The 57,188-nt window shown below is 58.0% G+C and carries 53 protein-coding genes, 1 tRNA gene and 1 pseudogene; 18 read left to right on the forward strand and 37 right to left on the reverse strand.

The annotated features are described in order from the left end of the window. From AC2FND_RS05860 to AC2FND_RS05875, 4 genes are all read right to left on the reverse strand, one after another. On the reverse strand, positions 1–296 hold a 296-nt coding region (locus AC2FND_RS05860), incomplete at its 3' end, for a transposase (protein ID WP_496768497.1). A 299-nt stretch (positions 297–595) separates the two neighbouring features. Then, positions 596–1,078, reverse strand: a complete 483-nt coding sequence (locus AC2FND_RS05865; RefSeq protein ID WP_496768499.1) for a hypothetical protein — start codon at positions 1,076–1,078, stop codon at positions 596–598. Positions 1,079–1,082: 4 nt separating this feature from the next. Continuing rightward, complete coding sequence (locus tag AC2FND_RS05870) at positions 1,083–1,562, reverse strand: hypothetical protein (protein WP_496768501.1); 480 nt, start codon at positions 1,560–1,562, stop codon at positions 1,083–1,085. Positions 1,563–1,565: 3 nt separating this feature from the next. Further along, a complete protein-coding gene (locus tag AC2FND_RS05875; RefSeq protein ID WP_496768503.1) occupies positions 1,566–2,786 on the reverse strand; it encodes a hypothetical protein in 1,221 nt (406 codons plus the stop codon). Positions 2,787–3,574: 788 nt separating this feature from the next. Between AC2FND_RS05875 and AC2FND_RS05880 the strand changes: the two genes are divergently transcribed. Next, positions 3,575–4,683, forward strand: a protein-coding gene (locus AC2FND_RS05880) for an IS3 family transposase (RefSeq protein WP_496768504.1) whose coding sequence is annotated in 2 segments (ribosomal slippage) — positions 3,575–3,824 and positions 3,824–4,683 — 1,110 coding nt in all. Because the reading frame shifts where the segments join, the coding sequence is not laid out codon by codon here. Positions 4,684–4,889: 206 nt separating this feature from the next. On the opposite strand, the gene AC2FND_RS05885 is transcribed toward AC2FND_RS05880, so the two are convergent. Together AC2FND_RS05885 and AC2FND_RS05890 are read right to left on the reverse strand one after the other, a co-directional pair. Then, a complete protein-coding gene (locus AC2FND_RS05885) occupies positions 4,890–5,261 on the reverse strand; it encodes a hypothetical protein (protein WP_496768506.1) in 372 nt (123 codons plus the stop codon). Then, positions 5,258–6,811: a P-loop ATPase, Sll1717 family gene (locus AC2FND_RS05890; RefSeq protein ID WP_496768508.1), complete on the reverse strand. Its 1,554-nt coding sequence runs from the start codon at positions 6,809–6,811 to the stop codon at positions 5,258–5,260. Before AC2FND_RS05890 ends, AC2FND_RS05885 begins: the two co-directional genes overlap by 4 nt. A gap of 225 nt (positions 6,812–7,036) precedes the next feature. Here AC2FND_RS05890 and AC2FND_RS05895 point away from each other — a divergent pair. Beyond that, a pseudogene (locus AC2FND_RS05895) lies at positions 7,037–7,995 on the forward strand (IS630 family transposase). 157 nt (positions 7,996–8,152) lie between these two features. On the opposite strand, the gene AC2FND_RS05900 reads toward AC2FND_RS05895, so the two are convergent. From AC2FND_RS05900 to AC2FND_RS05915, 4 genes are all read right to left on the reverse strand, one after another. After that, positions 8,153–8,422, reverse strand: coding sequence for a DksA/TraR family C4-type zinc finger protein (locus AC2FND_RS05900; RefSeq protein ID WP_496768510.1), 270 nt, complete (start codon positions 8,420–8,422; stop codon positions 8,153–8,155). 59 nt (positions 8,423–8,481) lie between these two features. Beyond that, the gene (locus AC2FND_RS05905) at positions 8,482–9,456 is read right to left on the reverse strand and encodes a Gfo/Idh/MocA family protein (protein ID WP_496768512.1); all 975 of its coding nucleotides are present in this window, start codon (positions 9,454–9,456) and stop codon (positions 8,482–8,484) included. A gap of 272 nt (positions 9,457–9,728) precedes the next feature. After that, positions 9,729–10,625 carry an RNA polymerase sigma factor RpoH gene (rpoH, locus tag AC2FND_RS05910; RefSeq protein ID WP_209504218.1) on the reverse strand — a complete coding sequence of 299 codons (897 nt, stop codon included), beginning with the start codon at positions 10,623–10,625 and terminating at the stop codon, positions 9,729–9,731. A gap of 145 nt (positions 10,626–10,770) precedes the next feature. Continuing rightward, on the reverse strand, positions 10,771–11,805 hold the full coding sequence (locus AC2FND_RS05915; RefSeq protein ID WP_496768514.1) for an RluA family pseudouridine synthase: 1,035 nt from the start codon (positions 11,803–11,805) through the stop codon (positions 10,771–10,773). On the opposite strand from AC2FND_RS05915, the gene AC2FND_RS05920 reads away from it, so the two are divergent. After that, positions 11,804–12,106, forward strand: coding sequence for a DUF6476 family protein (locus AC2FND_RS05920; RefSeq protein WP_480565221.1), 303 nt, complete (start codon positions 11,804–11,806; stop codon positions 12,104–12,106). The genes AC2FND_RS05915 and AC2FND_RS05920 overlap by 2 nt on opposite strands. Positions 12,107–12,111: 5 nt before the next feature. Here the strand turns inward: AC2FND_RS05920 and AC2FND_RS05925 are convergent, their stop codons facing one another. The 5 genes from AC2FND_RS05925 to AC2FND_RS05945 all read right to left on the reverse strand — a co-directional run bounded on the left by AC2FND_RS05925 (position 12,112) and on the right by AC2FND_RS05945 (position 18,044). Beyond that, positions 12,112–14,019 (reverse strand): ATP-grasp fold amidoligase family protein, encoded by a 1,908-nt coding sequence (locus AC2FND_RS05925; RefSeq protein ID WP_496768516.1) that lies wholly within the window; start codon positions 14,017–14,019, stop codon positions 12,112–12,114. Positions 14,020–14,045: 26 nt separating this feature from the next. After that, positions 14,046–15,101, reverse strand: coding sequence for a glycosyltransferase family 2 protein (locus AC2FND_RS05930; RefSeq protein ID WP_496768518.1), 1,056 nt, complete (start codon positions 15,099–15,101; stop codon positions 14,046–14,048). A 19-nt stretch (positions 15,102–15,120) separates the two neighbouring features. Further along, on the reverse strand, positions 15,121–15,792 hold the full coding sequence (locus AC2FND_RS05935; RefSeq protein WP_209595900.1) for a class I SAM-dependent methyltransferase: 672 nt from the start codon (positions 15,790–15,792) through the stop codon (positions 15,121–15,123). Positions 15,793–15,886: 94 nt separating this feature from the next. Further along, on the reverse strand, positions 15,887–17,767 hold the full coding sequence (locus AC2FND_RS05940) for a glycosyltransferase family 2 protein (protein WP_496768519.1): 1,881 nt from the start codon (positions 17,765–17,767) through the stop codon (positions 15,887–15,889). Positions 17,768–17,957: 190 nt separating this feature from the next. Continuing rightward, a tRNA-Leu gene (locus AC2FND_RS05945) sits at positions 17,958–18,044 on the reverse strand. 141 nt (positions 18,045–18,185) lie between these two features. Between AC2FND_RS05945 and AC2FND_RS05950 the strand changes: the two genes are divergently transcribed. Continuing rightward, the gene (locus AC2FND_RS05950; protein ID WP_496768520.1) at positions 18,186–18,845 is read left to right on the forward strand and encodes a DsbA family oxidoreductase; all 660 of its coding nucleotides are present in this window, start codon (positions 18,186–18,188) and stop codon (positions 18,843–18,845) included. A gap of 41 nt (positions 18,846–18,886) precedes the next feature. Then, a complete protein-coding gene (lipB, locus tag AC2FND_RS05955) occupies positions 18,887–19,543 on the forward strand; it encodes a lipoyl(octanoyl) transferase LipB (RefSeq protein WP_496768567.1) in 657 nt (218 codons plus the stop codon). 494 nt (positions 19,544–20,037) lie between these two features. Here lipB and AC2FND_RS05960 read toward each other — a convergent pair whose 3' ends face one another. Both AC2FND_RS05960 and AC2FND_RS05965 read right to left on the reverse strand, forming a co-directional pair. Further along, positions 20,038–20,451: an HIT family protein gene (locus AC2FND_RS05960; RefSeq protein WP_480537602.1), complete on the reverse strand. Its 414-nt coding sequence runs from the start codon at positions 20,449–20,451 to the stop codon at positions 20,038–20,040. 353 nt (positions 20,452–20,804) lie between these two features. Beyond that, on the reverse strand, positions 20,805–21,371 hold the full coding sequence (locus tag AC2FND_RS05965) for a hypothetical protein (protein WP_480493415.1): 567 nt from the start codon (positions 21,369–21,371) through the stop codon (positions 20,805–20,807). Between the two features lie 446 nt (positions 21,372–21,817). Here AC2FND_RS05965 and ctaD point away from each other — a divergent pair, with 446 nt between their 5' ends. The 3 genes from ctaD to AC2FND_RS05980 all read left to right on the forward strand — a co-directional run bounded on the left by ctaD (position 21,818) and on the right by AC2FND_RS05980 (position 24,734). Continuing rightward, complete coding sequence (gene ctaD / locus AC2FND_RS05970) at positions 21,818–23,476, forward strand: cytochrome c oxidase subunit I (RefSeq protein ID WP_480505596.1); 1,659 nt, start codon at positions 21,818–21,820, stop codon at positions 23,474–23,476. 122 nt (positions 23,477–23,598) lie between these two features. After that, positions 23,599–24,198 carry a 2-hydroxychromene-2-carboxylate isomerase gene (locus tag AC2FND_RS05975; RefSeq protein WP_209504229.1) on the forward strand — a complete coding sequence of 200 codons (600 nt, stop codon included), beginning with the start codon at positions 23,599–23,601 and terminating at the stop codon, positions 24,196–24,198. A gap of 44 nt (positions 24,199–24,242) precedes the next feature. Next, the gene (locus AC2FND_RS05980) at positions 24,243–24,734 is read left to right on the forward strand and encodes a DUF2244 domain-containing protein (protein WP_496768523.1); all 492 of its coding nucleotides are present in this window, start codon (positions 24,243–24,245) and stop codon (positions 24,732–24,734) included. A 21-nt stretch (positions 24,735–24,755) separates the two neighbouring features. Here AC2FND_RS05980 and AC2FND_RS05985 read toward each other — a convergent pair whose 3' ends face one another. After that, positions 24,756–25,241, reverse strand: coding sequence for a GatB/YqeY domain-containing protein (locus AC2FND_RS05985; protein WP_209504231.1), 486 nt, complete (start codon positions 25,239–25,241; stop codon positions 24,756–24,758). 183 nt (positions 25,242–25,424) lie between these two features. Here AC2FND_RS05985 and carA point away from each other — a divergent pair, with 183 nt between their 5' ends. Both carA and AC2FND_RS05995 read left to right on the forward strand, forming a co-directional pair. Beyond that, positions 25,425–26,591 carry a glutamine-hydrolyzing carbamoyl-phosphate synthase small subunit gene (gene carA / locus AC2FND_RS05990; RefSeq protein WP_480537598.1) on the forward strand — a complete coding sequence of 389 codons (1,167 nt, stop codon included), beginning with the start codon at positions 25,425–25,427 and terminating at the stop codon, positions 26,589–26,591. A gap of 81 nt (positions 26,592–26,672) precedes the next feature. Further along, positions 26,673–28,550: a glycosyltransferase gene (locus AC2FND_RS05995; protein WP_496768526.1), complete on the forward strand. Its 1,878-nt coding sequence runs from the start codon at positions 26,673–26,675 to the stop codon at positions 28,548–28,550. 3 nt (positions 28,551–28,553) lie between these two features. On the opposite strand, the gene AC2FND_RS06000 is transcribed toward AC2FND_RS05995, so the two are convergent. Continuing rightward, positions 28,554–29,201, reverse strand: a complete 648-nt coding sequence (locus tag AC2FND_RS06000; RefSeq protein WP_267363400.1) for a GntR family transcriptional regulator — start codon at positions 29,199–29,201, stop codon at positions 28,554–28,556. A 100-nt stretch (positions 29,202–29,301) separates the two neighbouring features. Between AC2FND_RS06000 and AC2FND_RS06005 the strand changes: the two genes are divergently transcribed. The 3 genes from AC2FND_RS06005 (at position 29,302) to AC2FND_RS06015 (ending at position 31,553) form a co-directional block, all read left to right on the forward strand. Beyond that, complete coding sequence (locus AC2FND_RS06005) at positions 29,302–29,946, forward strand: pyrimidine 5'-nucleotidase (RefSeq protein WP_496768528.1); 645 nt, start codon at positions 29,302–29,304, stop codon at positions 29,944–29,946. A gap of 87 nt (positions 29,947–30,033) precedes the next feature. After that, a complete protein-coding gene (locus AC2FND_RS06010; RefSeq protein WP_496768530.1) occupies positions 30,034–30,282 on the forward strand; it encodes a hypothetical protein in 249 nt (82 codons plus the stop codon). A gap of 74 nt (positions 30,283–30,356) precedes the next feature. Further along, the gene (locus AC2FND_RS06015; RefSeq protein WP_496768532.1) at positions 30,357–31,553 is read left to right on the forward strand and encodes a UbiH/UbiF family hydroxylase; all 1,197 of its coding nucleotides are present in this window, start codon (positions 30,357–30,359) and stop codon (positions 31,551–31,553) included. Positions 31,554–31,565: 12 nt separating this feature from the next. Here the strand turns inward: AC2FND_RS06015 and AC2FND_RS06020 are convergent, their stop codons facing one another. Next, positions 31,566–32,693 (reverse strand): aminotransferase class V-fold PLP-dependent enzyme, encoded by a 1,128-nt coding sequence (locus AC2FND_RS06020; RefSeq protein ID WP_496768534.1) that lies wholly within the window; start codon positions 32,691–32,693, stop codon positions 31,566–31,568. A gap of 230 nt (positions 32,694–32,923) precedes the next feature. Between AC2FND_RS06020 and hutC the strand changes: the two genes are divergently transcribed. Continuing rightward, positions 32,924–33,625, forward strand: coding sequence for a histidine utilization transcriptional repressor HutC (gene hutC, locus AC2FND_RS06025; RefSeq protein WP_496768535.1), 702 nt, complete (start codon positions 32,924–32,926; stop codon positions 33,623–33,625). 6 nt (positions 33,626–33,631) lie between these two features. On the opposite strand, the gene AC2FND_RS06030 is transcribed toward hutC, so the two are convergent. Continuing rightward, the gene (locus AC2FND_RS06030; protein WP_496768537.1) at positions 33,632–34,090 is read right to left on the reverse strand and encodes an Lrp/AsnC family transcriptional regulator; all 459 of its coding nucleotides are present in this window, start codon (positions 34,088–34,090) and stop codon (positions 33,632–33,634) included. Beyond that, positions 34,087–34,542, reverse strand: a complete 456-nt coding sequence (locus tag AC2FND_RS06035) for an Lrp/AsnC family transcriptional regulator (protein ID WP_496768539.1) — start codon at positions 34,540–34,542, stop codon at positions 34,087–34,089. Before AC2FND_RS06035 ends, AC2FND_RS06030 begins: the two co-directional genes overlap by 4 nt. A gap of 131 nt (positions 34,543–34,673) precedes the next feature. Between AC2FND_RS06035 and ilvC the strand changes: the two genes are divergently transcribed. Further along, positions 34,674–35,696 (forward strand): ketol-acid reductoisomerase, encoded by a 1,023-nt coding sequence (gene ilvC, locus AC2FND_RS06040; RefSeq protein WP_267363386.1) that lies wholly within the window; start codon positions 34,674–34,676, stop codon positions 35,694–35,696. A gap of 46 nt (positions 35,697–35,742) precedes the next feature. Here the strand turns inward: ilvC and AC2FND_RS06045 are convergent, their stop codons facing one another. Together AC2FND_RS06045 and AC2FND_RS06050 are read right to left on the reverse strand one after the other, a co-directional pair. Then, on the reverse strand, positions 35,743–36,198 hold the full coding sequence (locus AC2FND_RS06045; protein WP_496768541.1) for an SRPBCC family protein: 456 nt from the start codon (positions 36,196–36,198) through the stop codon (positions 35,743–35,745). Further along, entirely contained in the window at positions 36,195–36,506 is a 312-nt protein-coding gene (locus AC2FND_RS06050) for an ArsR/SmtB family transcription factor (RefSeq protein WP_496768543.1), read from the reverse strand. The genes AC2FND_RS06045 and AC2FND_RS06050 overlap by 4 nt, the downstream gene beginning before the upstream one ends. Positions 36,507–36,584: 78 nt before the next feature. On the opposite strand from AC2FND_RS06050, the gene AC2FND_RS06055 reads away from it, so the two are divergent. Further along, complete coding sequence (locus tag AC2FND_RS06055) at positions 36,585–37,487, forward strand: DMT family transporter (protein ID WP_496768545.1); 903 nt, start codon at positions 36,585–36,587, stop codon at positions 37,485–37,487. Here AC2FND_RS06055 and glmM read toward each other — a convergent pair. The 9 genes from glmM to AC2FND_RS06100 all read right to left on the reverse strand — a co-directional run bounded on the left by glmM (position 37,484) and on the right by AC2FND_RS06100 (position 49,756). Next, positions 37,484–38,827, reverse strand: coding sequence for a phosphoglucosamine mutase (gene glmM, locus AC2FND_RS06060; protein ID WP_496768547.1), 1,344 nt, complete (start codon positions 38,825–38,827; stop codon positions 37,484–37,486). The genes AC2FND_RS06055 and glmM overlap by 4 nt on opposite strands. A gap of 33 nt (positions 38,828–38,860) precedes the next feature. Then, positions 38,861–39,859 (reverse strand): dihydropteroate synthase, encoded by a 999-nt coding sequence (gene folP / locus AC2FND_RS06065; protein ID WP_496768549.1) that lies wholly within the window; start codon positions 39,857–39,859, stop codon positions 38,861–38,863. After that, positions 39,856–40,776 carry a dihydroneopterin aldolase gene (locus AC2FND_RS06070; RefSeq protein ID WP_496768550.1) on the reverse strand — a complete coding sequence of 307 codons (921 nt, stop codon included), beginning with the start codon at positions 40,774–40,776 and terminating at the stop codon, positions 39,856–39,858. Before AC2FND_RS06070 ends, folP begins: the two co-directional genes overlap by 4 nt. A gap of 100 nt (positions 40,777–40,876) precedes the next feature. Next, complete coding sequence (locus AC2FND_RS06075) at positions 40,877–42,250, reverse strand: multicopper oxidase family protein (protein ID WP_496768552.1); 1,374 nt, start codon at positions 42,248–42,250, stop codon at positions 40,877–40,879. A gap of 73 nt (positions 42,251–42,323) precedes the next feature. After that, positions 42,324–42,965 (reverse strand): cell wall hydrolase, encoded by a 642-nt coding sequence (locus tag AC2FND_RS06080; RefSeq protein ID WP_480485995.1) that lies wholly within the window; start codon positions 42,963–42,965, stop codon positions 42,324–42,326. 187 nt (positions 42,966–43,152) lie between these two features. Then, a complete protein-coding gene (locus tag AC2FND_RS06085) occupies positions 43,153–45,693 on the reverse strand; it encodes a putative PEP-binding protein (RefSeq protein ID WP_267363368.1) in 2,541 nt (846 codons plus the stop codon). A gap of 89 nt (positions 45,694–45,782) precedes the next feature. Further along, on the reverse strand, positions 45,783–48,002 hold the full coding sequence (gene glyS, locus AC2FND_RS06090; protein WP_496768555.1) for a glycine--tRNA ligase subunit beta: 2,220 nt from the start codon (positions 48,000–48,002) through the stop codon (positions 45,783–45,785). A gap of 9 nt (positions 48,003–48,011) precedes the next feature. Continuing rightward, positions 48,012–49,223: a sodium/glutamate symporter gene (gene gltS / locus AC2FND_RS06095; RefSeq protein ID WP_496768557.1), complete on the reverse strand. Its 1,212-nt coding sequence runs from the start codon at positions 49,221–49,223 to the stop codon at positions 48,012–48,014. An 11-nt stretch (positions 49,224–49,234) separates the two neighbouring features. After that, positions 49,235–49,756, reverse strand: coding sequence for a DUF6446 family protein (locus AC2FND_RS06100; protein ID WP_209504252.1), 522 nt, complete (start codon positions 49,754–49,756; stop codon positions 49,235–49,237). Between the two features lie 78 nt (positions 49,757–49,834). Here AC2FND_RS06100 and AC2FND_RS06105 point away from each other — a divergent pair, with 78 nt between their 5' ends. Continuing rightward, positions 49,835–50,467, forward strand: coding sequence for a MarC family protein (locus AC2FND_RS06105; protein WP_209504253.1), 633 nt, complete (start codon positions 49,835–49,837; stop codon positions 50,465–50,467). A gap of 5 nt (positions 50,468–50,472) precedes the next feature. Here AC2FND_RS06105 and AC2FND_RS06110 read toward each other — a convergent pair whose 3' ends face one another. Further along, complete coding sequence (locus tag AC2FND_RS06110) at positions 50,473–51,405, reverse strand: glycine--tRNA ligase subunit alpha (RefSeq protein ID WP_209504254.1); 933 nt, start codon at positions 51,403–51,405, stop codon at positions 50,473–50,475. A 207-nt stretch (positions 51,406–51,612) separates the two neighbouring features. On the opposite strand from AC2FND_RS06110, the gene AC2FND_RS06115 reads away from it, so the two are divergent. Next, positions 51,613–53,352, forward strand: coding sequence for a serine protease (locus AC2FND_RS06115; protein ID WP_496768559.1), 1,740 nt, complete (start codon positions 51,613–51,615; stop codon positions 53,350–53,352). Positions 53,353–53,419: 67 nt separating this feature from the next. On the opposite strand, the gene AC2FND_RS06120 is transcribed toward AC2FND_RS06115, so the two are convergent. Genes AC2FND_RS06120 through AC2FND_RS06130 form a run of 3 tightly spaced genes read right to left on the reverse strand, consistent with a single transcriptional unit; the run spans position 53,420 to position 57,140 of the window. Beyond that, the gene (locus AC2FND_RS06120) at positions 53,420–54,994 is read right to left on the reverse strand and encodes a thiamine pyrophosphate-binding protein (RefSeq protein WP_496768561.1); all 1,575 of its coding nucleotides are present in this window, start codon (positions 54,992–54,994) and stop codon (positions 53,420–53,422) included. After that, the gene (locus tag AC2FND_RS06125) at positions 54,994–56,442 is read right to left on the reverse strand and encodes a TrkH family potassium uptake protein (protein ID WP_209504257.1); all 1,449 of its coding nucleotides are present in this window, start codon (positions 56,440–56,442) and stop codon (positions 54,994–54,996) included. Before AC2FND_RS06125 ends, AC2FND_RS06120 begins: the two co-directional genes overlap by 1 nt. A 59-nt stretch (positions 56,443–56,501) precedes the next feature. Further along, the gene (locus AC2FND_RS06130; RefSeq protein ID WP_496768562.1) at positions 56,502–57,140 is read right to left on the reverse strand and encodes a hypothetical protein; all 639 of its coding nucleotides are present in this window, start codon (positions 57,138–57,140) and stop codon (positions 56,502–56,504) included. Positions 57,141–57,188: the final 48 nt, after the last annotated feature.

The raw sequence follows: 57,188 nt of genomic DNA on the forward strand, positions 1-57,188 counted from the left end.
ACCGGCTCGCTCAATGCCGGGGCGGAAACGCGCATGTCGAAGCGGGACGGTAACGGCACGGCATCCGCAAACTCGACTGGCACAAACTCCACATCAGCGGCATCCCGAACCTCATCGGGTTCTTCCTCAGGCGCAAAACGGGGGTCACGGAGCCATTTGTGGATCAGATTGGTGTTCATCGAATACCGACGCGCCACCTGCGCAACCGATACACCCGATGCCCGCGTTTGCGCACAGATCGAACGCTTCTCGTCATCCGACCAAAACCGCTTCTTCTGACCCTTCTTGCCCGCCATAGAGCGCCCCATGATGTCCACTATCGATAGTGGACATCTTTAACACTCTCTCCCGAACGCCGTCAGAGCGGGGAAGCCGGACGGATACATTGCAGCGACTTCGGGTGTGAATCGATTGTCTCCAGCAGGGTTTGATCCACGCTCAAGACTTGCGAACCAATACTCATTCTAAACTGCATGGCTTACAATGGACAAACCTAAGCTGTTTTACATTCCGGACTCCGTGTAGCGTTCAATCCGCTAGCTTGACCTCGCGAAGTGCATTGTGGTTGAAGTACGTGAGGGCACCTTGGAATACGTTATTTGCGGTTGAAGACCTCTAGATCGAAATCCCAAATCTCAATTGGCCGCTGAATACAGTTGAAGCCAATATAGAGGGGCGCATTTCTATCCGATGCATCCACGTTCAAAACACAGAAGGAACCAATTGCGAAGGTATTTCCAGGTTTTGTGCCGTCTTCAGATGGGGCGATATGGTCGGCTGTCCCTCCGCCAAGTTTACCGAGCAGTGCGCCGTACAGGCAGTCCTTACGAATCATTTGATCAACCGGAGCTGCGTTGCCCGAATAGCCGTCCGGTGGGCACGGTTCTAGAAGGCTCTTTTGGGGTCTCCATGCACCCGCCTTCAAACGAAACTCCAAAATGCCAGCTCCCAGTATTGAGGGCGTCAGCTTGGCCCAGCGACCGTTGAACTCATAAGGAGTCTCCATAGTTCCGCCACGCGCGAAAGCTTCGATCTCCAATCTGTTCGGTGGTGTCTGTTCATTCTGATCATAGTTCATGAGTTCACCCGCACTCGTTGCCTTGTCTTAGCGTCAGCATCGCCTCGCTTTTGGCTTTGTCACGATCCTCGCTACCAACGCGCAAGATCGCGAGGCAGTCTTCGACCCCAAGCCCGCATTCGAGCCGTACAAATTCGCCCGATATAGGGCCTGGACAGATCGAAAGCTTGGTCCCGTTGGAAAGTCTGAGTTGTGCGGCTTCGCTGAGCTTAATGTCGATGGCCAGAGGAACTTGCCCAAGCCGCGAGTCACTAATCGGCCGGGTCACCAAGTCCTTCCAACGAATGGTTTGGCCCACCCCGACTGCTTTTAGGGGAAACAAAGGTTCGTCAACAACCAGGCTTAGCGATCCCTCAGTGATGGCTAAGTTAGGGGCGAGATCCCTGGTGGCCTTGAACGTCGGGTTCGAAAAACAACTTGGTATCTGCAGAAACACCACCGCGATAACCGCTAGGACGAGATAGAATTTTGAAAGATGCTCCAAAGGTCACCCATCGTTTTTGTAGAACAAGTCAATGGCCCCTTCAGCGCTCGCACTCACCCGCAACATTTGCCAAAGATCACGTTCTTCCAGAAGTGACTTGGGTTTCTCAAGATGCGTGACGTCCCGGAGCACTGCGAGTCGGTGTTTGTCAATAACCGACCAAACCTGGTGGGTAAGAGCGATCTGGCTTTGCACAGCCATCTCGTAGACAAACCACATCAGAGCGACGGACGCGACCGCAACAGCGAGTACGGCGACCGGAGCGGACATTAGAAAAAACTTTATTATCCAGAAGACCGGTATTGTTTGAAGAAGGCCAAACAAAAGTACCGCGAAATCCAATTGGGCTTGCGCGTCGCTCAGGCGCTTCGCGGCCTCCGAATCTTGAGCCATGACCAACTGCATTCGGGGCCAAAGATATTCGAATTCAACGTCGTATGTCCTCTTACTGTAGCTCTCGAGCATCAGCCGCGCGTCGCCAATCCTGGTCGCTGCGATGTCCGTACGTCGAACGTCTTGAGAAAAGACCTTTGTCTGATAAAGAATGTCAGCAATCGCCGGTGCGACTATCTCTTTCAATTCTGATATCTGCTTCAGTACGCTCGCGGTTTCGATCCAATCATCGCTATTCGCAGAGGCATTCGACTGGTTGGTTTCCTCAACGATCAGCTTCAGTTCATTGTATGCATCCTGTACTGCGACTCCGCCCAGCGGTTCTTTCTTCCGGGCACGTGACTTCAATTGGGCGATTTGTTTGCTCACAGAAGACAACCGTGAGGCTGTGCCGCGCGCATCCTCGCGCTTGGGCAAAAGTTTCAAATCCAGCCCGTCGCCCAATTCGATGGTGGCTTCAAAACCCAAAAGCAGTCCTGCGAGTTGGGTGTCAGCTCTCTGCTCTCTATCCCATTCTTTGATCCGGTCATATCTAAGCTTGTCATGCCACTTTCTCGGCAGTGCACGACCATCTAGGATATTGCGGATAGCCGGGGTAAAGGCTCCGAGCGTATACGCCAGGATAACTAACCCGACGACAGCTAAGGTCGTCGTGCTCGCTTGCTCAGACAAACTCGCCGTCCACCATTCGCCGATAGGCGCAGTCCCTGGGTGGGCATACTCGATCAGAAGCAAATGAAAGACGGTCACGATTGCGACCGGAAGAAAGTTGCCAAACCAAAAACTGTTCGAAAAAAGTCCTTTCAGCTTTGTAATCAACTCGGTAATCACGATTTTATCCTGATACGAGGTAGCATTTTGTATGATCCCTAGGACACTTTAATCCGTCAACCAGATCGCGTGTTGTCCAAAAATGTACCCGCCGCTTCGAAGTACATCGCCAATAATCGTGCCCAAATCTGACCATGTCGCGATTAATTTCGTGTCGAGTCATCAACAGAGCTCTTCCAGGTCTTCGCTGCACTAGACCATAAAGCGCTCGTGCCCCATCTAATTTCTCTTCGATCTGAAGTCTTAATTCATTGGCGATCAAAGGCGATTTCGAAAAATCAGACCCGAGCGAAAGCAGATCAATGCACTTGACCCTAGGGACTAGCTGCCGCACCGTCTTTTTCCGACCAAAATTGAGCGCATGGACCACAAGATCTGCTTCTATCACCCTTGGATTGTTAGGCAAATCGACAACTACCGCGCGCCTTTCTTCGCTGATCATGGTTTTGAGCGCGGCTTCAAGGCCAGTGTCAGCACCAACGATCGGGATCTCAACATGGTCCATCTCAGATACCTATTTTGTCTTTAAAATTTCTCTCGGTGAATTCCCAATTGGTACCATTTTACTGGCGCTCTAGCAAATCTCGCGGTTCTGTCAGGGATTCACTCGTCCTCGCCAAAGCGGTGGTCATGGCTAAAGCCGTTGGTAGCACCTTCGGTCTACTGCCTGTTGCGCGCTTCAAGGTTGAGAATATCCAAGAAAAACCGGGCCTCGCCCAACGTTGACGTGCTCCCCTGAAAAGTCCGCGATTTGAAGTTAGCCTGTTCTCCAAGCGAGGAGACAGACGATGCGGAAAAGCCGTTTTAGCGAAGAGCAGATCATTGGCATCCTGAAGGAGCACCAAGCCGGAATGGGGGCGAAGGAACTGTGCCGGAAGCACGGCATCAGCGATGGCACTTTCTACAAATGGCGTTCGAAGTATGGTGGCATGGAAGTGTCTGAAGCCAAGAGGCTGAAGGCTCTGGAGATCGAGAACGCCAAGCTCAAGAAGATGCTGGCTGAGCACATGCTTGATGTGGCAACGCTGAAAGAGATGCTGGGAAAAAACTTTTGAAGCCCGGTGCAAGGCGGAGAGCCGTGGACTGGGCCATGACAGAGAAGAACTACAACCAGCGGCGGGCCTGTGCCTTGGCCGGGATAGATCCGCGCGTCTATCGGCGTGGATCAACCAGGCCTGCGGACGCCGAGTTGCGAGAGAGGCTGAAGGAGCTGTCCAGCGAACGGCGGCGCTTCGGCTATCGTCGGCTGCACCTGCTGCTCGGCCGCGAGGGCTGGAAGGTGAACTGGAAGAAGCTCTACCGGATCTACCGCGAAGAGGGGCTGAGCGTGCGCAAGCGCGGCGGGCGGAAACGCGCCATTGGAACGCGTGCGCCCATGGCGATCCCGCAAGGGCCGAACCAGCGGTGGTCGCTGGACTTCGTCTCGGACAGCCTGTCCGATGGCCACCGTTTCCGGGTGCTCTGCGTCATAGACGACTTCAGCCGGGAATGCCTGGCCGCGGTCGTGGACACCTCACTCTCCGGCCAGCGGGTTGCCCGTGAGCTCGATGATATCGCCCGAACGCGTGGCTATCCCTGCATGGTGGTCAGCGATAATGGGACCGAACTGACGTCGAATGCCATTCTGAAATGGCAGGAAGACCGGAAGGTCGAGTGGCACTACATCGCGCCCGGCAAACCGATGCAGAACGGCTTCGTGGAGAGCTTCAATGGCCGCCTCCGGGACGAGTGCCTGAACGAGCACTTGTTCGACAACCTGCGCCACGCCCGAGAGTTGATCGCGGCCTGGCGTGACGATTACAATCACCATCGCCCGCATACGAGCCTCGACGGGCTCACCCCGCGGGAGTATCACCAACGGTCAGTAGAGGACCAAACCCTGAACAGGGCGAACTAATAACCGCGGACTCTGCGGGGAGCACGTCACCCTGAGCCGACCTTTCCGCTCAACATAGACGCTGCGGATGCATTCGGCAGCTTTCGGTCTATTGCAGACCGTGTTCCTCAGGGTGATGAAAACGTACACTGGCGGACAAAGTGAGTTTTCGCTGCATTTGAACCAATCGCTGCTATCGGCGTACCTCCAAGGCATTGGCCTTATACTCAAAGAAAGAGCTTTATCAGAAAATCGCCAAAGCCGTGAGTAACTTCACCTAACAATGCTAGTCCAGCAACAATCTTTGCTATTGTCATCCTCTTCTTTGAGTAGTCTTCGAACTTTTTTTCTGATCGCTTTTTGAACCACCTCTCTCGTGTTGGAGAGATGGGTTCCGGCTTCATTTCGCTTTTCAATTCTTTGGAAGCCTCAAAGCGGTTTTCGAGCGCTATTTGCAGAATTACAAGGCATGCGGCATAACCGGTAGTCAATGCTCCAAAACGGCGGAAAATGTAGGGATCCTCATAGGCGAGTGACAATGCAAATCCGACTACCAGAATAAGTAGCCCGAAAGTAAAGGAAACGCGATATATATTCATTGTACCGAGAACACTTCGACACCGCTCGGATAAACAAAAGATTCCTTAAATGGACCGCGCCGCATTAGCCCATAGTATTTTGAGAAAGTTGGGTGAAAGCAATAAAGTGCATCAGTCGCTGCTCCGATTTGCCCACCCTCAACGCAATGAAATCTCCCATAGAGATATCGTTGTTTACTTGAAGCGGCGTCCTTCGCGTTTTCCTCCAACCTTCCGATAATGCCAATTTCATAAAGGATGTTCCACATTTGGTGTGGTTCGACTTCGGTGAGACCTTTGAGGCGGCCCAGGATTTTCGAAACTTCCTGATATGTCGCGATTGGGCCTACATCGGCGATCACGCGTGGCAGGTTATCCAACAACAGCGGGAATAGAACTTTGTAAGGTGACAGCATTTGCTCGCAGATTAGCTCTTCCGTTTCGTGTACTCCTTTGATTATTGAGTCCCGCAAAAGCCTCCTGTAGCCACCCGTCTCTTCGTGAGAATCTAAGATAATCTTATTCATAGTGAGCAGGATGTGCCTTGGGACTAAATGAGTGTGCCGCACTAGGTAAGCGAGGGGATTTTCCTTGTGACCGAGCCTGTTTTCGATGTCAGATGGCAGCACTTTATCAAAAAAAATCTGTACTCCTTCTCTTTCACGGAAGTCCAGATCTATTGCGAAATCGTGGTAAAACTCGGGATCATGTTCCTTAAGAAAAAGGCGGTAGCGGTGGGCGACAACTCTTAGTAGATCTATTGGCTTCCAACGCAAGCGATACGCACCCTTGAAATCTTTCAAATAGTTAGAAGACCGGAACTCTGCCTCAAGTTCTTCTGGAAAACAAAAAATAATATCAATGTCGGGATGGTTTGCATTGAACTTGCTGATAGAACGCAGAAATCCCTCTGCTACCAAGTAGAAGAGTTGGTTCTTGACAGGATATTTCTCCATACTGTCGAACAGAACGTAGCACTTTCTGTTCTTTTTTTGCAGGTGTTTAGAGATTTTCTGTTTAGCATTATCGAATAGTTTTTCGAAGGCCTCAGTGTCACTCTGTTCGTCAAGTCCTAGTGGTTCTGCTTCGAAGTAGCGTCTGATCGGTTCAACGAAATCCTCGTCAGCAGACTCTACAAAATGCGTATAGAAAAACTTAATTACTTCATCCCATACGGCTTCAAACCAATACTCCGCTACTTTTTCTGGTGATATTAGATCTGGATCGCCTAAGTCTTCGAGATCGAGTGCTCTTTGTCTAGCTACGCCTCGGACCATATCATGGAAATGATCCCAAGTTACAATCGGGACGACATAGTCGCCGTTAGGCAAAGAACCAGCCGAGATTCCTTTCGACCGTTCAGCAATTGTTTTGTAGGACTTATATCCTGAGAGAACAGAGGATTTACCTGATCCCTTCCTACCCAGTATAATTGATGCCCGTCGTTCAAGAGAGTGAAGAAAGGGCGGAACCAGTTCGATCAGTTCAGCGGCGTCAGACTCGTCTGAAATGTCGGATTGATCAATCGGCCCAAGTGGCTCCTTTACAGTCAACAAATCTCTAACAGACATGCGGTACCCCCTACCGATGAGACAATCGCAGCCCATTTCGCTTCAAGTCAAGCAGATAAGAGATTTCAGACGAGACTGACGCCTCTGAAGAGTTTGGCATATGTTGGATAGTAAAGTTTGGATTGTAGATATTGAGACTTAAAGCGGTTTCAGCTTTCGTTGAATCAAGGGGGGGGTTCCCATGAGGTGTGTTTTCTGATTCATCCTGTTCAGGAGGATCAGTTCATGCCCAATCCGCTTTCCGCCGATATTCGTGCCCGTTTTGAGTTGCTCTTTGCCCAAGGCCTGACGGGCCGCGAGATTGGTCGCCGTCTGATGATTTCGGCGGCGTCGGCATCGCGTCTGTCTCAAAGGCTCAAACGCGGGTTGCGCCTGACGCCTGCCGACAACCCGCGCAATACCGGACATGGGCGGTTGGCTCCGTACCACGATTTTCTCATCGAGCTGATCCATCAAGACCCGGACATCACGCTCAGGGAGTTGCAGGGGGCCTTGGCCGATACGCATGACGTGACCGCGTCAGTCTCTGGTATTGATCAAGCGCTCAAGCGGCTGGGATACACGTACAAAAAAAGAGCCTCATTGCGGATGAACGCAAGCGCGCAAAAGTAAGACGCGCAAGGGCCGATTGGTTCGATCATCGCGTTCCGGCGATCAGCACGATGCCTGAACGCGTTGTCTTCCTTGACGAAACCTCTGTCAAAACGAACCTGACACGCCTCCGGGGGCGGTCCCTGCGCGGGACGAGATTGACGGCATCTGCGCCATTTGGGTCATGGGGAACCCAGACCTTGATCGCCGGACTGGGGCCATCCGATCTGATCGCACCTTGGGTCATCAAAGGGACGATGGACGGCCCTGCCTTTGCCGCCTACATCCGCGACGTGCTGATCCCGGAGATCTAACCCGGCACTGCCGTGATCCTCGACAACCTGGCCACCCATCGCAACAAGGACGCCGAAGCGCTCCTGCGCGAACACGGTTGCTGGGTCCTGTTCCTGCCACCCTACAGCCCGGACCTGAACCCGATCGAGATGGCGTTCTCAAAACTCAAAGCCCACCTGAGGCGCATTGGAGCGCGATCATTCACCGAGCTGTTCAACGCCCTCAGCGAAATCTGCGATCTCTACACCCCGCAAGAATGCTGGAACTACTTTTGCGAGGCCGGATATGATTCTACGTAAACTGGAAACGCTTTAAAATACCGCAAACTTCGACGGAGCGCATTTGCTTGGTGACACCGAGCTCGGCGTGTACGATGAAGACGGCACAATGAAGAAACCGTCATTCGTCCTCAGCGCAGCATTGGTCACAATGGGCTCTCAGCAGCCGTACTTGAGATCACTTCAACTGGCTGTCTTTTGACCCACGCCGATTGACGCCGCCACGTGCCTTGTACGCACCATCCCGTTCCTGCTGGCACTCAAGGCACAGCTTCACGCCCGGCAAAGCAACGCGGCGTTTCTCAGGGATCGGCTCTTCGCATTCGGCGCAATGGGTCAGGCTTTCACCAACAGGCCGCTTTTGCGCCTGCATCCGCGCCAGTTCATCCGAAATCGACGCTTCGATCTGTTCGCTCACTGCGCCGTCGCGCGCCCAGCCTCCGGCCATGGGTCATCTCCTGCTAAACGTAAGCAAAAGGATAGCCGAGCCCGCGCGCAAAGGGCAAGTTACAGCGAAACTGCGCCGTCGAACACGCGGTCAATCACCTCTTGCGTCCCCCGAGAAAACTCCAGCGGACAGGGATACTCTACCCCTTCCCTGACCGAGCGGCAGAAGGCCTCGACCTGAAGCTTGTAGTGGTCTGCTCCAGGGAACCGGGTGACCAGCGCCTCAAGCCCCGGACGATGCAACTCGACCCGGGCTTCACCAAACACACGCGCATTAAACGGAGTTGTCAGGAGGATCAGGCCATTGTCCCCGTGAAACACCATTTCCTGATGAGGATGCATCCGAATGGACACGTAGCTTGAGTAGGTAAAACCGGGGAACTGCGCGCGAATTTCGGTGAAGATGTCGATATCATCCTGCCAACGGATGGCTGACTGTATCGCCACCGGTTCTTGCCCCGTTGCAAAGCGCGCTCCGCCGATCACGTAAACCCCGATATCACGCAATCCGCCGCCGCCCGTTTCAGCGCGGTTTCGAATATTCTGGGTATCTGCCCGATTGTCGAAACTGAACGCCCCGGTTACATGCACCAGATTTCCGATTGCACCATCCGCAATCAGTTTACGTGCCAGTTGCCATTGGGGGTGATGCACGATCATGTACGCCTCGGCAGCAAGCAAGCCGCTTTCGTCGCGCTTTTGGATCAATGCCTCAAACTCATCCGCCTTCATAGTCATCGGCTTTTCGCACAGCACATGCTTGCCGGCATCCAGCGCTTTCAGGCTCCATTCCACATGAAGATGGTTGGGCAGTGGTATGTAGACCGCATCAATACCGGGGTCCGCCAACAGCGCATCATAACTTTCGAACACGTTCAGATCGGGACAGAACGACGAAAAAGGTTCAGCCTTTTCCGCGTCTGACGTCGCCAGCGCAGCCAGTCGCGCCCCGTTGGCGGCATGTATCGCTGGTGCCATGTATTCACGCGCGAATTTCGCGGCTCCCAACACGCCAAACTGAACCGGTTTTTGCATAACGCTCTCCATAGATTTCCGAACCTCAAAGAGTTCGTGCCCCTGTGAGGTCCGCAGGATCGACCTGTCACACCGTCATCGAAATGAAACGCGTCATTGCCGTACCATAGCTTTGGCCCTGCGGCCATTCTTTTGGCTTCACAGTTTGGATAGCGGCCGCAGACGTTCAGCAGGTGATGATCTGTCGGGACGCGCCATGCATGTGCGCAAAGAGGAGGTTTCTTCGCACAGATGAAAAACCAACCCGCAGCTATTGCAGGCTGGTATTTTGGTCAGCTGACACCCAGCATCCCTTTTTCACGTGCCAGATCCCGCATTTTCTTTTGCAGCTTCTCGAACGCGCGAACTTCGATCTGACGGATCCGCTCGCGGCTGACGTTGTACTGCGTGCTAAGGTCCTCCAGCGTCACCGGCTGATCCAGCAAGCGGCGCTGGGTCAGGATGTCCTTTTCACGGTCGTTCAACACGTCCAGCGCCGCAGCCAGCAACTCGCGACGCGCTTCCAGCTCATCGCGCGCCTCATAGTCTCCGGCCTGGTCGGCGTCTTCATCCTCAAGCCAGTCCTGCCATTGCATCGTCCCTTCGCCTTCGGACCCAACCGTGGCATTCAGGGACGCGTCCCCGCCGGACATACGGCGGTTCATGCTGATCACTTCCTCTTCGGTCACGCCAAGATCATTGGCAATCTGCGCGACGTTTTCGGGGCGCAAGTCGCCCTCTTCCAGTGCGCCGATGCGCGCCTTGGCTTTGCGCAGGTTGAAGAACAGTTTCTTCTGCGCCGAAGTTGTGCCCAGTTTAACCAGCGACCATGACCGAAGGATATATTCCTGAATCGAGGCGCGAATCCACCACATGGCATAAGTCGCCAGGCGAAAGCCTTTTTCAGGGTCAAAACGTTTGACCGCCTGCATCAGGCCCACATTGGCTTCGGAAATCACTTCGGCTTGCGGCAGACCGTAGCCGCGATATCCCATGGCAATCTTGGCCGCCAGCCGCAGGTGCGATGTCACCATCTTATGCGCGGCTTCTGTGTCCTGCTCTTCGACCCAGCGCTTGGCCAGCATGTATTCTTCTTCCGGCTCAAGCAGGGGAAATTTGCGAATCTCCTGCATATAGCGGTTCAGGCCGCCCTCGGGCGTCGGCGCGGGGAGATTTGCGTAATTTGCCATTATGATGTCCCTCCGACAAATGTTTAAGTCTTTAACATAGGATATGGGTAAAGAACCCATCCTGTTCAAGAGGTGCTGCTAACAGTCTGAAATTAATCTTTCATGAAGGAAAGATAAGAAACTCTTACTCACAGGACTTTGCTTATTATGTCAGCGGAGCGCGAAGTGCGGCAATCAGGTTCTCCATATCTTGCGGTAGTTCGGCTTCAAACCGCAGGTTTTCGCCCGTCACCGGGTGCTCGAACCCCAATACGGCGGCGTGAAGCGCCTGCCGGTGAAAGCCGGACACGCATTCGGCAGCGGCAGGCGCAAACGCCTTGGTCGCCAGCTTCCGCTTTCCACCATAGACCGGATCCCCGACAAGCCCATGCCCGGCATGGGCCATATGAACGCGGATCTGGTGCGTTCGCCCGGTCTCGAGCCAGCATTCGATCAAAGCCAGACCAGCAGGCGCACCAAATGTTTCAACAACCCGCGCGCGTGTCACCGCGTGGCGCCCGCCATGAAACAACACCGCCTGCCTTTGACGGTCGGTCTTATGCCGCGCAAGCTGGGTCGTCACACGCATGATGTTGCCCGGCTCAAAGCTGACACCTTTGACGCCGCGCAGACGAGGATCACTTGCATCCGGAACCCCGTAACACACAGCACGGTAATAGCGCTCGACGCTATGTGCTGCGAATTGCTCGGCCAGCCCGTGATGCGCGGCGTCCGTTTTGGCGACCACCAGAAGACCGCTGGTTTCCTTATCGATCCGGTGAACGATACCGGGGCGTTTCACCCCCCCAACACCTGACAAAGCGTCACCGCAATGGTGTAGCAAGGCGTTGACCAGCGTACCCCCGGGCGAGCCCGGCGCGGGGTGCACCACCATGCCTGCTGGCTTGTTGACGACGATCACGTCTGCGTCTTCGAAAACAACCTCAAGCGGGATGTCTTCAGCACCGATATGGCTGTCTTCCGCCTCGGCTACAGTTATGGCGACCTGCGCCCCTTCGGACACTTTGGCCTTTGGGTCCTGAATCCGGGTCCCGTCGATCCGAACCGCGCCATCCTCGATCAGGCGCGCCAGCCGCGTGCGCGACAGGTTTTCACCGTCTGGCACATCGCGGGAAAGCGCCTTATCAAGGCGAGGCGGCGGATCAGCCGCGATCTGAAACTCAATCTGGCGGGTGCCCATGACTGTCCCTTCCGAACCCCAAGAACCGCAGGAAACCCCGCAGCTGCGATTGCTGCGGCGAATGGTCATGCTGCTGACCGCGGTGATGATTGGCGGGGTTCTAGTGACATTCGCCCTGATTGTCATCCGCCTATCGGACCGCACACCTGCCTTGCCAGATCAGATCAACCTGCCCGACGGTGCCCGGGCACAGGCCCTGACCATCGGGTCCAACTGGTATGCGGTCGTGACCGACGACAACCGCGTCCTGATCTTTGACAAGACAACAGGAAAGCTGCGTCAGGAAATCGCCGTCGAGTAACCTGATCAGTTCGGGAACAGACGGGTGCCGACCCAGGCCTCACCCAACTGCACATCCAGTTCAGGCGTACGCATCTTGCGTTTTCCGCCAAACGGGCAGAGCGTAATTTCGCCAAGATATATCTTGTCGCCAATTACATAAAGGTCCACCCGCGCAAACTCGACACGTTGCCCAACCGCTTCGGCTATTGCGACCATATCGTCAAAGACCTCTGGCTTGGGCTCGGTGTCATCGCTTGTCTGGAAGTACAGCTCTTTCGGGATAAAGTTGAAATCCCGGTCGTGGATCATCTGCACATGCCCCCGAGAGCGGTCCCGGTCGACCTGAACAATCTGGACCTTTCCGGCGACAACCCAGAATTTCCAATCGATGATGTCCTGACCTTCAACCGCCAAATCTTCCTCGAGGAAATAGCGCGTTTCGATCGTGGAATACCACCATTCTGCCGCCCAGAAGCCGTGGGGAATGGGTTTATTGCTCCAGTTGGTAAGCTTTTCCTTGGCCAGGTTGCGGTCTTCTGTGTTCATGGGCCAAGTGATCCTGTGGTTTTGCCCCTGCCCGTTATTGCATTTGAGCCAATAGCTGCCGGGCTCGAGATCGAGGTCTTCCGGCAACTCAGGCGACGATGAAACCCAATAGCGCTTCACCGGTGTAACAAGGTTCCTGGCTGGTTCTGGGATATAACTTTCCGCCGTCAACTTATCCGCCGCCGACACTTCGGGCATCTCGGCAAACAGCTTCATGACCAGCATCTTCTCAGTCACGGTCTTTGGGTTGCTCAAATCAGGCAAATAGCGCTGATTGTTGGCAAATCTTGACAATGACATAGACATGGCATTCAACCGCAATGCGTCATTGGCATAGTGATCCCAACCTCGCTGTTGACCCGATTGGGGTTTGTCATTCACCCCATAAAGCCCTTTGTCTTTTATCTTATCTAATTCAACTTGGGCCAATTTGAAGAACTGCTCAGAATTTGCGACCTGAGCTACGGACATCACGCCGTTGGTGGCTTCACTGATTTCCTCTTTGCTGATCCGCAAATCCGGAAGCGAGTCGGGAAACTCGATTTTCTGCGGCGCGCCCCGCCCTCTGCGTGGCAAAGGTGCATTGGCAGGACTGATCCCCAAACCGCGCAGCCTTCGATCCAGAAATGAATGACGTTTTACACCCTTGGCAATCCACCAACGCATCCGACGGCCCCAAAGATGGACGGCCTGCGTCTGATCCGTAAGGTACTTTTTTCGAAACTCCCGCGCTGGAATGTCGTTCGCCTGCCCCGTTTGCCGAAACGGCAACGGGTAAAACACCGGGGGTGGGCTGGCGTGTTCTATCTCGCCATGATGTCGCAGAAACCACGTCATGACACCGGGTCCGTAAACACTGTGTGCCTGATCCGAGGCATGAGGCAACTCACCGGCCTTTTTCTGGCGTTCCAGATTCTCGCGTTCCTCACCTTCTACCCAAGGACGGATCGGGAATGGATCAAGACTGTATTCCGTATACGCTTTCAGCGCGGGGCTGTCGGACGGCAACCGCATGATCGCATTGCAGATCGTATTGCGATTGAAGAAACCGAAAATATGATCCGCTTTCGGGATCGGTTTCAAAGAAATCACATCCGTATCGCACCAGAGAAAATCGGTTTTTTGCATCAGCTGCAGCCTGAAAATATCAGATTGCGGAACCGGTGTTTTAAACTGGTTGTTCATAATGAACCGCTGCGGTTCGTGAATTTCGTTCGCCGAAACCAGTTCGATACCTTCGGGTACATTCTCGACTTCGTCATAGTGGAACAGCACGACCCTGTGTCCGTTCGCGACAAAAGACAAAAGGCACATCTGCTCCAGAAAACTGAGAGGACCTTCCAACCAGAGCATTCCGATTGTGGGAAGAGTATTTTCCGCGGCCATATGCAGTTTCTCCGAAGGCGGGTTTTTCAGGATTCAGGCTGTTTTACGCTGGAAGACGGTTGCTTGTCTGCCGAAAGACGCGCGTGCAATCCGCGGTCTTTAGCAACAAATTCAACAGCCGGCTTATTAACAAGCGTCTGGTAAAGCGCGTTGTATTCTGGCTGTTTGAGAAGGTCTTCGATCAACGCCTTGTGCCACAGGAATGCTTTTCGGTGAAGCCGAGCTAGCCGCCCATCGGACTGAAACTCCGCCATCAGTGCGTCAACTTCGCCCTTGTACCTGAGGATCGTCTCATCCGTCGCGCCACCCCGGTTCCAGCGGTCCCAGTATTCCGTTCCCAGCGTCTGGGAGGAGTGGTTGGCCCGCCCACGGCTGCGCTTGGCCAGATAGGCTTGTGTGGAGCGGACCGCATAGTGATTGATCTGTGCAATCTCAAATCCAAAAGGCGGTGCAACATGGTTCCCAAAAGGTGCGGGCTCTTTCGCGTGCCCCCCGGGAACGGACCGGAATACACCTGCCTCAAACTCGGACTTGGGATGCGGGTTGTGCATACCATAGCGGAGATAGACTTCACCCTGCCGGAAAAGCGATTTGACGAACCGGCGCCCCGCCCCGCCCTGCTCATACTCCAACTCACCATCGAAAAACTGCTGCGTCACTGGCGCGTCGCGCAACACATGGCGACCGCTGTTCGAGAATATCTTCCATGGAATGGAAATGACATCCACACCCGGTGTGGCCTCGATCAGGTCGTCCACCTTATGGTTTCCGACATGAATATTCAGAAACTCATCCGCATCGCAGACATAGACCCACTTGGCTTCTTTCACTACGGGCAAACGGCGGGCCTGCCTCAGAGCTGATCTGTGAATCCCGCCTGTTCCCACGCGGTTTCTGTGAAACTCAACATGACCCAGGGCCTCAAGACGGCGCAGAATTCTGTTCGTACCGTCCGTGCAATCGTTGGTGTAAACAATGATCCGGTCGAAACCCAAAACTTTATGATGAGCCACCCATTCCAGAATATATGGGCCCTCATTTTTCATTGCAGAGATGAGGATTTTTTCAGGCTTGTTCGTCACTGCCATTCACCCCAGACGCTTAGTCGCCCTGTTTCTTGCTGTCGTCTTGCGGAGTGATTTTTTCTATAGCGATCTGCGCACCAGCAATTGCCCGGATACGCAATTCGCGGGGGTGTTTGCCCAGAAACTCGTTGACGGCCCGGATCACCCCGTCGCCCCACCAACCGCGACGGTGGTAATCATCAAACGCCATGATCCCACCCGCTTTGATCTTGGGAAACAACGCCTCCAGGTCCGCAGTAACGCCCTCGTAAGAATGATCCCCATCGACATAGGCAAATGAAATGCTTTCATCGTCAAAGAGCTTTAATGCCGGCACCGAGAAATCGCGAATGATGCCAACCTTGCCTTCCTCGATCTCTTTTTCGAAGGACGCGACGACCTTCTGAAAGATGGCTTCCATCTTTTCGTCTTCGGTCCGGCCGACAAACGCCGTTGTATGCGATTCCTCGCCAATATGTTTCCAGGGATCGATCAGAAACAACTGACTGGGTTCAAGCAATTTCAGGATTGTCGGAGAAAACTCGCCCTGCCAGACACCGATCTCAACAGCCACGCCACCCTTGGGAAGGCGCGTCAGGAACGTACGACGGATCGCGTCTTTTGTATTCTTGCGCTTGGTTGCCTTGTCTGCGTTCGGTTTATTCTGGCTGCCGGGAACAGCACCGATCACTCTGGGTTCGTTTGACATCTCGACCTCACTTGCAGACGGGTATTGAATTCACACGAAACCCGTTTTGTTTATTGGGCAATGGCTAACATGTCGTTGCTTCAAGAACCAGAAGCTATGTGTCGTTTTTGGAAAGTGGTGGCAACTTGTCGATACCAAGCCACGGAGGCTCGAGGCTTGTAATCCGATAGTCACTCGCTTTACTCGCAAGAAAACGGTTAATAGCCGAAGACATTCCGGAATAAGACCCTTTGCCCCGCCTGTAGGATGTAAAAGCGATACTTCCGCCCGGAGCCAGAACCCTGTCGATCCGGTTCAACAGCTGCAACATGACACGCTCAGCCCGAACCCCGCGTATGATCACGACGCCCACACTTTGATCCTGAAACAGCTTCAGCATCAAAGGCGGCAGCGCCCGGTAGACCCTCAGACGCCCCGCAATGATCGGTTCGCGGAAGTACTCCAGCAATGCATAGAACGTGCGATCCAGGGCCTGTAGATTACTGTCTTGCGTCGTATCCTTGCAGGCGAATGTATCCCACGACAGCCCCCATGGCCCGATGATCGTCAATTGAGCAACTGCATCCAATGCGAGTATTTCTTCTACAATTTCGGTTTCGACATGCCCGATCAAAACCCAGTTCTTCTTGCCGCTGATTGACCGCAAGAATCGCTGTCGCTGCTCTTTCGTTCTTTCAACCTCCGGAGACACTGGCGGCAGGAAAGATGGGTCCTTCGGATCGAACGGCAAGTCCACCTGTTTTGCATCAGTGATTAATGCATGCCGCGCCGCCGCTTCTTCGTACTCCATGGCCGTTCCCAGGGAATCCAGCCGGGTAAACCAGGGGTAGTTATTGGGTTTTGAGTTTTCAGGTTTGGACATCTTGCCCAAGCGCGTCCATTTCGCAACTTGCGCGAAAGAAACTTCGGGGTCTTTGTAGGTCTCGGCATCAAAGGAAAGATCGCCTTCTTCCATCACGCCCAGATCCAGCGCCTTGATATATCGTCCCCCGGCAAAATTCTTGTACCGAGTTATGAATCCCTGCGCGGCCTCTGTTTCACGTATCTCCGAGATACGGCGCTTGTGATAAGCAACAGCTTTTTCGTGCAAATCTCCCAGAACACGATCCGCACGTAGTTCATCATACGATTTTCCAAGGCGGTCCAATTTGGAAAGGATCGATAATTCTTCAACCTTGTTGAAGCAATGCATGTGCCAATAGGCTTGTCCCGTTGCCTCCATCTTGGGATGAAACGCGGTTGTGTTTACATCCCCCCGCAGCCGCTTCATCAGATAACTCTCAATGGACCGGACGGCATAGTGGTTCATCCTGAAAAACTGCTGCCCAAAGGCCGCGCCAGTCGTGGAATGAGACCAACCGTTTCGCCGCATTGCAGGTGGCAAGGGATCTCCGTCACCATCGATCCACGCAAAGCTTTCGGCCTTGCCGGCGATTGGGCCACGCGGACGGTGTGTGTTGATCGCCCGATAAGACCCGTTGTTTCTGACAAGCGATTTGAAGGCACGCACATTCTGCGGTGTGACCACCCCCAACTCTGCTGCAGATGTGAATTGTTCGATCACAAACTTGTCTTCAAACTCGACAATCCCATTGTGTCCGAACATCTGCCATATCGCGGCAAATCCGTCTGCATGTGGAAAGGTGCGAAACATATCGTCCAGCGTGCCGTCCCCAACACGGATATCGAGAAATTCGTCGACATCACAAACCAGAATCCACTCGGCCTCAGCGTACCAGGGATGTTCCATAGCGTTCGCATAGGCCGACGCCTGCGGCCCATGCTTCCAGGGACCGGGGTTGTCGATATGCACCAGAAAACCCAGTTCCTCGCATCTTTTCAGGATCGCGTCGGTGCCGTCGGAACAGTCATTCGAATTGACTATGAAATGCGTGAACCCGATCGAAAGGTAATAGGCGATCCATTCAAGGATGAACGGCCCCTCGTCTTTCATCGTTGATATGACAAGTCTCATCGCACCTACCCGCAACCTTGGCTCGCAAACTCAGGACGAAGGGAAAAATCGCATCATTGCAGAGGTATGGCGCGCTTCCCGACACCTGGCTTAGTTACGGGCCTCGGATTTGCAATGCAAGAGAACAGACCAGAAAGGCAAAGCCTGCTTCGCGTGAGCCAATTTGAATATCACAGGATGCGAAAAGATTTGGTGCGGTCGAGAAGACTCGAACTTCCACGGGAGTTACCCCACAGCGACCTCAACGCTGCGCGTCTACCAATTCCGCCACGACCGCACTGCCAGTGACTTGGTAGAGCGGCGTATAGACGTTGGCGCGCGCGATGTGAAGAGGCAAAAACACGCTGGTTTAAAATCCTTCGCAGCAGTCTTACCTAAGCCGATGCACAGCGCAGTTTCGATCTAGCAGGAGCCTCAGATGACCTCGACCGACACCCGCCCCATCATACAGATCGATATCGTGTCGGACGTTGTGTGCCCATGGTGTTTAGTCGGGTTTCGTCAGCTTGATGTGGCAATGAAACAGCAGGGCATCCAAGCCCAACTTCGCTGGCACCCGTTCGAATTGAACCCGAACATGCCGCCTGAAGGGCAGAACCTTCGGGAACACATTACGGAGAAATATGGCTCGACCCCTGAACAGAGCCAGCAGGCCCGCGAAAAGCTAACGGCGATCGGGGCGGAACTGGGGTTCACCTTCAACTTTGATGAAGACAGCCGGATCGTGAACACATTCAAGGCGCATCAGTTGCTGGATTGGGCCGAAGGTCAGGGTCTGCAACATCAATTGAAGCTTGCGCTATTCGACGCGTATTTCACCCGGCAACAGGATGTTTCCGACACTGAGATTCTGTTGCAGGCCGTCGCTTCTGCAGGGCTGAACCCTGATGCCGCACGTCAGGTGTTAGAGACCGGCGAGCATATCGCTTTGGTGCGCGGGAAACAGCAGTACTGGACCAGCCGGGGGATCTCTGGTGTGCCGTCCATGGTATTTGGCGGAAAATACCTGCTGACCGGCGCGCAAGGGGTCGACACCTATTCTCGGGTGCTGCAACAATGTTTGGCCGAAGCGGCCTGACCCCTCTTCCCCTGCCCGCTTTGGGCGGATATGAGGCCGCCATGGAATGGAAAATCACCGATGGTCTGACTAGTTATGACGACGCCACCGCCTTTATGGAGGCGCGCGTCGCCGAGATTGCGCGCGGCGACGCGGAGGAGTGCATCTGGTTGCTGGAACACCCGCCACTTTATACGGCAGGCACGTCGGCAAAGATCGAAGACCTGACCGATCCTGACCGCTTTCCGGTTTATGCAAGCAAACGCGGCGGCGAGTACACCTATCACGGGCCCGGTCAGCGTGTGGCCTATGTCATGTTGGACCTGAACAAGCGCGGGCGCGACGTGCGCCAATTTGTGAAGCAGTTGGAAAACTGGGTGATATCAGCACTGGCCGAATTCAACGTGCACGGCGAAATACGCGACGGGCGTGTTGGTGTCTGGGTGCGGCGCGACGACAAACCGCTGACGGTGACCGGCAAACCGGCAGAGGACAAGATCGCGGCAATTGGCTTGCGTTTGCGAAAATGGGTCAGTTTTCATGGCATTTCGGTTAATGTCGAACCGGACCTGGAGCATTTTTCGGGCATTGTTCCCTGCGGGATCAGCGAATACGGCGTGACTTCGTTGGTGGATCTGGGGCTTCCGGTCACTATGGATGATCTTGATGCGGCCCTGAAAAAAACCTTCTCGGACGTTTTTGGTGCCTCTGATCTCTGATTCTACTTCGTCAGAGAATCAGCATCCGCTGTGCTTGGATACAACAATATGCATGTGTGGAAGGCTCTGTTTCCGAAACACGTTGCAATTTACCAAGAACTATTCAGTTTTACGTTATTCTTTAGGCAATTTTTAATTCTCTAGGATACATCGGTGTTGTTAACGAGTAATATGAAACTGCCAATCAAGAGTGAGTGGTATGTTAAACCGGTGATCAAGGGCTCGCCCTCGAAATCCGAGAAGTGTTTGGTTACGAGTCTGCCGTTCCGACCCCAAATCGGAACGGCAATTCATTTCCCCCCTTCACGCTGAAACCCGTGCTCAAGCCGCAATGGTCGGGAGCAGGCGATTTCTGCGTTATCCGGCTATTGAGTCACTTGGTCGGTCCCAAGGAGGGGTTTCGGGTTTTCTTGTCTCCGGTCACGACGATATGCGCGGGCGAGTGTGGGTAATTGTCCGAACTATCACCTCACAAAAAGACCGTAAGATATTGACTAAAAAGCGATTTTTATCTTCTCCGCATGTTCGGCAATCAGGTCGAAATCACCCATTTTACCAGGTGGGCGCATCGACACTCCGTCATGACGCGGCAGGACGTGAAAGTGGAGATGGAAAACCTCCTGCCCGCCTGCGGTTTCGTTGAATTGCTGAATGGTTACACCGTCCGCGTCGAAGGCTTTCATCACTGCACGAGCCATCTTTTGAACGGTGTTCATGACCGCCACCAGTTGGTCGGGCGTGGCATCCAGTACATTGCGGCAGGGCGTTTTGGGGATCACCAGCAAATGCCCATCGGCACGAGGCATGATGTCCATGAAGGCCAGTGTGTCGGCATCTTCGTAAACTTTTGACGAAGGTATCTCGCCGCGCAGAATTTTGGCGAAGATGTTGTCGGGATCATAATCCATGGTTGCCATCCGTTCCTTGAGGGGCTTTTGACCGAGTTGTGGTCCACCCGCCCCGCCGGGTCAAGCCGCGGGATTGAGTCCTGAAATGTGCAAATTGTACCGGGTTTTCAGAGGGCGTAGTACGTTTTGTACACTTGGATTTTGCATGAGATCACATCCTCAGAGACAGATGCGGCACGTTCCCGACAGGTGATGTCTGCCCGCGCAGCAGAGTACCGATTTCGCAACTCTTAATCGGACGTAAACTGGTTAAGTTTTTGAATACTTCATCAAGCTCAAGTCGAAGGTGCACTGTGCGGACAAATTGAGCTTTCGCTACAATTGCGCCAATGACAAATTTGCCGGCGAGTAGTTCATTTCAAGAACTGCCCAGCCGCCAACTGTTCTTCCAACTCTGGGAGCAAGTATACCTTTGCGTGTTGCTCCTCTCCTCGGCATGCACCGATCCATTCCCCACAGTATTTTGCGAGAGCTTCTTTCAGAAAAGCTATCGCGTCCTCTTGCTGCTCGATTGAGATAAAATGTTCGTCAAGAGCCACAGGCTCAAAGCGGTGGGATGGGTTATGGACGCGGCGTGACGTATGCGTTTTTGCCAATGTATCAAAATAGAGTGGCATACCAAGAGAGCCTATTACCCAAGTCGTTTCTCGCTTGGGCCCCTGATAAACGCTGGGCGGGAACGGTCTGCCTCCCTTTTGACCGATCTGAATACTCAGACCGTCCAATTTTAAAAACAAATACATTACCGCTTCCATTCCGCCAGTTCTGACAAAATTCAACGATACGTCAGGGTTTGACGTAGCGATCCGCCTGCTTTCGTGTTCATACCAGAACTCCAGACCTCCAGTTGTTCGGTAGTTCTGGGGGGTACATACGAGTTTCTTGGGTTGAGGTACGATGCGTCTATTTTGCTGAGCCATAACGCTGTTCCGATTCTCCCGTACACTGCAATTCCAGAGTTGCCTTCGAGCCCAAGTTGGCGCACTCGTTGCACCTCCGAACATATAGCGGACATTTAATCGTTATGCAGCATTCGGTAAATTGGCCTCAACACCCCCCTTCCCTGTCCTCGATCCTGCGGAGTGGGCCGACGGCAGGCGTTCACGCTTGCCGGGTCGGCTTAGGGAGGCGGTCCCATTGCGTGCGGCATGACGACAGGTACCAGATCCGCTGTATCACCAGCCCCCCCGAACGCTCAGATCCCGGCTTCTCGAACACCCGTTTTCAAGGGGGGTGCGGCCATTTATCTTGATCCAGATCAAACTCGGCCATTGAAGGTCGCCCCTACGCATTCTAAAACCAGCAGGAATCCCGCGCGTTGGAGAGGTCCGGCTGCGCGGTGTAGTTGCAACAGGAGGCACCTATAATGGCAGACGCAGCCATTCATGGTCACGACCATGAAGACCAGCGCAGCTTTTTCCAGCGCTGGTTCATGTCGACCAACCACAAGGACATCGGGATTCTGTACCTGATCGTTTCGGCTCTGGCCGGTCTGATCTCGGTTCTGATGACCGTTTACATGCGGCTTGAACTGATGCACCCCGGTGTTCAGTACATGTGCCTGGAAGGCTTCATGGCCGACCCGTGTACGCCCAACGGGCATCTGTGGAACGTGATGATCACCTATCACGGTGTTCTGATGATGTTCTTTGTTGTCATCCCTGCCCTGTTCGGCGGATTTGGCAACTATTTCATGCCGTTGCAGATCGGCGCGCCGGATATGGCGTTCCCGCGGATGAACAACCTGTCCTTCTGGCTTTATGTTGCCGGTACCTCGCTGGGTGTGGCCTCGCTGCTGAGCCCCGGTGGGAACGATCAGATGGGTTCGGGCGTGGGCTGGGTTCTGTACCCGCCGCTGTCCACGACCGAGGGCGGCATGTCCATGGACCTTGCGATCTTTGCCGTACACGTATCGGGCGCCTCCTCGATCCTCGGCGCGATCAACATGATCACCACCTTCCTGAACATGCGTGCCCCCGGCATGACCCTGTTCAAGGTGCCGCTGTTCAGCTGGTCGATCTTCGTCACCTCGTGGCTGATTCTGCTGTCGCTGCCGGTTCTGGCGGGCGCGATCACCATGTTGCTGATGGACCGCAACTTTGGCTTTACCTTCTTTGATCCGGCCGGTGGCGGCGATCCGATCCTGTATCAGCACATCCTGTGGTTCTTTGGCCACCCGGAAGTGTATATCGTGATCCTGCCCGGTTTCGGCATCATCAGCCATGTCATCGCGACCTTCTCGCGCAAGCCGATCTTTGGCTATCTGCCGATGGTCTGGGCGATTATCGCAATCGGTGTGCTGGGCTTTGTCGTGTGGGCGCACCACATGTACACCGTTGGCATGTCGCTGCGTCAGCAGGCCTATTTCATGCTGGCCACGATGGTCATCGCGGTTCCGACAGGTGTTAAGGTCTTCTCGTGGATCGCGACCATGTGGGGCGGTTCCATCGAGTTCAAGACACCGATGCTGTTTGCCTTCGGCTTCCTGTTCCTGTTCACCGTTGGCGGTGTGACCGGTGTGGTGCTGTCGCAGGCTGGCGTAGACCGCGCCTATCACGACACCTACTATGTGGTGGCACATTTCCACTATGTGATGAGCTTGGGTGCCGTGTTTGCGATCTTCGCAGGGATCTACTTCTACTTCGCCAAGATGACAGGGCGTCAGTATTCCGAGTTCTGGGGCAAGGTTCACTTCTGGCTGTTCTTCATCGGCGCCAACCTGACCTTCTTCCCGCAGCACTTCCTGGGTCGTCAGGGAATGCCGCGCCGCTACATCGACTATCCCGAGGCGTTCGCGCAGTGGAACTTTGTTTCGTCGATTGGCGCGTTCATTTCGTTCGCTTCGTTCCTGCTGTTCTTCGGCATCGTGATCTACGCCCTGCTGCGTGGCGCACGCGAGACACGGCCCAACTACTGGAACGAGTATGCGGATACGCTGGAATGGACCCTGCCCACCCCGCCGCCCGAACACACGTTCGAGCAGCTGCCCAAGCAGGAAGACTGGGACAAGGGCCACGCGCACTGATCCCGACCTGATCCAAGGAAACCCCGCCCTGGTGGCGGGGTTTTTCTTTGCCCTCACCCTGCGTTCGCCAAGTGCGACGAAATCGGCTATGATGTGCGGACGGAACAGTCGGAGGGTCGGCAATGCCCGAGATCGACTTTTGGTATTCCATTGGCAGCACGTACAGCTTCCTGACCGTGATGCGTCTGGAGGAATGGTGCGCCCAGCATGACGCCACGGTGAACTGGCGCCCGTTCAACGTGCGCACGGTGATGTCGGCCCAGCAGAATATCCCTTTTGCCGGAAAGCCTGTGAAATCGGCTTACATGTGGCGCGATATCGAACGCCGCTGTGCCAAGTACCACATCCACGCCAACCTGCCTGCGCCCTATCCGATTTCCAATCTGCCACTGGCCAATCAGGTTGCGTTGCTTGGAATGATGGATGGCTGGGGCGTGACGTTCACCCAAACGCTCTATCGCATCTGGTTCGAGGAAGGGGTGGAAGCCGGGCGCGAAAGTGCGCTGTCCGAGGCGCTTTTGCGGTGTCAGCAAGACCCCCGACTGACCCTGGCACGCGCACAAGGCGACGACATCGTCGCGGCCCTTGAGGCGGAAACCGAAACCGCCGTCAAACTGGGTGTTTTCGGCGCCCCCAGCTTTGTTGTCCGGCAGGAGGTGTTCTGGGGTGACGATCGTCTGGATGACGCCCTGTCCTGGTCTCGGGTCGGCCACGTCGTCTGATCAAAACCCGTCGACATGAGGCGGCGCTGCGCTATGTTCGCGGTATGCCCTATACGTGGAATCAGACCTCGGAAACCGAACAGGAACTGCGGCTTTGGCCGCATAACTCGCTGCCGCCGCGGGGCGCGATGATCACGATCCTGTCGGTGTTCCTGTTTGGCCTGATCCCGCTGCTGGCCACGCTTGGTTCCGTGATCCTGTGGGGGTTGCTGCCGTTTCTGCTGATCACTGTGCTGGGGCTGTGGCTGGCCATCAAGACCAACTACCGCGCCCGCAGTGTGTTCGAGGTACTGACCCTGTCGGGCACACATGCGCGGCTGGTGCACCACACCCCCGGCAAAGAGCAGCACGAATGGTCTTGCAACCGTTGTTGGGCGCGGCCGGCGATGCACGAGAAAGGCGGCCCGGTTCCGCATTATGTCACCCTTGTCGGAGACGGGCGCGAGGTCGAAATCGGGGCGTTTCTGTCCGAAGATGAGCGGATCACGCTTTATGACGAGCTGGTCCTAAGACTGCGCGAGCCGGTCGCGCAGTAGTGTTTTCCGGGGCTCGGTGCCTCAGCAATCGCCGTTTGAGGCTGCGCACAGGTGATCCTTGACCATAGGACCGACCTTGCCGAAATCCATCTGGCCAGTATAGCGCGTTTTCAACTCGCCCATCACCTTGCCCATATCGCGGATCGAACCCGCGCCGGTTGCCGTGATGGCGGTTTGAATGGCCTTGCTGACCTCATCGTCATCTAGCTGTTTTGGCAGAAATTCCTCGATCACCTCGACTTCGCGAATCTCGCGTTCGGCCAGATCCAGGCGACCGCCCTCTTCGTAGGCGCGGGCGCTTTCCTTGCGCTGCTTGGTCATTTTACCAAGGATTTCAAGAACCTCTGCGTCGCTGCATCCCTTGGCTTCTTCATTGCTGGACGCACGTGCCGCGATATCGCGGTCTTTGATGGCGGCGTTGATCAACCGCAGAGTCGACAGACGCTCGGCTGCTTTGTCTTTCATTGCTTGCTTCAGGGCGGCATTCACCCGTGATCGCATGTCCATTTGGTTTGTCCATCCCCATGACAACGGAACCCCGACCATATAGAAACAAAAAGCCTGATACAACCGGGGGTCGATCCATCTAACCCATTGAAAAACAACAACAGCCTAAAAATTGAACAGACTTGACCCAGACGCCCAACCCCCTTAGGTATGCGCCGATTTACCCTACAGGAGAGTCGCGCCATGGCCCCGAATGCCCCGTCCAAGCCCACCGCATGTCTGGCTTTGGCCGATGGAACCCTGTTTTACGGCGCAGGCTTCGGCGCGACCGGGCAAACCGTGGCCGAGCTGTGCTTTAACACGGCGATGACCGGATATCAGGAGATCATGACCGACCCGTCTTATGCCGGGCAGATCGTGACCTTCACCTTCCCTCATATCGGCAATGTCGGCGTGAACCCCGAGGATGACGAAACCGGTGATCCGGTCGCCGCTGGCATGGTTGTGAAATGGGATCCGACCGAGCCATCGAACTGGCGCTCGGCCGAGGAGCTCAAGGATTGGCTGGCCCGCCGGGGGCGCATCGCCATCGGGGGTGTCGATACCCGCCGCCTGACCCGGGCAATCCGCCAGCAAGGTGCGCCGCATGTGGCGCTGGCCCATGACCCCGAGGGAAATTTCGACATCGAGGCGCTGGTCGCCGCCGCGCGCGGTTTTGCCGGGCTGGAGGGCATGGACCTGGCCAAGGAAGTCACCTGCGCCCAAAGCTATCGCTGGGATGAGATGCGGTGGGCCTGGCCGGATGGGTACCAGCGTCAGAAGGCCCCTGCCCACAAGGTTGTTGCCGTAGACTATGGCGCCAAGCGCAACATCCTGCGCTGCCTCGCATCCGCCGGATGTGATGTTACCGTTCTGCCCGCAACCGCGACCGCAGCCGACGTGCTGGCACATCAGCCCGACGGTGTGTTCCTGTCGAACGGTCCCGGCGATCCGGCAGCAACAGGCGAATACGCCGTGCCGATGATCAAAGAGATTCTGGAGACGACAGACCTGCCTGTGTTCGGCATCTGCCTTGGACACCAGATGCTGGCGCTGGCGCTGGGAGGTCAGACGGTCAAGATGAACCATGGCCACCATGGCGCGAACCACCCGGTCAAGGATCTGGACACCGGCAAAGTCGAGATCACGTCGATGAACCACGGTTTTGCTGTCGATGCGCAATCCCTGCCGGATGGCGTCGTGGAAACCCACCGGTCGCTGTTTGACGGTTCGAACTGCGGTATCCGCATGGCGGATAGGCCGGTTTATTCGGTGCAATACCACCCCGAGGCATCGCCCGGACCGCAGGACAGTTTCTATCTGTTCGAGCGTTTCGCCGAGGCCATGGAAAAGAAGAAAATTCAGGCATAACTGCTTGTCTGTGCAGTGTTAACCGGGTGTTAACCCTGATCGAACAACCCTGAGCGCAGGTAACTGCGCCAGGGTTTTGTTATGGCTGAGCTTGATCTTCTGGATTTCACGTCCGCCGCACCGATCCCCGCGCCCGGGTATCGGAAACCGTTGGGCACCTGCCTGCTGGAAACCGGGGCTATCACCCGATCCCAGCTGGACCATGCGCTGAGCCAGCAAACCAGACAGAACGCACCGCTGGGAGAGATACTGGTCGGAGAAGGCTATGCCACCCGGCAGGACGTGTTGAGCGCGCTGTCTGCGCAATCCGGCTGGCAGATTGCCGATCTTGAACAGATCCCGCCGATGCCGGAACTGAGCGGGTTAATGCCGGTCGACTTCTGGCTGAAACACAATGTCATCCCCTGGATGCGGATTGGCCCCCTTGTTCTGGTGGCCACCGCCCGGCCCGACCGGTTCGCAACCGTGACCGCCGGGATGCGGGAATGCGATTATGCCGTGATCCCGGTGCTGGCGGCATCCGATCAGATCGATCGGACGATTGCGCGGCAATTCTCGGGGTCTTTGGCCAGATCGGCGGAAACGCGGGTTGATCCCGTGCAAAGCTGCCGCAACTGGACCCTTAGGTCGCGCGTGGGGCCTTCGGTGGCCCTGTTGTGTGTGCTGGGGCTGTTTGCCGTATTCCCGTCCTTTGGCCTGCTGGCGATGCTGGGCATGGCTGTGGGAACTCTGGTGCTTTTTGCGGTCTTTCGGACGGCTGGCACGCTGGCTTATCTTTGGCATCGCCTGAGAACGCAGCCGGACCACACCGAAGCGGCCATCACATTGCGGCAACCCTGCGTGTCGATCATGGTGCCATTGTACAAGGAGCGCGAGATTGCAAATGCTCTGGTGCACAGGCTGCAGCGGCTGACCTATCCCAAGGCGTTGCTGGATGTCATCCTTGTGCTTGAGGAAAAGGATGACGTGACGCGCAATGCCCTTGCACAAGTGAGCCTGCCCAGCTGGATGCGCATCGTCGAGGTGCCCGAGCTGAACGGGCTGACCACCAAACCGCGCGCCATGAACTACGCGCTGGATTTCTGCCGGGGCGACTTCGTCGGCGTCTGGGATGCCGAGGACGCCCCACAACCGGATCAGATCGAGCGCGTGGTGGCGCATTTCACCCAGGCCGCGGCGGATGTGGTGTGCCTGCAAGGGGTTCTGGATTACTACAACCCGCGCACCAACTGGCGGTCACGCTGCTTTACCATCGAATACAACAGCTGGTTCCGCGTGATCCTGCCGGGGATCGCCCGCATGGGGCTGGTGGTGCCACTTGGGGGCACCACGTTCTTTTTCCGTCGCGACAAGCTGTTGGAACTGGGCGGCTGGGATGCCCATAACGTCACCGAGGATGCTGATCTGGGCGTAAGGCTGTGCCGGGCCGGCTACCGGACCGAAATGGTGGATACCACAACATATGAAGAGGCGAATTTCCGGGCCTGGCCCTGGGTCAAACAGCGCTCGCGCTGGCTCAAGGGGTTCATGGTCACGTATCTGGTGCATATGCGCAGCCCGCAAAAGCTGTGGCGTGACCTTGGAGGTGCCAGATTTCTGGGCCTTCAGGCGTTCTTTCTGGGTACGCTGGGGCAATTTCTGCTGGCACCCGTTCTCTGGGTATTCTGGCTGTCAAGCCTGGGGCTGGCCAATCCGATGGGACCTATTCTGCCGCAATCCATCTCAAACGCGCTGATCGGGCTGTTTCTGGTGGCAGAGGGGCTGAGTATCGGCGTTGGCCTGATCGCCGTATCCGCGCGTGAGCGGCGGTTTCTTTTGCTTTGGGTTCCGACGATGTTTCTTTATTTCCCGCTGGGCGTGATTGCCGGTTACAAGGCGCTGTGGGAATTGGCGACCAACCCGTTTTTCTGGGACAAAACCCAGCACGGGCAGGCCAGCGAAGACGAGCCGCTGACCTGATAATCACTTGTCGCGGCGGCTTGCGTCCTGTTTCAGGCGCGTCATGAACGCGATCGAGATATGGTCCTTGAGCGCCCGCCCCGCCGCCTCTTCATCGCGCGCGGCAATGGCTTCGACAATGCCTTTATGTTCGCTCTGGGCAATCTCTCCGCGCCCCTGCACGGCCAAGGACGTAGTCGCCATCAAGGCCATTGTCCGGTGCACCAGATCAAGCTGCTGGACAAGGTAGCGGTTGTGCGAGGCCAGATGGATCTGTTCGTGAAAGCGCCGGTTGGCACGTGACAGCGCCATCGGATCGCCCACCAGCTTGTCATCTTCGAGAACCATGTCCTGAAGAACCCTGATCTCTTCTTCGGTGGCGTGTTTGGCAGCCAGCCGCGCGGCGAGCCCTTCCAGTTCGCGGCGCACGATATAAAGCTCGGCCATCTGGTTGTGGTCCAGCGACGCCACGATCAGCGACCGCCCGTCCCGTTCCAGCAGAGACTGGGTTTCCAGACGTTGCAGCGCTTCGCGGATCGGGGTGCGCGACACTCCGAACCGTTCTGCCAGCTCGCTTTCAACCAGACGATCGCCGGGCTTGTAGACGCCGACATCAATGGCTTCGAGTATCAGGCTATAGGCATCCTTGGTGGGGGATCGGGTCTGGCTCATGGGGTATTCTGTCTCCTCGTTCGGACATGTCTATCCGTCTCTGGGGGCGGCAATCAAGTACGGCATTGAAAACACCCCGCCCGCGCCCTAAACCCAAGCCATGGTCAAACCGTCCTTCAGTCATGTCACGCAATGGGTGTTCGATCTGGATAACACCCTCTATCCGCCGCATATGCAACTGTTCGATCAGATCGAAGTTCTGATGACGGATTACGTGGTGCAGGCCATCGGCGTGGACCGGGCCGAGGCCGACAGGCTGCGCGGGCAGTACTGGCGCCAATACGGCACCACGCTGGCCGGGTTGATGGCCGAACATGATCTGGACCCCGAGCCCTATCTGCACGCGGTGCATCAGGTGGACATGAGCCATATGAACCCGGATGCAGAGCTGGCCGATCACATTCGCGCCCTGCCCGGACGGCGCATTGTCTACACCAATGGCAGCGCACCCTACGCCGAGCGGGTTTTGCAGGCGCGCGGGCTTTCGGGGCTGTTTGATGCAATCTATGGCGTCGAACATGCCGGGTATCGGCCAAAGCCCGAGAAAGCCGCCTTTGAAGCCATCTTTGCACAGGATGGCATTCGGGCTGACAAGGCCGCGATGTTCGAGGATGACCCGCGCAATCTGGCCGCCCCGCATGAGATGGGCATGCGCACGGTTCACGTCGCCCCGGACCCGCATGAGGCCGATCACATCCACCATCACACGGACGATCTGACCGCGTTTCTGGCCCGCCTGCGGTAGCCTGTCACACTGCGACGATCCGCACGTTCTGCACCTGAATGCGCAGCCCTATTTGCGCTGGAGCGACGAACAGAACGGAGAAGCCCCATGAGCGCGATCGAGATGCCCGGACGCCTGCCGGTTTGGCAGCGCCTATTCTTTGCAATTCCGGTTTTCGGGTGGCTGGCCCGCGACGCCGCCAACGCCAGGGCGGAGGACCTGTATTATACCGTCGGCGCGGTCCTCAGCATGTGGGGCTGTTCGGCCATGGTGTTCGGCCTTCCCGGCCTTTACATCCCTGCCCTGATGATGGTGCCGGTGATGTTCCTTGTCCTGATCCTGATCTCGCGCGGCTGAGATACGGGACAGGATGTCACTTGGCGCAGGGCGCGGAACCGAACTAGGGTCTGCCCGAACTGATGAGAGGCGCCATGACTGACAGTTGTGACATCCTGATTTCCGGCGGTGGAATCGCCGGTCTGACCGCAGCGGCGGCGTTTGGAACCGCCGGGTTTGACGTGGTGTGCGTAGATCCCGCGCCACCGATCACCGAACGGGATGTGGACGGGTCCGACCTGCGCACCACCGCCTTTCTGCAACCTGCGCGCGGCCTGCTGGAGCAATGCGGCCTCTGGGCGCGGCTGGATGCTCATGCGGCCCCCTTGCAGATCATGCGTATTGTCGATGCCGGGGGGGACGTGCCCGAACCCCGCGTCATACGCGATTTCAACGCAGCCGACATTTCCGAGCAACCGTTTGGCTGGAACCTGCCCAACTGGCTGTTGCGCCGGGAGATGGTCGCACGGCTGGCAGAGCTGCCGAATGTCGATTTCCGCCCCGGCACCGGCACCGTCAGCCTGTTCACCCGCACTGCCGAAGCCCGCATTGGCCTGAGCGACGGCAGCCGCATCCGCTGCAAGCTGGTGCTGGCCGCAGATGGGCGCAACTCTCCCATGCGCGCGGCCGCCGGTATCAACGTGCATACAACACGGTATGGGCAGAAAGCACTGGCGTTTGCGGTGACGCATCCTATTCCGCACGAGAATGTCTCGACCGAGATACACAGGTCTGGCGGGCCGTTCACGCTGGTTCCGCTGCCCGATTGGCAGGGGCAGCCCTCGTCCGCCATCGTCTGGATGGAGCGCGGCCCGAAGGCCGTTGACCTTTTAACCCTTGATGCCGAAGCGTTTGAGGCTGCGATGACGGAACGGTCCTGTGGCCTGTTTGGCCCCTTGAAGCTGGCATCGCGCCGGACCATCTGGCCGATCATCAGCCAGTCCGCGGAACGGCTGGCGGGTGAGCGTATTGCCCTGATGGCCGAAGCCGCGCATGTGGTGCCCCCCATTGGCGCGCAGGGGCTGAACATGTCATTGGGCGATCTGCGCTGCCTGCTGGATCTGGCGCAGTCCCGGCCCGAAGGTCTGGGCGACGCGCAGATGCTGGACGCCTATCACAAGGCGCGCCACACCGAGATCGAGATGCGGGTCAAAGGGATCGATTTGCTGAACCGCGCCTCGATGATCGAGGCGCGCCCGCTGCGGGATGCGCGCGCAATGGGGCTGAGCGCGCTGTATTCCCTGCCGCCTGTGCGCAAGACGTTGATGCAGATGGGCCTTGGCGTTCGCTAAGGCCCGACCCGTTTACAGAACCTGATCCAGCACGCGTTTCAGACGCGCGATGGTGGCGTCCACATCATAAAGCTTGTCCAATCCGAACAAGCCCAGACGGAAGGTACTGAAGCCTTCGGGTTCATCACATTGCAACGGCACCCCGGCGGCAATCTGCATCCCCAGAGCGGCAAATTTCTTGCCGTTCTGGATTTCGGGGTCCGAAGTGTAGCTGACCACAACGCCGGGTGCGCCGAAACCGTCAGCCGCCACCGAGACAATGCCATACTCCTTCAACATCGCCCGCACGCCGTCGCCCAGTGCCCATTGCGCCTTGCGCAGCTTTTCGAACCCGTATCCCCTGGTTTCTGCCATGGTATCGCGGAAGGCCAGCAGCGCATCGGTGGGCATCGTGGCGTGATAGGCGTGACCGCCATTTTCATAGGCCTGCATGATCTGGCGCCACTTTTTCAGGTCGATGGCGAAACTGTCCGAGCTTGTCTGTTCCAGACGCGCCTCGCCCCGTTCGGACAGCATGACCAGACCGGCGCAAGGCGATGCGCTCCAGCCCTTTTGCGGTGCCGAGATCAGGACGTCGACACCGGTGGCTTTCATATCCACCCAGGCACACCCGGATGCGATGCAATCCAGCACCATCAATGCACCCACCTCATGCGCCGCGCTGGCCAGGGCGGTCACATAATCATCCGGCAGAATGACACCCGCCGCCGTTTCAACATGGGGAGCGAACACAACGCCGGGTTTCTGTTCGCGAATCGTTGCAACGACCTCGTCAATCGGTGCGGGCGCAAAGGGGGACGGGCTGGCATTGCCGGTCTCGCGTGCCTTCATCACGGTGGTCGAGCTGGTCAGGGCACCGCTTTCGATGATCTGGCTCCAGCGGTATGAAAACCACCCGTTCCGAACCACAAGAACATCCGCCCCGCGCGCGAATTGCCGGGCAACCGCCTCCATCGCATAGGTGCCGCCGCCCGGAATGACGGCCACCCCGTCTGCCTTGTACACCTCTTTCAGCATGGCCGAGATATCGCGCATCACCCCCTGAAACTTTTGGGACATGTGGTTCAGCGAGCGATCAGTGAATACAACCGAGAATTCTTCGAGCCCGTTCGGGTCAACGTTTTTCAGCAAGGCAGGCATATGGCGTCCTTTCAATATCGTCAGTGCAGTCTTGGTCTGTTTCCCTTGGCCAGTAAAGCCGTTTCCCAACAAAAAGTGACGCCACGGAACGCAGGCAAAACCGGCCTGTTCGGTGCTGTATGACGCTGGGAACACGAGAAAATGACGCCAATCAGTGTCACTTCCCCTTTACACTTCTGCTTGCTTCTGAACAGATGCGCACACTTTTTACTTGAAGGGATATTTTTCCTGTGACGATACAAAAGCGTATTAACTTCCAGTCCGTTCGAGATGAAGTAAAACGACGTATTGAAAGCCGCGTGTGGCCTCAGGGATCTTTGCTGCCGACCGAAACGCAACTGGCCGAAGAATTCAATTGCGCCCGCGCGACGGTGAACCGCGCCCTCAGGGAACTGGCCGATCAGGGTTTCATAGAACGCAAGCGCAAAAGCGGCACGCGGGTCAAGAAAGAGCCCAGCAAACACGCCAAGCTGGAATTCTCGCTGGCGCGACAGATGGTCGAAAGCCAGAATGCCGTCTATCGCTATGCGCTGGTGGAACGGACTGTCGAGGCCTGCCCCCGCTGGCTGTCCTCTCAGCTTGATGTCCCCGCCGAGACGCGGGTTCTGCATGTCATCTGTATGCATTACGCGGACAACCGCCCGTTCCAGCTTGAAGAGCGCTGGATCAATATCGGAACCGTCCCCGATGTGGAAAACGCCGACCTGACCCAGCAAGGGCCGCATGAGTGGCTGCTGAATGCCGCTCCGTTCAACGATGCCGAGGTTGCGTTCTGCGCGATTTCCGCTGACGCAAGGCTGGCGGAATTCATGGGCACCACGGCGGGCGCGTCGATGATCCAGATGGAGCGCACCACCTGGAAAGAAGACAAACCGATCACGTTTGCCCGCCTGACCCATCATCCCGGATACTACATCCGCACCAGATATTAAGGCACGTCACCCAATCGGACCGGGCAGCCGTTCCTCGCTCAGCAGGACGTTCGCCTCGACATCGCCTGCGCCGGGCAGCGTCATGATCCGGCGCCGCAACACGCGTTCGAAATCGGACAGGTCCCGCGCCACGACGCGCAAACGGTAGTCGTACAGACCCAGAACATGCTCGACGGTCTGTACTTCGGGGATGGCGCTGACGGCGCGTTCGAAATCCTCAAGGCTGATCTGTCCCTTGCGCGCCAGCTTGACCCCCAGAAACACGGTCACGCCGAACCCCAGCGCCTCGGCATTCAGGCGCAGCCTTCGGCCCTTGATGATCCCGGCGTCCTCCAACCTGCGGATACGCCGCCAAGTCGCGGGCTGAGACAGGTTGAACCTCCGACCCAGCGCACCTGCGCTTTGGCTGGCGTCCTGTTGCAACGCGCGCAGCAAACGGCGGTCAATCTCGTCCAGCTCGATCATACCGGCAACACCTCGTCCCGTTTGACCCGCGCGATATGCATCAGCGCTTCGATATCGGCGATATGCGGCAGGGTCAGGATCCGGTCCCGATAAAGCTGCTGATAGTGCTTCATATCGCGCGCTATCACCGACAGGCGGACATCCACCCGGCCCAGAAAGGTCTGGATTTCGATCACTTCGGCCACGTTGCGGGCCTCTTCCATAAACTCGTCAAAGGCGCGGGCCTGTGTCTTGTCCAGGGTGATCCGAAGCGAGACTTCGACCGCATAGCCCATCGCGGCCCAGTCGATCACCGCCTCCTGCCCTTCGATGATCCCGGCCGCCTGCATCTTTTCCAGCCTGCGCCAACAGACACCTGCGCTGATCCGGCACAGATCGGCCAGTTCCGCAGTGGTCAGGCTGGGGTCCGCCTGAAAGTGGCGTAAAATGCGCCGGTCGATATCGTCAAGCATGATTTTTTCAGTATTTTCCGTTTTCAGGAATTATTCTTCATCTTTTTCGTAAATACTCAAGCCCAACCCTATCGCCAATCCGACGCACGGCAGGTAGAACCGCCCCAACCAAACCAGAAAGGACCGGCAAAATGCGCGTCTATTACGATCGCGATTGCGACATCAACCTGATCAAAGACAAGAAAGTGGCTATCCTGGGCTATGGCAGCCAGGGCCACGCCCACGCGCTGAACCTGCGCGACTCGGGTGCCAAGAACCTAGTCATCGCCCTGCGCGAAGGCTCGCCCTCGGCCAAGAAAGCCGAAGCGGAAGGTCTGGCAGTGATGGGCATCGCCGAAGCGGCTGCCTGGTGCGACGTCATCATGTTCACCATGCCCGACGAATTGCAGGCCGAGACCTACAAGAAATACGTCCATGACAACATCAAGCCCGGTGCCGCCATCGCGTTTGCCCACGGCCTGAACGTCCATTTCGGCCTGATCGAGCCGAAGGACGGCGTTGACGTCATCATGATGGCCCCGAAAGGCCCTGGCCACACCGTGCGCGGCGAATACACCAAAGGCGGCGGTGTGCCCTGCCTGGTCGCGGTTCACAACGATGCAACCGGCAAGGCGCTGGAAATCGGCCTGTCCTACTGCTCGGCCATCGGTGGCGGCCGCTCGGGCATCATCGAGACCAACTTCCGCGAAGAATGCGAAACCGACCTGTTCGGCGAACAGGCCGTTCTGTGCGGTGGGCTGGTCGAACTGATCCGCTGCGGCTTTGAAACTCTGGTCGAGGCCGGTTACGCACCCGAGATGGCCTATTTCGAGTGTCTGCACGAAGTGAAGCTGATCGTTGACCTGATCTATGAAGGCGGTATTGCCAACATGGATTACTCGATCTCGAACACGGCTGAGTATGGCCAGTATGTCACCGGTCCGCGCATCCTGAAATACGACGAGACCAAAGCCCGCATGAAAGCGGTTCTGGACGACATCCAGCAGGGCAAATTCGTCCGTGACTTCATGCTGGAAAACGCCGTTGGCCAGCCGACCATCAAAGCGTCGCGCCGCGCCAATGACGAGCATATGATCGAAGAGACCGGCGCCAAGCTGCGCGGCATGATGCCGTGGATCTCGGCCGGCAAGATGGTCGACAAAGAAAAGAACTAAACCTGACCGATGTCAGGCAAAGGGCGGCCCAGGCGGTCGCCCTTTTTCATTTTAAGACCGCTTTGGCAAAGCATTCACCCAGAACGATATCCCATCCCGTATCGTAGCCGCCGCGCTTTTGGGGCGCTTCATCTGCCCAGACATCCCAGCCGGAATGCGTCAGGGTGACTTTTGCCTGCCCCGAACCGCATTCCTCAAAACGCACATCGACGCGCGTAGGAGACCCCTTGTTGGTGCCCGGATGCCAGGTGAATGCCACGGATCGGCCGGGATCGATCGCCAGCACCTGACCCCAGTCGGCACGGGTTCCGTCGAACATGACCTCATAGACCGCGCCACCGATCCGGGGTTCAATAACCACGTCCCTTGCCGGTTGTCCCTGCGATGCGGACACCGCGTGGCTGTCCAGCGGCCACCATGTACCGATGCGGTTGACGAAGATGTCGAACGCACGCGCAGCTGAGGCATTTACGACAATTGTTTTGACAATCGGGTCTGTCATGGCCTCTCTCCCGCTCTGGTCACCTCATCTGCAAAGCTGTTCATCACGTCGCTCCAGTACCGGTCGAGCCACCTGCGCAGCTCTGCCAGACCTTCGGGGCGCACCGCATAGATCCGGCGCGTCCCTTTCGCGTGGCATGTAACCAGCCCGGCATCTGACAGCACCTTGAGATGTTGCGAGACGGCCGGTCGGCTTACCGGCAGCTTTGACGCAAGTTCGCCCACTGCCTGAGGCTGGCTGGCGACGGCCTCGAACACCTGCCTGCGGGTCGCATCGCCCAAAGCTGAAAATGTCGAATCGTAAGTCACTGCTTACGGTAAGCCGAAGCTAACGTTAAGTCAAGATCAGCCCGTGACACCGGCGCGCACGCGGGATAAGGGGATGGAATGGTTGAACAACCCACGAAGCAGGACTGGAGCGGCGTTTTCACGCTGGGGCTTATTTGGGGCGGCACATTCATGGTCGTCGCGATGGCTTTGGAAGGCTATGGCCCGATTACCGTGGCGACATCGCGCACCACTTTGGGCGCGGTGACGTTGCTTGTCCTGATGCGGATCACCGGGCGCCGTATGCCGGTACTGACACCCGCGCTGACAACATCAATCCTGCTGATTGGCGTGTTGTCGACTGCGGTGCCTTTCATGCTGCTCAGCTGGGGGCAGCAATATGTACCCTCGGCTTTTGCAGGGTTGTCCATGGCTGCAATTCCGCTGATGGTGTTGCCGCTGGCGCATTTCTTTTCAGATGAGCCGCTGAACCTGCGTCGGTTTCTGGGCGTGTGCCTTGGGTTTTCCGGCGCATTGGTCCTGATCGGACCCGGTCTGGCAAAGCTGGGCCAGGGGACCGAGCCGCTGGCGCAGCTGGCCTGTGTCTCGGCTGCCCTCTGTTATGCGTCGACATCGATCCTGACGCGGCGCTGCCCGCCGGTCGAGCCGCTGGCGCTGGCCGCGCTGACCCTGCTGGTCGGCGCTGTTCTGCTGGTGCCCATCATGCTGCTGATCGAAGGTGTTCCCACGTGGCAGGGCAACCGCCCATCGCTGGCCCTGATCGTGCTTGGCCTGATCCCCACAGCATTCGCCAATTTGCTGCGGGTTTCGATCACCCGCAGCGCCGGATCGGTGTTTTTGACACTGGTGAATTATCAGGTGCCGATCTGGTCGATGGTGTTCGGGGCCTGGATCCTGTTCGAGGCCCTGCCCCTGCGGTTCTACGTCGCCCTGGCCTTGATCCTGACGGGCATGGCCATCAGCCAGTGGTTTAGCCTGCGCAAGGTTCTGTTCGGGCACTAGCCTGTGGCGGCTTCGACCTCGGCCACGATGCTGTCGACGACCTGTACCAGCAGCGCGTCATCCTCGCATTCGGCCATAACACGGATCAGCGGTTCGGTGCCGGATTTGCGGATCAGCAACCGGCCCTGCCCGTTCAGCCGCGCCTCGGCATCGGCAATGGCGGCTTTAACGCTTTGAACTTCAAGCGGAGTTTGACCGTTGGCATAGCGGACGTTCTTCAGCAGCTGCGGCACGGTTTCGAATTGCTTGGACAAGTCCGAGGCTTTGCGACCGGACAGAACCATCTCGGCCAGGAAATGTAGACCGGCCATCAGGCCATCTCCGGTGGTGGCATAATCGCTCATCACGATATGACCGGATTGTTCACCGCCCAGGTTGAAGCCACCTTCGCGCATACGTTCGACCACATAGCGGTCGCCGACGGCTGTGCGTTCCAGCCGCATACCGTGTGACGACAGGTGCCGTTCGAGCCCCAGATTGGACATCACGGTGGCCACAAGGGCATTGCCTTTCAACTGCCCGGATTTTTTCCAGGCCGTCGCCAGCAACGCCATAAGCTGATCGCCATCGGCGACCTGACCGGTTTCGTCGACGATAACGACCCGATCCGCGTCGCCGTCCAGACAGACACCAACGTCAGCGCCATGCGCCACGACGGTTTCGGCAGCCAGTTGCGGCTTGGTCGATCCGCAGTTGAAGTTGATGTTCTTCCCGTTGGGCGAAATCCCGATCGGGATCACGTCTGCGCCCAGTTCCCAAAGAACCTCGGGCGCGGTGCGGTGGGCGGCGCCATTGGCACAGTCGATCACCACCTTCAGGCCATCCAGACGCACATCGCGCGGCAGCGAGGATTTCACACGCTCGCCATATCTGAACCGGGCGTCATCAACACGACGCGCCCGTCCGATATTCTGGGCCTGAGCAGGCCGGACACCTTCGTCGATCAGCTTTTCGATGTCGATCTCGGCCTGATCGGACAGTTTATAGCCGTCGGGGCCAAAGAACTTGATGCCGTTGTCCTCTGCCGGGTTGTGGCTGGCCGAGATCATGACACCCAGATCGGCCCGCATCGACCGGGTCATCAAACCCACCGCAGGCGTGGGGACCGGCCCCAGCAACAGCACATTCATTCCCGTCGACGTCAAACCGGCGGTCAGCGCGTTTTCCAGCATATAGCCGGACAGGCGCGTGTCCTTGCCGATGACGACCCGGTGCACACCGGTCGCATCACGCCGGAAATAGCGCCCCACCGCAGCCCCGATGCGCAACGCCATTTCCGCCGTCATCGGATGCGTGTTGGCCGTGCCCCGCACCCCGTCGGTTCCGAACAGCTTGCGCATTGGTGTCACTCCGTGATTTTCCGTGAGACCGGATTACCGGACAGCGGCCCATAGGCGCAAGGCCTGAGCAGTCTCGGCGACGTCGTGAACGCGAATGATCTGCACGCCCTGGGACAATCCGGCCAAAGCCACGGCAATTGAACCCGGCGCGCGGGCAGTCTTGTCCGGTTCCCGTCCAATTGTTCCGATAAAGCCCTTGCGGGACACGCCCAGCAGGATCGGGCAGCCAAGCCCGTGAAACAGGCTGAGATTGCGCAGCAAGGTCAGGTTATGGTCTTCGGTCTTGCCGAAACCGATGCCCGGATCGACGATGATCAGATCGCGCCGAAGCCCCAGGTTCTCCAGCAGAGCGATCTGGGTTTCGAGGAAGTCATAAACATCCAGCAACACGTTGTCGTAGCTGGGGTTTTCCTGCATCGTGGCCGGATCGCCCTGCATATGCATGACGCAGACAGGTGTGCCCTTGGCGGCGCAGAACGGTGCCAGTTCGGGATCGAAGGTGAACCCCGAGACGTCGTTGACCAGCCCCGCGCCCGCCGCACACGCCGCTTTGGCGACGCTGGCTTTGCGGGTGTCGATTGAAATCAGAGCATCCGTTTGAGCGCGAATCGCCTCGATCACCGGGCGGGTGCGGGTAATTTCCTGATCTGCCGGAATGAAATCCGCGCCCGGGCGCGTTGATTCCCCGCCGATATCCAGAATGGTGGCCCCATGCGCCACCATCCTTGCAGCGGCATCGCGGGCGGCCTCGACCGAGCTGTGAACACCCCCGTCCGAGAAACTGTCAGGCGTGGTGTTGAGAATGCCCATGATATGCGGCACCTGCATATCCAGCCCGGCGATGCGCGCGCGCGGGCCGGTCAAACGCGCCAGCGCCCCACCGGGAATATCCGATGCCGCCATGATCTGCGGAGCGGTGTCGTGCCCAAGCGCTTCGACATGGGTAAACCACAGGGGCTGACCGGCCAGAGAGTACGCGCCAGCGGGCCGGGTCTGGCCGTGCTGAACCAGCGGTCTGAAATAGATGCTCACAATTGGGCCTGATCCACGGCCACAGCCCGCAGGGGGGTTTTGGGCGCTTTCGGCAATTCACCGCCGATGACCATCATTTCACTGGCTTCAAAGGTCGCGGCAAACCATGCGGCCAAAGCCACGGCGTCGGAGGGCGCGGCGGACGGACCATCCACCGCGTCCAGAACGATCTTGGACGGGGCCCAGACGCAGATCTGGCCGTTCTTCATGGCCCAGTCCAGTTCCGTCCGAGTTGAAACCACCTTGCAGCGGTGATCGCGTGCGGCCAGAACCCACGCGTTTTGCTCGATCGCAAGCAGGTCAATCCGGCGCTGTGTCATTGCGTGGCCGGTTTGCGGCGCAGCCAGGTCTGACGCCCCCACACACAGGATCAGCGGGCGCTGGCGGTTCTGCAACTGGTCGATCCACCCGGTCAGATTGTCCGAGGCGATGGCGTCATTCGATAGATAGACCAGACGGGGATGCGGGCGGTCTTCCTCGGTCACGTCGTGATGAACCGAGTCTTTCCCGCGCACGATCTCGACCCCAAGAGCGCCCGGACCACGATCCAGTTTTTCGATGCGAACAAAGACCCTTACAGCCTGAGGTTCATGCAAGATACGTTCGGCCACACGTTCGGCAAGGGTTTCAAGCAGGTTCAGACGTTCGGCCGCGAGCTCATAGGCAATGGCTTCCGTCACCCGGTCATAAGACAGGATGCGATCCACATCGTCGTCAATGGGATCGGTCAGAGGACGGACTTCGACGACGATATTGAAACAGATCCGCTGCGTTGTTCCCCGCTCGGCCTGAAACGCACCGATTTCAACCTCGACAATATGGTCGCGCAGGGAAATACGGTCCAGCGGCCCGCGGGGCGAGGTCGCCTCGGACCGTTCGGACGGGTGCGCAAATGCCAGTCGGATTTCAGAACTCATGGGTCCGGCCTTTTCGGCTTGTTGCAGGGCTTGCCCACTATAGGCGTTGCAAGCGCCTATAACATTCAAACAAACGCCATTCCAACCGCCGAATGCGGCGTCAGGTGACGCGAAACCAGCTCATCATACCCGAAGCGGCATGGCCCAGCATATGGCAATGCAACAGCCAGTCCCCCGGATTATCCGCGACCAGCGCGATCTGGCGGGTTTGTCCCCGATCAACCAAAACAGTGTCGCGCCACGGGCCAAGCGATCCGTCCGGCTGGATCAGTCGGAAGTGGTGGCCGTGCAAATGCATGGCATGTGGAAAGACTGTTTCATTGACGAACTCGATCCTGTGAAGGCCGCCGGTCCGGGCGTCCAGAAACGGATCGGACGGGCGTTCCGCATAACCGTTCAGGGCCCAGAACCGGCCCAACTGCGCCAGTTCCTGGCCTGACAATTCAGTGTCCCCGATCCGGGCGTTGTCCAGCCAGCGCATCGCCCCGCCTTGCAGGGACATCCGGTGCAATGGTGCGGATGAGACATCCCCGATGACTGGCAAAGGGTTGGGCGGCAACGCTGCCACGCCTTGTCGTGGCGCGGGTGCGAGAGGTTCGTCGATATCGAACCGAACGATGCCAAAGGCACCGTCGCGTTCAACACTCACCAGACTTGCCGTATCACCCCCGGCCACGACATCCACAACAAGATCGATGCGTTGTGCAGGGGCGATTGGGAAAGCCCCCGACAATGGGATCGGCGTTTCCAGTGGCATACCGTCAAGGGCGACGATCCACCCTGACAACCCATCGAGATTCAGGTCAAAAATCCGCGCGTTGGAGGCGTTGATCAGGCGTAGCCGGAGACGGTCGTTCCGTCGCGCCTGAACGCGCGGATCAAGGGATCCGTTGACAGTGATGATATTGCCCAGTCGGCCAGCGTGGCTGAGATCATGGCCATTGTCGAAATCATCCGTGATCTGAGCGGTTTCCGGATCAAGCCGCCAGTCGTCCAGCATCAGCACCAGATCCTGATCCACATCGGGGGCAGCGGTTTCTTCGACGATCAGCGGCCCGTAAAGCCCGCGCGCAACCTGTTCCATTGATTGGTTATGCGCATGATACCAATAGGTCCCTGCGTCTGGAACGATGAAAGAGTAATCAAAGCTTGCGCCCGTCTCGACCGCGTCCTGTGTCAGGCCGGGCACGCCGTCCATGGCGTTTTCAATGCGAATGCCGTGCCAATGGACCGAAGTTGCTTGCGGAAGCTGGTTCATCAGGGTGCGCTGGATGCGGTCGCCCTGCCTGACGCGCAGTTCAACGCCGGGGACAGACCCGTCATATGTCCAGACTTCCGTTTCAGGAAAACTTGCAGGCGCGATCGGGTGTTTGGTTACACGCGCATTAAGCGGTGCAAAACCCGCGCTGGCCACACGCGGCATCAGCAATGCTGCTGCAGCCGTTTGCAAAAGGTGTCTGCGGTTCAAAATCATTACGGGCCTCCTGGCCCGCAATATAGGATGCAACCTGCCCCGCGCCAGCAAGCTTCCAGCGCGGGTGCGTCAATCAGTTGCTCGCTGTCCGGTAGTTGTGGCGGTAAAAAACATGCACGCCGATTTTCGCCGTCTGTTTATAGACCCGCGACCAGGATGGGCGAACCGATGTCGTGTGATAGTGCGTCGCCCCTTCGGTCAACTCATCCGCCACTCCATCAATGGCTGCCCGCGCGACTTTTGCCACACGCTCATACGCCGTTTTCTCGTGGATGACCTCTTTGCGGCCATCGCAGGTGTATGTGAACTGGCACTGGTATTTCTTGCCGGTCCCCTGATGGATCACCCCGCACAGGGAATCCGGGAAACGGCTGCTTTTGACCCGGTTCAGGATCACTTCGGCAACCGCGAACTGGCCGCGCACGCTTTCGCCGCGCGCCTCGAAGTACAGGGCTTCGGACAGGCATTTCCAGTTTTCACCACCAGAGGCCTTTGGTTGCTGGTCAAGCCAGTCTTTGGAGAAGGACACTTCGACAGGTTCAGCCGCCTTGCGGGGCTGGAACAGCTTGAAATAATCCCGAAAACTTTGCGCCGGCAGTTCACTGCGGGCGACAAGTTCTTGTTTTGCAGTATCAGTCGCTTCCTTCTCGGCGAAGGACGCACTCGGCAGCACGGTTGCCGCCACTGCGGCAACAGCCAATATGTAACGTAGCATCAGATAACCTCGCACAGGCACATCACGCGCCATACCCTCCCCCGGCGGGCGCGACGAGGCTGATACCCCAGACTGAGGCAAAGGTCCAGTATCTTGAAAAAAGCAAGTGGAAAATCGCCCGTAGCGAAAATATTTTTCGCCTACGAGTGACCGTATAACCCACTATTTCTTGGGGTTCGGCGCAGTGTCAACCCCCAAGTCTGGAGGAAATCGCCAGTTGAGCGGCAGCCAGCCGAGCGACCGGAACCCGGAACGGTGAGCATGACACATAGTCGAACCCGAGATCGCGGCAGATGGCGATTGATTCGGGGTTCCCGCCGTGTTCGCCACAGACCGAAAGGGTCACATCCGGTTTCGCGGCGCGCCCGCGTTCTGCCCCGAGTTTCAGCAACTCGCCCACCCCGTCCGGATCAAGAACGTGGAACGGATCTTCGGTAAAGACCCCCTGTCGCACGTAAGCGGACATGAAACGACCGGCATCGTCGCGGGACAGACCGTAGGTCATCTGGGTCAGGTCATTTGTACCAAAACTCATGAAGGCGGTCTGCGGCGCGATCTCTTCCGCGCGCAGACAGGCGCGCGGCGTTTCGACCATGACGCCCAGCCGATATTCAAATTTCTGCCCCCGTTCCGATTCAACGGCGGCGGCAACCGAGTCGATGCGGGATTTGACCAGTTCAACCTCGCGCTTGGCGGAAACCAGCGGGATCATCACTTCGGGCACCACCGGGGCACCGTTTTTTCGGGCCTCAAGCGTGGCTTCGAAAATCGCACGCGCCTGCATGTCGTAGATCTCGGGCACGGTGACACCCAGACGAACGCCGCGCAGGCCAAGCATGGGGTTGTATTCGGTCATCGCCTCGACCCGGCGTTCGACGTCGGACACGGGCAGGTCCAGCGCTTCGGCCAGTTCCCGTTGCCCGGTGCGCGTTGTCGGCAGGAATTCATGCAAGGGGGGATCGAACAGGCGGATGCAGACAGGCTGGCCTTCCATGATCCTGAACAGCTGAACAAAATCCTCGCGCTGCATCGGAAGCAGGCGTGCCAGCACTGCCGCCCTGCCCGCCGAGGTTTGCGCAAAGATCATTTCGCGCATCACGATCAGACGACCGGGATCAAAGAACATATGTTCTGTCCGGCACAGACCGATCCCCTGGGCCTGAAAATTCCGGGCCGTCTGCGCGTCAGCCGGTGTGTCGGCATTGGCGCGGATGTCGATGTCACGCTCGGCATCGGCCCAGCCCATCAGTGTCTGGAAACAGTCATCCAATGCGGCCTCGAGCATGGCGGGCTGACCGGCCAGCACCTGACCCGAACTGCCATCAATGGTGACAATATCGCCGGTTTTGAACACGCGCCCATCCGGTGCGGTCAGCATCTTGTCTTTCGTCTGAAACCGCATTTCCGAGGCCCCGACTATACAGGGCAGGCCCAATCCGCGCCCGATCACGGCCGCGTGGCTGGTCATGCCGCCCTTTTCCGTCAGAACCGCTACAGCGGCGTGCATCCCGCGCACATCCTCGGGCGAGGTTTCCCGGCGCACCAGAACACACGCCTCGCCCCGAGCGGCACTGGCCTGTGCTTCGGCCGAGGTGAACACGATCTTGCCGGTCGAGGCACCGGGGCTGGCACCAATGGCCGTGGTCAGCACATCGCGGCGCGCATCGGGGTGGACCTGACGGTGCAGTAGTTCGTTCAGCGCGTGCGGGTCGACACGCATCACCGCCTCTTGCGGCGGTATGATACCGTCTTCGGCAAGACGTACGGCAATGCGCATGGCCGCGCGGGCCGATCGCTGCACCCGGACGCCATCCAGAATATGCACAGTGCCATCCTGAATGACGAATTCGACCTGCATCTCTTCGCGCAGTTTCTGGCGCATCAGGGCGGCATGCGCTTTGACATCGGCAAAAGCTTTAGGCGCGACCTCTTCCAGCGAGGGGCCGCGCGGGTCTTTTTCCAGAAACAGGGCTGCCACATCTTTGCCCAGCGCATCGCGCCCCTGGCTCTGACTTAGGTAGCGACCGGTGATCTGTGGCATTCCGGTTGTGGAATCAACCAGTTGCAGAACGCCCGATCCGCACTCCCCTTTCCCTACTCCGGGGATCATCTCTTGGATGACCAACCCAAGCCCGGCATCAGCGGGTGCCCCCTTGGCCTGCCGCAGCAAGCGCGCGGACGTCCCGTCCCATGCACGCGCCATCGAGCGCAGAACACCGATCAGCTGTTCCCCCCTGTCCTGCGGAAAGACCTCGTCGGTTTCATCCTCGTAGGCGCGCAGCGAATGGCGCAGCCCTTCGCGGCCATCAGCGTCAATGTCATCAAACACATCCGCATCCAGCCGCGCCACGTGGATCGCATAGCTTTGAACGAACCTCAGATACAGGGCTGCAGCGGCCTCGGCCCCCATGGTGTCGGACAGGTCGACATAACGGGCATCGTTCATTCCGATATTGAGAACCGCGCCGGGACCACCCCAATCGGGGTCTTCGGAACTGGGCCGGACGCATAGCAACGAAGTGGGATCGAACTGTTCGAGGATCGCTGCAATATCCGGGGTTGTCCCTTCTGCGATCTGGTGAACGGCATCAAATGACAACGCAACGGTTCGGGGCACCGGCAGGTCCAGCCGGACCAGACGTTGCAGACATTTGGCCCGCCCGCCATGCCTATGGGCGGTGACAGGCGCGTCGGATGTAATGAGCGTTGTATTCGGATTATTCTGCACTGCAGCACCTTTTGGTTTGCGTGCAGCATAAGCGCTTGCGCCCTTCACGCAAGTGCGTTGTGGGCGCGCCTGCCAGCGCGCCCGGTCGTTTACCCTTCGATCCGGGTCAGATCGGCCACGCTGGAGCAGATCTGCCGGATCTGGCTGAGCAGGTTCAGCCGGTTGCGGCGAACGATATCATTGTCGGTGTTGACCTGCACATCCTCAAAGAACGCATCCACCGGCCCGCGCAGCCCTGCCATGGCGGCCATGGCCGTGGGGAAATCTTCGGATGTCAGCGCGGGTTCGATTTGCGCCTGTGCTGCATCCAAGGCTGCAAACAATGCCTTTTCGCTGTCTGTTTCGGCGAATTTCACATCCGCACCGTAGGAATATTCCACCCCATCTTTTTCCTCGGCCTGGGTCAGGATGTTGTTTGCGCGCTTGAAACCCTGCACAAGGTTTTCGCCATCCTCGGTCGCGATCACCGCGTTCAGCGCGCGCGCGCGTTTGACCAGCAGATTGAGGTCATCATTGCACTCCATCGCGATACAGGCGTCGATGACGTCGTGACGGATGCCTTCGTCGCGGAGGAAGACCTTGAGGCGGTCGTGGAAGAAGGAGAGGAGATCGTCGGATGCGTCGGGGATCTTCTTTTCAAGGCTCAGGAAATCGGCGCCCGACACTTCGCCCAGCCTTTCCTTGACAGTCTGGAAGGCTGCGCCAAACACGCCGTGATCTGCGATTTCATCCAAAAGTTCGTCAACGTTTTCCGCCGCCAACGCCTCGTTTGCAGCGCTTTCAGCACGCAGCAGCTGCCCGTCGAAGAACCGATCCAGATGCAGGCGCAGGTCATTGTCGAGCACCAACCGGATAACCCCCAGCGCTGCCCGGCGCAGAGCAAACGGGTCTTTTGAGCCGGTAGGCTTTTCATCAATCGCCCAGAACCCCGCCAGCGTGTCCAGCTTGTCGGCCAATGCAACGGTCACCGACAGCGGAGCCGTGGGCACGTCGTCTGATGGCCCCAAAGGCGAGTAGTGCTCTTGCGCGACAGCAGCCACGGCAGCCTCTTCGCCTGCCGCTTCGATGTAATACCGCCCCATAAGGCCCTGAAGCTCGGGGAATTCGTAGACCATTTCCGAGCTGAGGTCGGCCTTGGCCAGGCGCGCGGCTTTTTCAGCCTGATCGGCATCGGCTCCGGTCACTGGGGCCAGTTCGCGGGCCAGCGCGGCGATGCGCCCGATCCGGTCGGCCTGCGTTCCCAGTTTGTTGTGGAAGGTGACGTTTTCCAGCGCGCGGGTCCATTGTGCAATGTCCAATTTGGCGATGCGCAGGTCATTTTCCCAAAAGAATTTGGCATCCGCCAGACGGGCCGACAGCACTTTCTGATTGCCCGCCAGAATGGTCGCGCCATTGTCAGCGGTTTCGCGGTTCGCAACTGTGACGAACCGTTCAATCCGGCCCGTTTTGGGATTGCGGACCGAGAAGAACTTTTGGTGTTCTTTCATCGAGGTTTGCAGCACCTCGGGCGGCAGGTCGAGGAATTCGTCGTCAATCTGCCCCATCAGGACGACCGGCCATTCGACCAGCCCGGCGACCTCGGCCAGCAGGCCCTTGTCTTCGACCACCTCTAGCCCGGCGGCAAAGGCCAGGTTCTGCGCGTCGTTCCAGATATGCTCGGCGCGTTCTGCGGGTGACAGCACCACATAGGCGCGCTTCAGTTTGGCGGCGTAATCCTCAAACGAGGTGACAGCGAACCGGTTCGGAGCCATGAAACGATGGCCTTCGGTGGTGTCGCCGGATGCGACACCCTCGACCTCGAGCGGCACGACCTGCGCGCCCGCCTCATCGCTGAGGATACACAGGATCGAATGCAATGGTCGCACCCAACGCAGCGACCCACTGCCCCAGCGCATCGATTTGGGCCAGGGGAAGTTTCGAATCGTCGCCTCAAGCACCTCGGCCACAATCTCGGCTGCCGGGCGGCCTGGCTTTTCGATCATGGCGAAATACACGGCACCTTTCGGTGTCTCGCGTTCCTCCAACTGGTCGCGGGTCAGACCGGCGCCACGCAGGAAGCCTTCGATGGCCTTGTCGGGCGCACCAACCTTGGGGCCCTTACGTTCCTCATGAATAGTGGGGCTTTCCGCCAACAACCCCTCGACCGCCAGAGTCAGGCGGCGCGGCGTGGTCAGCGCAGCGGCAGAGGCATAGGTCAGACCAGCCTCGACCAAACCATCGGTGATCCGCTTTTTCAGGTCCTCACCAGCACGGGCTTGCATCCGTGCGGGGATCTCTTCGGAAAACAGTTCGATCAGCAGGTCGGGCATAGTCGGTCCTTAGAAATTGACGATCGTCTGGATGACGATGGCATTGGCAATGTCCACAAAGAAGGCGGATACAAGGGGCAGCACGATAAAGGCAATAGGCGACGGGCCATATCGCTTGGTGACGGCGGTCATATTGGCGATGGCGGTGGGGGTTGCCCCCAGGGCGAAGCCCCCGAACCCGGCGGCCAGAACGGCGGCACGGTAATTCGAACCCATCAACGGGAACAGGACCCACAACACAAAGACCACAGCAAACAACGTCTGCGCAGTCATGATCACGGCAATGGCCAATCCCAGTTCTGCTATGGTCCAGAGCTGCAAGCTCATCAACGACATCGCCAGAAACGCGCCCAGCGCAAATTCCGAAATCAGCGCCAGCGACGGTGTGCGCGACACTTTCGGAGCGCCGGGAAACAGCGCGTCCCGCAGATTGGCGATCACGATGCCCATGATCAGGCAGGGCACGAACAGCGGCAGTTTCAGCCCGGCGGCGGCAATTGATTCATTCAGTGCATATCCCAAGATGATCGCCAGGTTCAGGTGCAGCAGGACGCGCATGACGGTCAGATGATCGATGTTTGCGGTGTGCCCGTCATGCTCATCCGGCAATCCGACGCTGGGTTCTTCGTCAGGGCGGTCAGGCGTCAGGCCGCGCCGCTCGACCAGCAGGCGCGCAATTGGGCCGCCAACCAGCGCGGCAAGCACCAATCCAAGGGTGGCGACGGCCACACCCAGTTCGGTCGCGCCGTCAAGCCCCGTTGCCTGCGCCACGTCCGGCGCCCATGCGATTGCCGTACCGTGCCCACCGATCAGGGCGGCCGATCCGAACAACACACCGGCCTGTGCGGGATAGCCGAAGATCGCCGCTCCAGCGGCACCAATCACATTCTGAAAGACAATCGTCGCCAGAGTGAGAATCAAAAGCAAGATTAACGGCTTACCGCCCGCAATGAGGTCAGACAGGCGGGCATTCAGGCCGATCCCGGCAAAAAACAGGACCAGCAGGAAATCGCGGGCCGTAAGGCCAAAGAACAGCTCGATCCCGAATACCAGATAGAGCGTCAGAACCACCAGCGAAGCCAGCAGGCCCCCTGTTACGGGTTCCGGGATGTTGAAATTGCGCAGGGTTGTCACACGTGCGTTGATCTCGGCCCCTATCAGAAAGACCGCAAACCCCAGAGTGGCCGTCAGGAAATCGGGGATTTCTATGACATGGCCCACGGTCTGCTCCTTCAGTTTTCCGGGCGCGGCGGGCATTCCTCGCCCACGACGGTACCGTCATAAGCTTTTTCACCGCAATTGTTCAACGCGTGCCAGACATAGCCCTTGCCATCCGCGGAGATCGCCACGATCCGGTCGACGCCGAAGTGGATGTTCTTCACCCCCATGAACGCCCGCGCCTGCCCGGATTCAAGCGCATCCGCCAATGACACCGCATCGTAGCATTCAAACCATCCCGGTGCAGTCAAGGGTTCAGGGTTTTCGACAGGCACGTATCCAGCCATCTGGTCTGGCATCAATTCGGTTTCGAAACAGGCGCGATACCGGATCGGCGAACTGTCCGCGTCGATTGCCTGAAACCCGGAATAGGCGATGGGTTCCGGCACACCGTTAGCATCCGTCGTCAGGGCAACGTCCTGCCCCGGTTGCGGTTCGACCTCATAATAATAGCCGTAGACCTGTAGATAATACATGCCGAGGCCTGCCACGATGGCCGACAGCAGCAGAAGAATTGCCAGCAGTTTTCCCGTCATCTTTCAGGCCGCCTCTTTCAAGTTCTTGTAAAATAGGACAGGTTTCATCGGGGAACAGGCAGAAACGAGGTCTACACGATGGAATCCACCTTTGCCGTCGGATTTTTCGGCGCATTGTTTGCGATCATGAACCCGGTCACCAACCTGCCGGTGTTTCTGAGCGTCACTCAGGACCTGTCCGCCACCGAACAGCGCAAGATTGCGGTCAAAACCGTGATCTACTGCCTGATCCTTGGTGGTGCCTTTGCCCTGGTCGGCAGTCAGGCGCTTGGCCTTTTTGGCATCAGCGTCAATCATCTGCGCGTCGCCGGTGGTTTGGTTGTCATGATGATCGGTCTGAACATGCTGAACGGACACGAAAGCACCTCTCATCACGGGACGAAGGGGGAAAAGGACGCTTACCCCGAACCCGACACCGTCGCCTTTTATCCGCTGGCCTTTCCCATTCTGGTCGGCCCCGGCACCATCACCACGCTGATCCTGTATGCGCACCAGATCAAGAAGCCCGTAGAAGCCTTTGTTTATGCAGGTGTATACCTTGCTATTGTCGGCCTGCTTCTGATCACGTTCTGGAACGCGGCCTGGCTGGCCCAACGCCTGTCCGACACCGCGCGCGTGATCATGAGCCGCTTTATGGGGATGATTCTGGCGGCTATCGCCGTCAGCATGATCGCGGACGGCCTGAAAGCCCTGTTGCCGGGACTGGCCTGATCGCCTCATCCGGCGCTGAACCCGGCCGCCTCGGTCTGCACAAAGGCATCCGCGCATTGCTTGGCCAGCGCCCGCACGCGCCCGATATAGGCCTGCCGTTCGGTGACCGAGATCACGCCCCGCGCATCCAGCAGGTTGAAGATGTGTGACGCCTTGATGCACTGGTCATAGGCCGGATGCGCCATGATGATGCGCTTGCCGGTTTTCGGATCGTCATGCGCCTGCGCCAGGATCGTGGCGCATTCAGCCTCGGCCTCTTCGAAATGGCGCAGCAGAACCTCGGTATTGGCAACGTCAAAGTTCCAGCGGGCGTATTCCTCTTCGGTCTGTTTGAAGATGTCGCCATAGGTCAAAGCGCTGGGGGATTGCGGATCGTTGAACGGCATGTCCATCACGTGGTCGATGCCCAGCACATACATAGCCAGACGCTCGAGCCCATAGGTCAGCTCGCCCGAGACAGGCGCGCAGTCATGGCCGCCGACCTGCTGGAAATAAGTGAACTGGCTGACTTCCATTCCGTCACACCAAACCTCCCAGCCAAGCCCCCACGCGCCGAGTGTAGGGCTTTCCCAGTCGTCTTCGACAAAGCGGATATCATGTAGGTCCATGTCGATGCCGATGGCCTGAAGGCTGCCCAGATACAGCTCCTGCAAATCCGGCGGGCTGGGTTTGATCAGCACCTGATACTGGTAGTAATGCTGGAGCCGGTTGGGGTTTTCGCCATAACGCCCGTCCGTGGGACGGCGCGACGGCTGAACATAGGCTGCAGCCCATGCCTTGGAGCCCAGCGCCCGCAAAGTGGTTGCGGGATGGAACGTTCCTGCCCCGACCTCCATGTCATAGGGTTGCAGAATCGCGCAGCCTTTCGAGGCCCAGTAGGACTGAAGCCTGAGGATGATTTCCTGAAATGAACGCGGTGCGCTGGTCGGTTCGGTCATGACATTCCCTCTGGGCGCCCCGTGCGCCCGGTTCCGGTCGGTTTGGCCCTTCCTATGCAAGGGGCCGAGGGGCGTCAACGGGGCTTTGGGCTGCGGCTGTATCTGCGCGGCCACACCACAAATTCCCCGCATTCACAGCATGGTATTTGGCAAATGAAATCGCGTATTCTGCCGCTCAGTACAAACACCGCATAACACGGGCAGACTATGACACGCGTATTTTCAGCAATTCTTTTGTTTCTTCTGGTCGGCCTGCGCGCCGCGACCGCTCAACAAGACCCCGGCGTCTGGGTTCAGGTCGAGGCGCAGCCGTCGCTGCGCGAAGCGCAGGACCGGGCGCAAGCCTATGCCAGCACCCTGCCCGACGTGAACGGGTTTCGGCTGAACAGTGGCTGGTATGCCATCGTGATCGGCCCTTATGCACGCGGGGATGCCGAGCAGGTATTGCGCGTATACCGGGCTGAGGGGCAGATCCCGCGTGACAGCTTTGTCGCGTTTTCAAGCGCGTTGGGGCAACAGTTCTGGCCTGTCGGCGAAAACGCGGCAAACCGCGACGTCGTAAGCGCGCCGACGGAACCGGCAGCACAGGCGGAAGAACCCGTGGCGGTTACGACCCCGCAGGTTTCGGATGAAACCCGCGCACAAGCGCTGCAATCCGAGCGCCTTTTGACCGCGCAGGAACGGAGAGACTTGCAAACGGCCCTGCAAGCGGCGGGTTTCTATAATTCGACCATTGATGGCGCTTTCGGTCAGGGTACCCGCCGGTCGATGGGCGATTGGCAGCGGTTCAAAGGGTATGAGGCGACGGGCGTTTTGACCACGGTGCAACGCAAGGCCCTGTTGGATGAATACAACGCGCCGCTGATCTCGGCCGGGATGGACCGGTATTCCGACGACGCGGCCGGAATTGCGCTGGACATGCCGTTGGGTACAGTCAGCTTTGACCGCTATGAAGCTCCGTTCGTACATTTCAAAAGCGCCTCGGATCTGAACGCCCAGGCCCTTTTGATCAGTCAGGAGGGTGACAAGAACACGCTGCGCGCCCTTTACCAGGTGATGCAGTCGCTTGAGATTGTACCGCTGAACGGCCCGCGTGAGCTGGGCCGCGACCAGTTTACCCTTGAAGGGCGCGGCAATGGGATCGTTTCATTCACGCAGGCGCGGTTGGCCGATGGAATGATCAAGGGCTTTACGCTGGTCTGGCCCGAAGGGGACGAGGCGCGCCGCCTGCGTGTTCTGGCTGCGATGGCGACCAGCCTGAGCACAACGGACGCGGTTCTGGATGCCGCCGCCGGTGCGGATGCGGAACAGCGCATCGATCTGGTCTCGGGTCTTCAGATCCGCAAGCCGCGGCTGTCGCGGTCGGGCTTTTTCGCTGGCGCGGACGGCACGGTTCTGACGGTGTCGGAAGCCGCCGAAAGCTGCACCCGGATCACCCTGGAGGGGGATCAGGAGGTTCAACTGGCGCTGACGGACCAGGAGCTTGGTGTTTCGGTCCTGCGCCCTGCAAAAGCCCTTGCACCCATGAGTGTTGCTGCTTTCAGCACCACCCAGCCGCGCATTCAGTCCGAAGTGGCCGTATCCGGCTTTTCCTATCAGGGGGCTTTGGGCGCGCCGACGCTGACCTACGGTCAAATCGCGGATATCCGTGGCCTGAACGGCGAGACAGGTATCAAACGGCTGGCCCTGAACGCACAGCCCGGAGATGCGGGCGGGCCGGTTTTCAACGACAGCGGCAACGTGGTTGGCATGTTGCTGCCCACACCGTCCGAGGGGCGCACCCTGCCCGCATCGGTCAGCCTTGCGGCAACGGTCGAGCGGTTGACAGAAATCCTGACGAAAGCCGGCGTTTCCGGTCAGTCAAGCGAGGAAACCACCCGGATTTCCCCTAACGAGCTGAACCGGCGCGCGACCGGAATGACGGTTCTGGTACACTGCTGGGACTGAGCCCGCGCAGACATTGAAACCAGACGTTGAAACACCAAAGCGCCGCATGAAGATGCGGCGCTTTTTGTTACAGAATGTCCGAGGTCACGTGGATCAAGGTCGGGACAGGCGCATCGAACGCCGCGCGAATCGCGCTCTGCATCTCAGCCAGAGATGAAGGGGCTAAGGAAAGCGCGCCAAAAGCCTCGGCCAGTTTGCAGAAATCCGGGTTATGCGCCACCACCGCATTGGGCGCGATCTGGCTGCGGACCATGCTGTCTTCGATTTCTTTCAGCTTGCCATTGTCCCACAGGATGATCGGCAGCGACAATCCCAGTTCGACCGCAACACCCAGTTCCTGCATCGTATAGTGGAACCCGTAATCCCCGGCGATTACCGCCGTTGGTTTGCCGCGCCGCGCCACCGCGCCGCCAATTCCGGCCGGCAGACCATAGCCCAGCGTTCCGAACCCGGTCGGATGGTGCCAGTGATGCGGATAGGCCATGTCCCACACCTCTTTCGCGACATAGGCGAATTGGGTCATGTCGGAATAGATCATGGTATCAGCAGGCATCGCGGCGCGCAGCGCATCGGCCACTGCTGCAATTCCGGGCCGTTCGGCATCCACCTCGGCCCGCCACCGGGCACGGGTTTCGGAAATTTCGTCGGGCGACCAGCCGGTTGCCGGTTTCAGATTTTCGGTCGCCTGCCACAAGGCGCGGGCAAAGCTTTCGCTGTCGGTTTGCAGTTTGATCGCGGCGCGATGATGGTCGGACAGGACTTCGGGATCAAGGTCAACCCGGATCAGTGTTGCCGAATGCCCAAGGTCGCTGCGCCACAGATCGACCTCGCCCAGTTCTGCGCCGACCGCGATGACCAGATCCGCCGAGGCGATAACCTCGGCGCTGCCGGGGCGCGGCAGCGACGCGCCGAAATCCAGCGGATAGTTTGCGCCCGGCAACCCGCGCCCTGCGTATGTGGTAAAGCAGGCAGCCCCTAGCTGCGTCAGAATCTGCCGCCAGTCATTGGATTTGCAACCGCCCCCCAGAATGAACAGCGGCCTGCGCGCAAGGTTCAGCATCGAGACAACCGGCGATACGTCGGGTGGCAACGCCTTGGTGCGCAACGCGGGCTGGTTGGGGAAAGGTGCCGGGTCAGCCTCGGCCTGCAACTGCGCGATAGTCACCTGAATATGCTTGGGACGCGGGCGCGACAGCTCGAATTCTTCAAAGGCGCGTTCGACCAGTGCATAGGCGGCCTCGGCCGAGTTGGCGTGCGCCGACCAGTCGGCAACGGTTCCGGCCGCAAGGCGCTGGTCCTTCATCTGGTGCAACTGGCCGCGCAGGGCCTGTGTTTCATCAAGGCAGGACGACACCACCAGCATCGGCACCGAGTCGCTGAAGGCCTGCCCGATTGGCGTCATGATGTTGCACAGGCCGGGTCCGGTGATCACAAAAGCGACCCCCGGCTTGCCGGTTGCGCGGGCATACCCATCGGCCATGAACCCCGCCCCCTGTTCGTGCCGGGCCAGAACATGTTGGATGCCAGCTTCTTCGATGCCGCGATACATTTCCTGATTGTGAACGCCGGGTATGCCGAAAATCACGTCCACGCCACGATCCTTGAGCATATGCGAAATCTGCGCGCCAAGGGGTCTTTTCATCAGCCTCTCCAGAATTGAACGGTGAAGATCGCGTAAACGGCCAACAGCTCGAGCCGCCCGACCAGCATCCCGATTGTCAGCAACCATTTGGCGGTGTCGTTGAGATTTGCAAAATTGCCCGCTGGTCCGATCTGATCGCCCAGACCGGGACCGACATTGGCCAGCGCGGTCGCCGCCCCGGAAACGGCTGTGATGAAGTCCAGACCTGTCAGCGCCAGCGCCCAGGACAGCACGCCCATCGACAGGACAAAGAACATGAAAAAGCTCATCACCGAGGTCAGAACACCCTGCCCCACGGGCCGCCCATCGTAGAGCGGCACGAACACGCCATGCGGAGACCTGATCCGTTTGATCTGGCTTTTGATCGAGGCAAACAGCAGCTGGTAGCGGAATATCTTGATCGAACATGCGGTCGATCCTGCGCAGCCGCCAATCAGGCCGATCAGGAAGAACATCATGATCGGAAAGCTGCCCCAGCCCATGTAATCGACACTGGCATAGCCGGTCCCCGAGATGATCGAGGTGATGTTGAACAGAGATTCCCGAAACGCCTGTTCCCAGTGATGCGGAAAGACCGATGTCAGGAAAATCGACATGATGATGACCAGAACCAGAATGGTCGCCAGAAACGCGCGAATTTGACTGTCTTTCCACAAGGACGCTGTATGGCCGTTTGCCAGCTGGACATAGCGCACAAAAGGAAGCGCCGCCAAAATCATGAACACCGACGCCGCATATTCGGCGGGCCCCGAGAATGTTCCGAACGAGGCGTCATAGTTCGAGAACCCGCCCGTCGAAAGCGTTGTCAACGCATGTACCAGCGCATCGAAAAAGTTCATTCCCAGACCGGCGTAAACCAGCGCGCAAACCAGTGTCAGGAAAACATAGATGAGCGAAATCTGACCCGCGATCTCTTGCGCGCGAGGCAGGATTTTCCCCATTGTTTCAAAACCTTCCGAACGGAAGATCTGCATGCCGCCAACGCGCAGCTCGGGCAGGAACACCATGGCGACAACGATGATCCCGATGCCCCCCAGCCATTGCAGGATACCGCGCCACAGCAAAAGCCCCTGCGGCAGGGTGTCCAACCCGGAAATCACCGTTGAACCTGTAGTTGTCAGGCCGGACATCGCCTCGAAATACGCATCGACAAAGCGCAGCTCGGTTTCACCGAACAGAAACGGAATTGCCCCAAACAGGGGCAACGCCGCCCAAACTCCGGTTGTCAACAGGAAGGTCTGGCGGATCGTCAGCCCTTCACCCACACCGTTCGAGCAACTCATCGCCAGAACGGCCCCGGTCAGCGTCGTGATAATGGCGCTTTCCAGAAATACCGGCCATTCGCCGCGCCCCTCGATCAGGTCCGCGAGCATAGGCAGCAGCATGGTCGCCCCAAGAATGGCGACCAGCAAGCCAATCACATATCCGACCGGGCGAAGATCCATCATGACGCGCAGGGTTGGCGTGCCAACCCGACCGTGTCAAGCAGATGATCCCGGTTTACCCGTCAGTTTTTGACATCTGCTCCGGGCATCACAGGTGGTTTGGACGGGGCGCGAGTTTTTCGCGCCTGCGGTTTGCGCGGTTCCGTCGCCGGGGCTGGTTTCGCCTGCACCTTGGCCGGGGCAGGATCGACCGGTGTCGGCTTGACCTGCGCTGCCTGAACAGGCGCCGGTGCCGCAGGGGCGGGATTGGGTGTTACGGGTGGCACGGTTGCGGTCGCAGGTGTCGCCGAGGATTCAACAGGCTTCACTGCTTTTTCATCATTAACCGCTGGTGTCGGTTTGGCTGCCGCCGGGGGGGCTGCCTTGGGCCGCGGACTGGCTGAAAACTCAACCGATTTGGCCGTCGGCTTGGCCGGCGCAGGTTTGCGGGCCAGCTTTTTCTTGGCCGTTGACGATTTCGCCGGTACGCGTTTCGTGCGCGTCGCGGCGGGTTTGGGTTTGGCCGCCGGTTTTTCCGCCGGAGCTTTCACCACTGGACCCGGTGCTGATGCTGCCAGGTGCAGAGCGTGGACCGGCACCATCGGCAGTTCAAGTGCCGAACGTGTCATGATCTGTGCGATCTTGATCTGGTTGACGATCGCATAGCCAGCCATGCGTATAGCCGCGGCCTGAAGCTCCAGCGGTTGGGTAATCGGATTCATTCCATAGATCTCCTGTAAAAACGATGCAGCCAGAAGAGTGAGGGTAAA

It is taken from the genome of Ruegeria sp. BHSB056 (assembly GCF_059613305.1).

Coding starts and splice junctions, on each gene's coding strand:
- AC2FND_RS06115 (WP_496768559.1), top strand. CDS start 51,613: ATGACACGCGTATTTTCAGCAATTCTTTTGTTTCTTCTGGTCGGCCTG.
- AC2FND_RS05900 (WP_496768510.1), bottom strand. CDS start 8,422: ATGGCCGGAGGCTGGGCGCGCGACGGCGCAGTGAGCGAACAGATCGAA.
- AC2FND_RS06080 (WP_480485995.1), bottom strand. CDS start 42,965: ATGCTACGTTACATATTGGCTGTTGCCGCAGTGGCGGCAACCGTGCTG.
- AC2FND_RS06105 (WP_209504253.1), top strand. CDS start 49,835: ATGGAATCCACCTTTGCCGTCGGATTTTTCGGCGCATTGTTTGCGATC.
- AC2FND_RS06045 (WP_496768541.1), bottom strand. CDS start 36,198: ATGACAGACCCGATTGTCAAAACAATTGTCGTAAATGCCTCAGCTGCG.
- AC2FND_RS06005 (WP_496768528.1), top strand. CDS start 29,302: ATGGTCAAACCGTCCTTCAGTCATGTCACGCAATGGGTGTTCGATCTG.
- AC2FND_RS06120 (WP_496768561.1), bottom strand. CDS start 54,994: ATGAAAAGACCCCTTGGCGCGCAGATTTCGCATATGCTCAAGGATCGT.
- AC2FND_RS05995 (WP_496768526.1), top strand. CDS start 26,673: ATGGCTGAGCTTGATCTTCTGGATTTCACGTCCGCCGCACCGATCCCC.
- glyS (WP_496768555.1), bottom strand. CDS start 48,002: ATGCCCGACCTGCTGATCGAACTGTTTTCCGAAGAGATCCCCGCACGG.
- AC2FND_RS05925 (WP_496768516.1), bottom strand. CDS start 14,019: ATGGCCGCGGAAAATACTCTTCCCACAATCGGAATGCTCTGGTTGGAA.
- AC2FND_RS06075 (WP_496768552.1), bottom strand. CDS start 42,250: ATGATTTTGAACCGCAGACACCTTTTGCAAACGGCTGCAGCAGCATTG.
- AC2FND_RS06100 (WP_209504252.1), bottom strand. CDS start 49,756: ATGACGGGAAAACTGCTGGCAATTCTTCTGCTGCTGTCGGCCATCGTG.
- AC2FND_RS06125 (WP_209504257.1), bottom strand. CDS start 56,442: ATGATGGATCTTCGCCCGGTCGGATATGTGATTGGCTTGCTGGTCGCC.
- AC2FND_RS06000 (WP_267363400.1), bottom strand. CDS start 29,201: ATGAGCCAGACCCGATCCCCCACCAAGGATGCCTATAGCCTGATACTC.
- AC2FND_RS05975 (WP_209504229.1), top strand. CDS start 23,599: ATGCCCGAGATCGACTTTTGGTATTCCATTGGCAGCACGTACAGCTTC.
- AC2FND_RS06070 (WP_496768550.1), bottom strand. CDS start 40,776: ATGAGTTCTGAAATCCGACTGGCATTTGCGCACCCGTCCGAACGGTCC.
- carA (WP_480537598.1), top strand. CDS start 25,425: ATGGCCCCGAATGCCCCGTCCAAGCCCACCGCATGTCTGGCTTTGGCC.
- AC2FND_RS05935 (WP_209595900.1), bottom strand. CDS start 15,792: ATGTCAAACGAACCCAGAGTGATCGGTGCTGTTCCCGGCAGCCAGAAT.
- AC2FND_RS05890 (WP_496768508.1), bottom strand. CDS start 6,811: ATGTCTGTTAGAGATTTGTTGACTGTAAAGGAGCCACTTGGGCCGATT.
- AC2FND_RS05965 (WP_480493415.1), bottom strand. CDS start 21,371: ATGGCTCAGCAAAATAGACGCATCGTACCTCAACCCAAGAAACTCGTA.
- AC2FND_RS06035 (WP_496768539.1), bottom strand. CDS start 34,542: ATGCTTGACGATATCGACCGGCGCATTTTACGCCACTTTCAGGCGGAC.
- AC2FND_RS06030 (WP_496768537.1), bottom strand. CDS start 34,090: ATGATCGAGCTGGACGAGATTGACCGCCGTTTGCTGCGCGCGTTGCAA.
- AC2FND_RS06010 (WP_496768530.1), top strand. CDS start 30,034: ATGAGCGCGATCGAGATGCCCGGACGCCTGCCGGTTTGGCAGCGCCTA.
- AC2FND_RS06110 (WP_209504254.1), bottom strand. CDS start 51,405: ATGACCGAACCGACCAGCGCACCGCGTTCATTTCAGGAAATCATCCTC.
- AC2FND_RS05940 (WP_496768519.1), bottom strand. CDS start 17,767: ATGAGACTTGTCATATCAACGATGAAAGACGAGGGGCCGTTCATCCTT.
- ilvC (WP_267363386.1), top strand. CDS start 34,674: ATGCGCGTCTATTACGATCGCGATTGCGACATCAACCTGATCAAAGAC.
- AC2FND_RS06130 (WP_496768562.1), bottom strand. CDS start 57,140: ATGAATCCGATTACCCAACCGCTGGAGCTTCAGGCCGCGGCTATACGC.
- AC2FND_RS05865 (WP_496768499.1), bottom strand. CDS start 1,078: ATGAACTATGATCAGAATGAACAGACACCACCGAACAGATTGGAGATC.
- AC2FND_RS05885 (WP_496768506.1), bottom strand. CDS start 5,261: ATGAATATATATCGCGTTTCCTTTACTTTCGGGCTACTTATTCTGGTA.
- AC2FND_RS05980 (WP_496768523.1), top strand. CDS start 24,243: ATGCCCTATACGTGGAATCAGACCTCGGAAACCGAACAGGAACTGCGG.
- glmM (WP_496768547.1), bottom strand. CDS start 38,827: ATGCGCAAGCTGTTCGGAACCGACGGGGTGCGGGGCACGGCCAACACG.
- lipB (WP_496768567.1), top strand. CDS start 18,887: ATGGAATGGAAAATCACCGATGGTCTGACTAGTTATGACGACGCCACC.
- ctaD (WP_480505596.1), top strand. CDS start 21,818: ATGGCAGACGCAGCCATTCATGGTCACGACCATGAAGACCAGCGCAGC.
- AC2FND_RS06020 (WP_496768534.1), bottom strand. CDS start 32,693: ATGCCTGCCTTGCTGAAAAACGTTGACCCGAACGGGCTCGAAGAATTC.
- AC2FND_RS05905 (WP_496768512.1), bottom strand. CDS start 9,456: ATGCAAAAACCGGTTCAGTTTGGCGTGTTGGGAGCCGCGAAATTCGCG.
- AC2FND_RS05985 (WP_209504231.1), bottom strand. CDS start 25,241: ATGGACATGCGATCACGGGTGAATGCCGCCCTGAAGCAAGCAATGAAA.
- AC2FND_RS06015 (WP_496768532.1), top strand. CDS start 30,357: ATGACTGACAGTTGTGACATCCTGATTTCCGGCGGTGGAATCGCCGGT.
- rpoH (WP_209504218.1), bottom strand. CDS start 10,625: ATGGCAAATTACGCAAATCTCCCCGCGCCGACGCCCGAGGGCGGCCTG.
- AC2FND_RS05950 (WP_496768520.1), top strand. CDS start 18,186: ATGACCTCGACCGACACCCGCCCCATCATACAGATCGATATCGTGTCG.
- AC2FND_RS05920 (WP_480565221.1), top strand. CDS start 11,804: ATGACTGTCCCTTCCGAACCCCAAGAACCGCAGGAAACCCCGCAGCTG.
- AC2FND_RS05915 (WP_496768514.1), bottom strand. CDS start 11,805: ATGGGCACCCGCCAGATTGAGTTTCAGATCGCGGCTGATCCGCCGCCT.
- AC2FND_RS06055 (WP_496768545.1), top strand. CDS start 36,585: ATGGTTGAACAACCCACGAAGCAGGACTGGAGCGGCGTTTTCACGCTG.
- AC2FND_RS05960 (WP_480537602.1), bottom strand. CDS start 20,451: ATGGATTATGATCCCGACAACATCTTCGCCAAAATTCTGCGCGGCGAG.